The sequence below is a fragment of the Chromohalobacter beijerinckii genome, from assembly GCF_023061185.1.
GTDB lineage: Bacteria > Pseudomonadota > Gammaproteobacteria > Pseudomonadales > Halomonadaceae > Chromohalobacter > Chromohalobacter beijerinckii.
In genome coordinates, this window is the sequence record NZ_JAKGAK010000012.1 from 57,153 (window position 1) to 98,932 (window position 41,780).

At 59.7% G+C, this 41,780-nt stretch carries 43 protein-coding genes (1 of these 43 only partly in view); 26 read left to right on the forward strand and 17 right to left on the reverse strand.

The genetic code is table 11. The annotated features are described in order from the left end of the window. The 3 genes in view from L1075_RS10460 to yidD are tightly spaced (at most 29 nt apart) and all read left to right on the forward strand, a layout consistent with a single transcriptional unit that may run on beyond the window. Positions 1-398: the 3' portion of a Fur family transcriptional regulator gene (locus L1075_RS10460; RefSeq protein WP_040241161.1), read on the forward strand. Its footprint begins 52 nt before the window's first position; 398 of the gene's 450 nt are visible here — the last part of the coding sequence; its start codon lies off the left edge, out of view; the stop codon is at positions 396-398. Positions 399-427: 29 nt separating this feature from the next. After that, on the forward strand, positions 428-868 hold the full coding sequence (gene hisI / locus L1075_RS10465) for a phosphoribosyl-AMP cyclohydrolase (RefSeq protein ID WP_246941751.1): 441 nt from the start codon (positions 428-430) through the stop codon (positions 866-868). 2 nt (positions 869-870) lie between these two features. Beyond that, positions 871-1,155 carry a membrane protein insertion efficiency factor YidD gene (gene yidD, locus L1075_RS10470; RefSeq protein ID WP_052444937.1) on the forward strand — a complete coding sequence of 95 codons (285 nt, stop codon included), beginning with the start codon at positions 871-873 and terminating at the stop codon, positions 1,153-1,155. A gap of 62 nt (positions 1,156-1,217) precedes the next feature. Here the strand turns inward: yidD and L1075_RS10475 are convergent, their stop codons facing one another. Together L1075_RS10475 and L1075_RS10480 are read right to left on the reverse strand one after the other, a co-directional pair. Further along, positions 1,218-1,628 (reverse strand): SufE family protein, encoded by a 411-nt coding sequence (locus L1075_RS10475; protein ID WP_040241166.1) that lies wholly within the window; start codon positions 1,626-1,628, stop codon positions 1,218-1,220. A 27-nt stretch (positions 1,629-1,655) separates the two neighbouring features. After that, positions 1,656-2,747 carry a tyrosine-type recombinase/integrase gene (locus tag L1075_RS10480; RefSeq protein ID WP_246941790.1) on the reverse strand — a complete coding sequence of 364 codons (1,092 nt, stop codon included), beginning with the start codon at positions 2,745-2,747 and terminating at the stop codon, positions 1,656-1,658. A 333-nt stretch (positions 2,748-3,080) separates the two neighbouring features. Between L1075_RS10480 and L1075_RS10485 the strand changes: the two genes are divergently transcribed. After that, on the forward strand, positions 3,081-4,046 hold the full coding sequence (locus L1075_RS10485; protein ID WP_246941754.1) for a DNA-binding protein: 966 nt from the start codon (positions 3,081-3,083) through the stop codon (positions 4,044-4,046). A 119-nt stretch (positions 4,047-4,165) separates the two neighbouring features. Here L1075_RS10485 and nfuA read toward each other — a convergent pair whose 3' ends face one another. After that, on the reverse strand, positions 4,166-4,756 hold the full coding sequence (gene nfuA / locus L1075_RS10490; protein ID WP_040241169.1) for a Fe-S biogenesis protein NfuA: 591 nt from the start codon (positions 4,754-4,756) through the stop codon (positions 4,166-4,168). A gap of 215 nt (positions 4,757-4,971) precedes the next feature. Between nfuA and metH the strand changes: the two genes are divergently transcribed. From metH to L1075_RS10505, 3 genes are all read left to right on the forward strand, one after another. Next, positions 4,972-8,709 carry a methionine synthase gene (gene metH, locus L1075_RS10495; protein ID WP_246941757.1) on the forward strand — a complete coding sequence of 1,246 codons (3,738 nt, stop codon included), beginning with the start codon at positions 4,972-4,974 and terminating at the stop codon, positions 8,707-8,709. Positions 8,710-8,843: 134 nt separating this feature from the next. Continuing rightward, on the forward strand, positions 8,844-10,496 hold the full coding sequence (locus L1075_RS10500) for a nitrite/sulfite reductase (RefSeq protein ID WP_246941760.1): 1,653 nt from the start codon (positions 8,844-8,846) through the stop codon (positions 10,494-10,496). Further along, entirely contained in the window at positions 10,489-10,986 is a 498-nt protein-coding gene (locus tag L1075_RS10505) for a DUF934 domain-containing protein (RefSeq protein WP_040241175.1), read from the forward strand. Before L1075_RS10500 ends, L1075_RS10505 begins: the two co-directional genes overlap by 8 nt. Before the next feature lie 83 nt (positions 10,987-11,069). On the opposite strand, the gene smrA is transcribed toward L1075_RS10505, so the two are convergent. Next, positions 11,070-11,663, reverse strand: a complete 594-nt coding sequence (smrA, locus tag L1075_RS10510) for a DNA endonuclease SmrA (RefSeq protein WP_040241177.1) — start codon at positions 11,661-11,663, stop codon at positions 11,070-11,072. A gap of 157 nt (positions 11,664-11,820) precedes the next feature. Between smrA and L1075_RS10515 the strand changes: the two genes are divergently transcribed. After that, positions 11,821-12,240, forward strand: a complete 420-nt coding sequence (locus L1075_RS10515) for a gamma-glutamylcyclotransferase family protein (protein ID WP_246941762.1) — start codon at positions 11,821-11,823, stop codon at positions 12,238-12,240. A gap of 62 nt (positions 12,241-12,302) precedes the next feature. On the opposite strand, the gene L1075_RS10520 is transcribed toward L1075_RS10515, so the two are convergent. Then, the gene (locus tag L1075_RS10520) at positions 12,303-13,523 is read right to left on the reverse strand and encodes a YihY family inner membrane protein (protein WP_246941764.1); all 1,221 of its coding nucleotides are present in this window, start codon (positions 13,521-13,523) and stop codon (positions 12,303-12,305) included. A 63-nt stretch (positions 13,524-13,586) separates the two neighbouring features. On the opposite strand from L1075_RS10520, the gene arsC reads away from it, so the two are divergent. The 5 genes from arsC to pdxH all read left to right on the forward strand — a co-directional run bounded on the left by arsC (position 13,587) and on the right by pdxH (position 17,116). Next, on the forward strand, positions 13,587-13,934 hold the full coding sequence (gene arsC, locus L1075_RS10525) for an arsenate reductase (glutaredoxin) (RefSeq protein WP_040241183.1): 348 nt from the start codon (positions 13,587-13,589) through the stop codon (positions 13,932-13,934). 27 nt (positions 13,935-13,961) lie between these two features. Continuing rightward, positions 13,962-14,591 (forward strand): NAD(P)H:quinone oxidoreductase, encoded by a 630-nt coding sequence (gene wrbA, locus L1075_RS10530; protein ID WP_040241185.1) that lies wholly within the window; start codon positions 13,962-13,964, stop codon positions 14,589-14,591. Beyond that, positions 14,588-14,983: a DUF2069 domain-containing protein gene (locus tag L1075_RS10535; RefSeq protein ID WP_246941767.1), complete on the forward strand. Its 396-nt coding sequence runs from the start codon at positions 14,588-14,590 to the stop codon at positions 14,981-14,983. Before wrbA ends, L1075_RS10535 begins: the two co-directional genes overlap by 4 nt. Before the next feature lie 3 nt (positions 14,984-14,986). Then, positions 14,987-16,255: a hypothetical protein gene (locus tag L1075_RS10540; RefSeq protein ID WP_040241187.1), complete on the forward strand. Its 1,269-nt coding sequence runs from the start codon at positions 14,987-14,989 to the stop codon at positions 16,253-16,255. A 213-nt stretch (positions 16,256-16,468) separates the two neighbouring features. Beyond that, positions 16,469-17,116 (forward strand): pyridoxamine 5'-phosphate oxidase, encoded by a 648-nt coding sequence (gene pdxH / locus L1075_RS10545; RefSeq protein ID WP_246895044.1) that lies wholly within the window; start codon positions 16,469-16,471, stop codon positions 17,114-17,116. 118 nt (positions 17,117-17,234) lie between these two features. Here pdxH and L1075_RS10550 read toward each other — a convergent pair whose 3' ends face one another. From L1075_RS10550 to L1075_RS10565, 4 genes are all read right to left on the reverse strand, one after another. After that, positions 17,235-18,119: a glycine betaine ABC transporter substrate-binding protein gene (locus tag L1075_RS10550; RefSeq protein WP_246895043.1), complete on the reverse strand. Its 885-nt coding sequence runs from the start codon at positions 18,117-18,119 to the stop codon at positions 17,235-17,237. 105 nt (positions 18,120-18,224) lie between these two features. Next, positions 18,225-19,070 (reverse strand): ABC transporter permease, encoded by an 846-nt coding sequence (locus L1075_RS10555; protein ID WP_178998688.1) that lies wholly within the window; start codon positions 19,068-19,070, stop codon positions 18,225-18,227. Next, positions 19,070-20,278 (reverse strand): quaternary amine ABC transporter ATP-binding protein, encoded by a 1,209-nt coding sequence (locus L1075_RS10560; RefSeq protein ID WP_246895042.1) that lies wholly within the window; start codon positions 20,276-20,278, stop codon positions 19,070-19,072. Before L1075_RS10560 ends, L1075_RS10555 begins: the two co-directional genes overlap by 1 nt. Before the next feature lie 350 nt (positions 20,279-20,628). Next, positions 20,629-23,376 (reverse strand): bifunctional acetate--CoA ligase family protein/GNAT family N-acetyltransferase, encoded by a 2,748-nt coding sequence (locus tag L1075_RS10565; protein ID WP_246941771.1) that lies wholly within the window; start codon positions 23,374-23,376, stop codon positions 20,629-20,631. A gap of 262 nt (positions 23,377-23,638) precedes the next feature. Between L1075_RS10565 and L1075_RS10570 the strand changes: the two genes are divergently transcribed. Beyond that, a complete protein-coding gene (locus tag L1075_RS10570) occupies positions 23,639-24,577 on the forward strand; it encodes a histone deacetylase family protein (protein WP_246941774.1) in 939 nt (312 codons plus the stop codon). A gap of 84 nt (positions 24,578-24,661) precedes the next feature. Further along, on the forward strand, positions 24,662-25,294 hold the full coding sequence (locus L1075_RS10575) for a helix-turn-helix domain-containing protein (protein WP_040241197.1): 633 nt from the start codon (positions 24,662-24,664) through the stop codon (positions 25,292-25,294). Between the two features lie 216 nt (positions 25,295-25,510). Here L1075_RS10575 and L1075_RS10580 read toward each other — a convergent pair whose 3' ends face one another. Next, a complete protein-coding gene (locus L1075_RS10580; RefSeq protein WP_040241200.1) occupies positions 25,511-26,434 on the reverse strand; it encodes a helix-turn-helix transcriptional regulator in 924 nt (307 codons plus the stop codon). Further along, positions 26,431-27,318: a formate dehydrogenase accessory sulfurtransferase FdhD gene (locus tag L1075_RS10585; RefSeq protein ID WP_075369258.1), complete on the reverse strand. Its 888-nt coding sequence runs from the start codon at positions 27,316-27,318 to the stop codon at positions 26,431-26,433. Before L1075_RS10585 ends, L1075_RS10580 begins: the two co-directional genes overlap by 4 nt. Positions 27,319-27,477: 159 nt before the next feature. Between L1075_RS10585 and L1075_RS10590 the strand changes: the two genes are divergently transcribed. The 11 genes from L1075_RS10590 to L1075_RS10640 all read left to right on the forward strand — a co-directional run bounded on the left by L1075_RS10590 (position 27,478) and on the right by L1075_RS10640 (position 38,154). Then, complete coding sequence (locus L1075_RS10590) at positions 27,478-27,903, forward strand: DUF3305 domain-containing protein (RefSeq protein WP_075369257.1); 426 nt, start codon at positions 27,478-27,480, stop codon at positions 27,901-27,903. Between the two features lie 4 nt (positions 27,904-27,907). Then, on the forward strand, positions 27,908-28,510 hold the full coding sequence (locus L1075_RS10595) for a DUF3306 domain-containing protein (protein WP_246941776.1): 603 nt from the start codon (positions 27,908-27,910) through the stop codon (positions 28,508-28,510). A gap of 195 nt (positions 28,511-28,705) precedes the next feature. Next, complete coding sequence (locus tag L1075_RS10600; RefSeq protein WP_246895035.1) at positions 28,706-30,364, forward strand: 4Fe-4S binding protein; 1,659 nt, start codon at positions 28,706-28,708, stop codon at positions 30,362-30,364. Between the two features lie 2 nt (positions 30,365-30,366). Continuing rightward, positions 30,367-31,056 carry a TorD/DmsD family molecular chaperone gene (locus L1075_RS10605; RefSeq protein WP_040241207.1) on the forward strand — a complete coding sequence of 230 codons (690 nt, stop codon included), beginning with the start codon at positions 30,367-30,369 and terminating at the stop codon, positions 31,054-31,056. 63 nt (positions 31,057-31,119) lie between these two features. Continuing rightward, on the forward strand, positions 31,120-31,341 hold the full coding sequence (locus tag L1075_RS10610; RefSeq protein WP_040241208.1) for a twin-arginine translocation pathway signal: 222 nt from the start codon (positions 31,120-31,122) through the stop codon (positions 31,339-31,341). Positions 31,342-31,374: 33 nt separating this feature from the next. Next, positions 31,375-34,236, forward strand: a complete 2,862-nt coding sequence (locus L1075_RS10615; protein ID WP_075369253.1) for a formate dehydrogenase subunit alpha — start codon at positions 31,375-31,377, stop codon at positions 34,234-34,236. 59 nt (positions 34,237-34,295) lie between these two features. Then, the gene (gene fdh3B / locus L1075_RS10620) at positions 34,296-34,946 is read left to right on the forward strand and encodes a formate dehydrogenase FDH3 subunit beta (protein ID WP_246941779.1); all 651 of its coding nucleotides are present in this window, start codon (positions 34,296-34,298) and stop codon (positions 34,944-34,946) included. Between the two features lie 11 nt (positions 34,947-34,957). Continuing rightward, positions 34,958-36,001: a formate dehydrogenase subunit gamma gene (locus tag L1075_RS10625; protein WP_246941782.1), complete on the forward strand. Its 1,044-nt coding sequence runs from the start codon at positions 34,958-34,960 to the stop codon at positions 35,999-36,001. Positions 36,002-36,117: 116 nt separating this feature from the next. Beyond that, positions 36,118-36,438 (forward strand): DUF1244 domain-containing protein, encoded by a 321-nt coding sequence (locus L1075_RS10630; RefSeq protein ID WP_075369250.1) that lies wholly within the window; start codon positions 36,118-36,120, stop codon positions 36,436-36,438. Next, positions 36,435-36,959: a molybdenum cofactor biosynthesis protein B gene (gene moaB, locus L1075_RS10635; protein ID WP_178998704.1), complete on the forward strand. Its 525-nt coding sequence runs from the start codon at positions 36,435-36,437 to the stop codon at positions 36,957-36,959. The genes L1075_RS10630 and moaB overlap by 4 nt, the downstream gene beginning before the upstream one ends. After that, positions 36,952-38,154: a molybdopterin molybdotransferase MoeA gene (locus L1075_RS10640; RefSeq protein WP_246941785.1), complete on the forward strand. Its 1,203-nt coding sequence runs from the start codon at positions 36,952-36,954 to the stop codon at positions 38,152-38,154. Before moaB ends, L1075_RS10640 begins: the two co-directional genes overlap by 8 nt. A gap of 18 nt (positions 38,155-38,172) precedes the next feature. Here L1075_RS10640 and L1075_RS10645 read toward each other — a convergent pair whose 3' ends face one another. The 6 genes from L1075_RS10645 to L1075_RS10670 form a co-directional block, all read right to left on the reverse strand. Next, the gene (locus tag L1075_RS10645) at positions 38,173-38,727 is read right to left on the reverse strand and encodes an acyl carrier protein phosphodiesterase (protein WP_075369248.1); all 555 of its coding nucleotides are present in this window, start codon (positions 38,725-38,727) and stop codon (positions 38,173-38,175) included. A gap of 44 nt (positions 38,728-38,771) precedes the next feature. Next, entirely contained in the window at positions 38,772-39,125 is a 354-nt protein-coding gene (locus L1075_RS10650; RefSeq protein ID WP_040241222.1) for a TusE/DsrC/DsvC family sulfur relay protein, read from the reverse strand. Further along, positions 39,125-39,415: a sulfurtransferase complex subunit TusB gene (tusB, locus tag L1075_RS10655; RefSeq protein WP_075369246.1), complete on the reverse strand. Its 291-nt coding sequence runs from the start codon at positions 39,413-39,415 to the stop codon at positions 39,125-39,127. Before tusB ends, L1075_RS10650 begins: the two co-directional genes overlap by 1 nt. 53 nt (positions 39,416-39,468) lie before the next feature. Further along, positions 39,469-39,849 carry a sulfurtransferase complex subunit TusC gene (tusC, locus tag L1075_RS10660; protein ID WP_040241227.1) on the reverse strand — a complete coding sequence of 127 codons (381 nt, stop codon included), beginning with the start codon at positions 39,847-39,849 and terminating at the stop codon, positions 39,469-39,471. 36 nt (positions 39,850-39,885) lie between these two features. Continuing rightward, the gene (gene tusD, locus L1075_RS10665) at positions 39,886-40,278 is read right to left on the reverse strand and encodes a sulfurtransferase complex subunit TusD (RefSeq protein WP_075369245.1); all 393 of its coding nucleotides are present in this window, start codon (positions 40,276-40,278) and stop codon (positions 39,886-39,888) included. A gap of 731 nt (positions 40,279-41,009) precedes the next feature. Continuing rightward, positions 41,010-41,681 carry a Bax inhibitor-1/YccA family protein gene (locus L1075_RS10670; RefSeq protein WP_246941793.1) on the reverse strand — a complete coding sequence of 224 codons (672 nt, stop codon included), beginning with the start codon at positions 41,679-41,681 and terminating at the stop codon, positions 41,010-41,012. Positions 41,682-41,780 lie beyond the last annotated feature (99 nt).

Below are 41,780 nucleotides of genomic sequence, written 5' to 3' on the forward strand. Positions count from 1 at the left end.
ACGGTGCGCGCTTCACTCCGATACGGCGACGTGTCTTGGAGATGATTGCCACCTCGCCAGGCGGTCTCAAAGCCTATGATCTGCTTGACCGTCTCGCTACGGAGCATGCCTCGGCGCGCCCCCCGACCGTCTATCGCGCGCTGGAGTTTCTCATTGAGCAAGGCCTGGTCCATCGCATCGAATCGCTCAACGCCTATGTTGCCTGCCCTTGTCCCGAGCATGCGCATGGCTTCCAACTACTGATATGCCGTTCGTGCGGTCGAGTGGAAGAACTGCACCTCGACGACGTCAACGAGCAGTTGACCCAGGTAGCTCGTCAACAAGGCTACCGTATCGAGCGACAAACCATCGAACTGCTGGGCCTGTGTGCATCCTGCACCGAGCAAGCGTCCGCTTAACTCATCCAACGCCAAGACGACGACACGCCATGACCGATCTCTTCAAGCAACTCGAGCCGGCAACGCAAGGCACGCGCGAACCGACCAGTACGTTGCTCGACGCCGTGCGTTGGAACGCTGACGGGCTGATTCCCGCCATTGCGCAGCAGCATGAGAGCGGCGAGGTGTTGATGATGGCATGGATGAATCGCGCCGCGCTGGAGGAAACGCTCGCCACCGGGCGTGTCTGCTACTGGTCGCGCTCACGCGGCAAACCGTGGCGCAAAGGTGAATCTTCCGGGCAGGTTCAGAAGTTGGTGGCGGCGCATCTCGATTGCGACGGTGACACTCTGTTGCTGAGCGTCGATCAGCAAGGACCTGCATGCCACACCGGGCGGCGTAGCTGCTTCTATGTTGCATTAGGCGAGGAAACAGCGGAAGTCGGCAGCGCGCCACTGATGGATCCCGCCGAGCTATACGGCCAGCGCTAGCCATGCGACTGCTCGGCAAGTGCCTCTCCGGTGTCATGATCGGTCTGCTGCGCGGCTATCAGTACGTCATTAGTCCTCTGCTTGGCCCACGCTGTCGCTTCTGGCCCAGCTGTTCGCAATACGCAGTGGAAGCCATCCAGATTCATGGCCCCCTGAAAGGCGGTTGGCTGGCGCTCAAGCGAATTCTGAAATGCCATCCCGGCCACCCCGGCGGTGTCGATCCGGTGCCGCCCGGGCCAGGCGACTGCGACTCTCACGCCGATCACGAACACTCCAATACGCGCTGAAGGCCCTCTGGCCCCGCGTTGCTCGTGGAGAACGCAGGCACTTAGCAGACCATTCAGACACGCTAGGCGGCTTGCTTTGCCACCGTATAGATTCGATCAAGCATGGCATGCAATCCGTTGCTACGCGTCGGTGACAAATGCTTGTCGAGACCAAGCTCGCCCAGGAAGTCCGGCGGCGTCGCCTGAATCTCGCTGGGGGGCCGGTCGTTGTAGATCCGCAGCAGAACGGCGATCAGCCCCGAGACGATGGCGGCATCGGAGGTTGCATCGAAATGCAGCCGGCCATCCTCCAGGCGGTCGTGGATCCAGACATTCGACTGACAGCCCTGAATCTTGGTGTCGTCGCTTTTCAACGACTCAGGGAATGTCGGCAATTGTTTGCCCATGTCGATGATGTACTGGTAGCGATCCATCCAGTTGTCGAATATGGCGAACTCATCGGCCAGTTCGGCTTGTGCTTCTCGTGCTGTCATGCACCCTCCTCGCAAATCGATTGCTCATTATAACGTGCCATCGCCATGTGTGTCGGCGTCCCCGAGCTGGTGATGCGCCAATTGACGATGCCACTCTTCAGCCTCGGCGTGCAGATAGCGCGCGGTGGTATCCAGACGTGCATGACGAGCGGTACTGGCCAGATAGCGCAATTCCACACCGGCCTGCGCCTGGTGTGTCAATGCAGTGTGGCGCAACCAATGAGGCGTGGCCTGTTGTAGCGGAGCGCGCTTGGCTTCCGGCAGGTCGTCAAGGGCTTGGTAGCCCGCACGAAATGTCTCGCGAATCAGCCGATAGAGCTGGTTATCCCCTACCCCGCGCTGGCCATCCAGCGCTCGCAGCAGCGGCGTGGTCTCGTCAGGCTCGGGCTGCGGCGACATGCCCAGCGTCATCCGCCAATCTGCGAGCAGTTTCATCATATCAGGCGGAACCGGCACCTCGGCCAGCTTGTCGCCCTTCCCCACAACTCGCCACCACCAGCGCCCTTCACGCTGAATGAAGTCGCCCATGCGTGCCTGCGCTATCTCGCCGAGGCGCGGCGCCAGCAGGTAGGCAAAGCCAAATAGAAACCGGCGCCGCGCCCAACGATAATAGGCGCCGTCGCCCGCCTTCGTGGATGGCGCCACTTCCAGCCATGCCCAGAAGCGCTTCCACAGCGTCCTTTCGAGATAACGCTCGATACGTTCGCTGCGATTGTCCATGCGACGACGCTTGTCACGCATCAGACGAAACGGATTGTGTTCGAGCCATCCCGCCTCGACCAGCCAGGCGAACATGCCCTGCAGGATGACCAATGCCTGGCGCCGGCTGGCCGCCGATAGCGGCTGACGAAACGGCCGCCACTGCGGCGCATGTCGAGGCCGTGACGGCCCCTGCCACAATGCTGCCGGTTGAGGGTCAGCCAGGAATCGTTCATAGGTATCCAGCGTGTCACGCCGGACGTCCCCTAACGCTTCGCCGCGCCGTTGAAGCCACAACAACAAACGCTCGGCTTCCTTGCGATAGGCGCGCCATGTCTGAGGACTCGACTGGAATTCACGCAACCAGAGTGCAACGGCGTCTACATCGGTATGAGCCGAGATATGCGCCTCACGCCGCATGCTGCGTTTCTCGCCCGCTTCCACTGTCACCGTGGCAGCACTGGTTTCGAGCGCGACGATCGCTTCAAGCGGCCCTTCCAGTTCCTGCTCTTGCTGTTCCTGCCTCCGCTCGTCTTGCATGACGGCTCATGCCCTCTCTGCTTCCAATGTCGAGCAGTGTCCGTCGTTACGTTCAAAAATTCAAGATAATGCGCGTAATCTTGAATTTATAGGCAGTTTCATAATGTATTTTACGTATTACGTTTAATGTAATATTGGCCAATTCCAGGTAACGGGGTATGCTGTGAGGAGTAATCCAACGCCCTTTGTGGCGCCCGGTACAGAGGACTCGACATGGCCCGCAACGGCATTCAATACGAGGACGTGCAGCACGCGATCGATACGCTGCTACGTCAAAACGACGCCCCTACCGTCCAGAAGATCCGCGACATTCTGGGCACGGGGAGCTTCACGACGATCAGCGATCATCTACGGGAGTGGCGTTTACGGCGGGAGCGGAACCGGGATGTCACGTCGAGCGAGACACCGCCGGAGGCGCTACAGGCATGGATGACGGATCTCTGGGAAAAAGCCCAGGCGCTGGCGGCTGAATCCCTAGCGCATTATCGTCAGGAGGCCGATCAGCGTGTCGAAGAGGCGCAAGCCGGGGCCAAAGCCGCCGACCGTAAGGCAGCTGACGCCGAGGAGCGCCTGGCAGCATTGAATACGCATTTCGAGCAGGCACAAGCGCGGCTGGAAGAAAAGACAATGCAACTGGCCAACGCGCAAAGCGAACTGCAAGCGGCCCATCAGCAGGAAACCCAGCAGGCACGACGCGTGCAGCAACTCGACGAGGAATGCCAGAAACATCAGCGCCAACTAGAAACTGCTCGCAGTGAGAACCGTGAAGCCATGGCAGAGCTCTCACGTGAGCATCAGACGCAGCTGAAACAAGAGGAACAGCGCCACGAAGCGGCGGAAGCACGCTTGATGGGACTTCTCGATGACGCGCGTCAGGAGCGCCAGAATATCGAAAAGCAGGCCCAAAAACGCACTGCATCACTGGAACAGAAGCTCGAGCGTGTACAAGCCGAGCTCGCCGAGCAGCGCCGCCAATACACGACACTGGAAGAAAAGGCACGCAGCGAAACCTCGCAGCGGCAGTCATTGGAAAGCAAATTACGGGAAAGCCAAGGGCAACTACAGCAAACGCAAAGCGACAGCCGGCGCGCAGAGCGTGAACTCGAGCAACAGCACGCCGTCAATCGCGAGCTGCGCGAAAAGCTGGCACGCCTGCCACTACCCCCCTTCGTCGTCTAATTCGAAATACGGACACTTCCCGGCCACCAGACCTCGAAATGACGAAAGCCCGCACATGGCGGGCTTTCGATGCTGGCTTCGGACTGTCACGACTTGGGAGTGGTCGTGTCTAGCGTCGTTCAGCGGTAATAAGCGTTGGTATCGTCGGTATGGTCGGTGACGTCACGGATACCGACCAGTTCGGGAACACGTTCGACCAGCGTCTTTTCGACCCCATCCTTGAGGGTTATATCGACCGCGGCGCAACCTTGGCAACCACCACCGAACTGCAGCACCGCGATATTTTCCTCGGTCAACTGCATCAGGCGAATTTCACCCCCATGAGCCGCCAGGCCGGGATTGATTTCGCTGTAAAGCACGTAATTGACACGATCCTCGAGCGGACTGTCGGCATTGACTTTCGGCATCTTGGCGTTGGGCGCCTTGATGGTCAGCTGGCCACCCATGCGATCCGCATTGAAGTCGACCACCGCCTCTTCGAGAAACGCGATACTGTTCTTCTCGAGGTAGACCGTGATCTTGTCCAGATCGAGACGCTCGTCGCTGGGCTCTTCCTCGCCCGGGCGGCAATAAGCCAGGCAAGTTTCGGCATATGGCGTCCCCGGCTGGGTGATGAAGATGCGCACCGCGATGCCTTCGACGTTTTGCTTGGCCAACAGCTCAGCAAGATATTCCTGAGCGTTGTCGGTAATTTGGATGGGCTGGCTCATAACACGTTACTCTCTACCTGAGATGTTGCCTTCATGGTATGAAAAAGCGTCGCTCGACACAATCCCGAGTATTTTGCTGGGTCTTGGCGACTGCCCACATTGCGGAGCTTCTGGTACCATCCCCGCCTCGTATATCGCCTGCGTGACATCAGCCTCGTGCCGGTCTCGCTGACGTTCACCCTATCGCTCGGATCCCGCTGGAGAAATACGCCGACATGCCTGCCGCCACTGCTTCGTCATTAACACTCGCCGCTTCGTTCTCGTCGCTTCACGAACAGCTGGCACGGCGCATCATGATCCTCGATGGTGGCATGGGCACCATGTTGCAGGGCTATGAGCTGGATGAAGACGACTTTCGGGGACAACGCTTCGCCGATTGGCCGAGCGATCTCAAAGGCAACAATGACTTGCTGGTGCTGACGTGTCCTGATGTGGTGCGTGACATCCACCGTGCCTATCTCGAAGCCGGCGCGGATATCGTCGAGACCAATACCTTCAACAGCACCCAGCTGTCGCAATCCGATTACGGCATGCAGTCACTGGTCCCCGAGCTCAATCGCGAAGCCGCACGCCTGGCCAAAGACGTCTGCGAGGCGGTGAGTTCGGAAACCGGCGTGCCCCGCTATGTGGCCGGTGTACTGGGGCCAACTTCGCGCACGGCGTCCCTCTCGCCGGATGTTAACGACCCCGCCAAGCGCAATGTCACTTTCGATCAGTTGTTCGACAACTACTACGAGGCGGCCGACGCCCTGATAGACGGCGGTGTCGATCTATTCATGATCGAGACCATATTCGACACGCTCAATGCCAAGGCAGCCATCTATGCGCTCGAGAGGCTGTTCGAGGCGCGTGGCGCGCGTTGGCCGGTGATGATCTCGGGCACCATTACCGACGCCTCCGGACGCACGCTGTCCGGACAGACCACCGAGGCGTTCTGGAACTCGATCCGTCACGCTCAGCCGCTTTCCGTCGGGCTCAACTGCGCCCTCGGCGCGGCGGAGTTGCGCCCTTATCTCGAAGAACTCTCCCACAAGGCCGATACCTTCGTCTCAGCGCATCCCAACGCGGGGCTACCCAACGAATTCGGCGAATACGACCAGACCGCCGAGGAAATGGCGTCGATCGTGCGCGAATTCGCTGAGAGCGGCATGGTCAACATCATCGGTGGCTGTTGCGGTACCGCGCCGGAGCACATTGCCGCCATTCGCGATGCCGTTGGCGAGCTGGCGCCGCGCCAGGTCGTCGAGCGTCCCAAGGCGTGCCGGCTCTCGGGGCTGGAGCCCTTCAACATCGAAGCGGACTCCCTGTTCGTCAACGTCGGCGAGCGTACCAACGTGACCGGGTCGGCGCGCTTCAAGCGCCTGATCAAGGAAGAGGACTACACTACCGCTCTCGAAGTGGCGCTCGAGCAAGTCGAAAATGGCGCCCAGGTCATCGACATCAACATGGATGAAGGCATGCTCGAGTCTCAGGAGGCCATGGTGCGCTTCCTGAATCTGATCGCCTCGGAGCCGGATATCTCGCGCGTGCCGATCATGCTCGATTCCTCCAAGTGGGAGATCATCGAGGCAGGCCTCAAGTGCGTCCAGGGCAAGGCGGTGGTCAACTCAATCTCGCTCAAGGAAGGCGAAGATGCATTTCGCCAACAGGCCACGGCGTGCCGCCGGTATGGCGCCGCCATCGTGGTCATGGCCTTCGACGAGGACGGCCAGGCGGACACCTTCCAGCGCAAAACGGAAATCTGCGAACGCGCCTATCGCCTGCTGGTCGACGATATCGGCTTCCCCGCCGAGGACATCATCTTCGACCCCAACATCTTCGCCATCGCCACAGGCATCGAAGAGCACAACAACTACGCCGTCGATTTCATCGAGGCATCGAAGTGGATTCGCGAGCACTTGCCGCATGCCATGCTCTCGGGCGGCGTGTCCAATGTGTCGTTCTCCTTCCGAGGCAACAACGCGGTGCGCGAGGCGATCCACTCGGTCTTCCTCTATCACGCCATCAAGGCTGGGCTGACCATGGGGATCGTCAACGCCGGCCAACTGGCGGTCTACGACGATCTGCCCGCCGAACTGCGCGATGCGGTCGAAGACGTAGTGCTTAACCGTCGCGACGACGGCACGGAACGCCTGCTCGATATCGCCGATAAATACAAAGGCGACGGCAGTGGCGGCGAGAAGAAGGAAGACCTGGAATGGCGTAGCTGGGAAGTCGAGAAGCGCATCGAACATGCCTTGATCAAGGGCATCACTGCGTACATCGAAGACGACACCGAACTGGCGCGACAGCGCGCCCAGCGCCCCATCGAGGTCATCGAAGGCCCACTGATGGATGGCATGAACGTGGTCGGCGATCTGTTCGGCGATGGCAAGATGTTCCTGCCCCAGGTGGTCAAATCAGCGCGGGTCATGAAACAGGCGGTCGCCTATCTCATCCCCTACATCGAAGCCGAGAAGAGCGCGGGCACCCAGGCCAAGGGCAAGATTGTCATGGCCACGGTCAAGGGCGACGTACATGACATCGGCAAGAACATCGTCGGCGTAGTACTGCAGTGTAACAACTACGAGGTGATCGACCTGGGCGTGATGGTTCCGGCGGAGAAGATCTTCGCCGCCGCGCGCGAGCATAACGCCGACATCATCGGTCTATCTGGGCTGATCACGCCGTCGCTGGATGAGATGGTCCATGTAGCCAAGGAAATGCAGCGTCAGGACTTCACGATTCCGCTACTGATCGGCGGCGCGACGACCTCCAAGGCCCATACCGCGGTCAAGATCGCACCACAGTACGAGCAGCCGATCATCTACGTCAGCGATGCCTCGCGCGCCGTTGGCGTCGCCAGCCGTTTGCTCTCGCCGACCCTCAAGCCGAATTATGTCGAGGAGATCCGCGCGGAATACGACAAGGTCCGCGAGCGCAATGCCAAGCGTCGCCCCAAGGCCGCCGATCTCGCTTACAGTGAGGCGCGCGAACGCCGTCCCGCTCTCGATTGGGCCGATTACACGCCGCCCGAACCGACCTTCAGTGGGCTCAAGGTATTCGACGATTATCCGTTGGAAGAGTTGGTCGAGCGCATCGACTGGACGCCCTTTTTCATGAGCTGGCAGTTGTCTGGCAAGTATCCTAAGATCCTCGAGGACAAGGTGGTTGGCGAAGCGGCTCGCAGCCTATTTGCCGATGCCCAGGCGATGCTTCGTAAGCTGATCGATGAGCGCCATATAACGGCGCGTGGCGTGATCGGCATGTGGCCGGCCAATAGCGTCGACGACGACAGCCTCGAGGTCTATGCTGACAGCTCGCGCAGTGAAGTAGCCGAGCGTCTTCATCATATTCGCCAGCAGACTACCAAGAATCGCGATGGCGTCTGCCAGAGCCTCGCCGACTTCATCGCACCGCGTGATTTGGAAAACGGCGAGCCAAGTGGCAAGCAGGACTGGATAGGCGGCTTCGCGGTGACCACCGGGCATGGCGCGGACGAGCTGGCGAAGCAATATGAAGCGGCCGGTGACGATTACAACGCCATCATGGTCAAGGCCTTGGCCGATCGCCTCGCGGAAGCCTTCGCCGAACGCATGCACGAGCGCGTGCGCAAGGAATTCTGGGGTTATGTGCCCAATGAAACCCTGGACAACGAGGCGCTGATCGCCGAGAAATACCAAGGCATTCGTCCTGCCCCCGGCTACCCTGCCTGCCCCGACCATACCGAGAAGGCCACGCTCTTCCGGCTGTTGGATGCCACGGCCAAGACGGGTATCGAGCTGACCGACAGTTACGCCATGTGGCCCTCGGCGGCGGTTTCCGGTTGGTACCTCTCGCATCCGAGTTCGAAATACTTCTCTACGGGTAAGATTGGCCGAGACCAGGTCGAATCGCTGGCAGTACGCAAGCAAATGCCACTGAAAGAGCTCGAGCGCTGGTTGTCGCCGGTGCTGTCTTATGACCCTGAATGAGACACGCCATCGAATACTCTTTTTTAATAACATAAACGCAATAAGCTATTATTATTTATTCTTTCAAAGAATATAGAAGGCAGGGTAAGGTGCCCTGCTACGGCAATCCATGTGACTAGCAGGACACCGCCTGTATGTATCGGTACGACACGTACGACCAAACGCTCGTAGACGAGCGCGTCGCCCAGTTCCGCGACCAGATGCGCCGCTATCTCGAAGGTAAGATCAGCGACGAGGAATTTCTACCGCTGCGCGTGCAGAATGGCCTTTATGTCCAGCGCTATGCGCCGATGCTGCGTATTGCTATTCCCTACGGCATGCTGGCCTCCTATCAGCTACGCAAGCTGGGCGAGATCGCCGCACGCTACGATCGCGGCTATGGCCATTTCACTACGCGCACCAACCTGCAGCTGAACTGGCCGAAGCTAGAGGACGTACCGGACATCTTGGCCGACCTGGCAAGCGTGCAAATGCATGCCATCCAGACCAGTGGCAACGACATCCGTAATACCACCACCGATCAGTTCTCCGGCATCGCCGGCGACGAGGATGTCGATCCTCGCCCCTGGTGCGAACTCATTCGTCAGTGGTCGACCTTCCACCCCGAGTTCGCCTACCTGCCGCGCAAGTTCAAGATCGCCGTGACCGGTGCCGAGGAAGACCGTGCGGCCATCCAGGTGCATGATGTGGGTCTACGCTTCTGGCGTAACGAGGACGGCGACGTGCGCGTCAAGGTACTCGCCGGTGGCGGTCTGGGGCGTACGCCGATGATCGGCGCCGTGATGTGTGAAGACCTGCCGTGGCAACATCTGCTGACGTATCTCGAAGCGATCCTGCGCGTTTACAACCAATACGGTCGGCGCGACAACAAGTTCAAGGCGCGCATCAAGATCTTGGTCAAGGCGCTGGGTATCGACGAGTTTAGGCGCCGTGCCGAAGCGGAATGGGCCCATCTCAAGGATGGCCCTCAGACGCTGACCGAAGAGGCTGTCTCCGCCGTGACCGACCACTTCGTCGAACCGCCCCGTCGCGCTGTCGCCGAGGACGCCATCCAGGCCTACGATCGCCTACGTGGAGAGAATCGTTCCTTCGCCCGCTTCGTGACCAACAACGTCACCGATCACAAGGTTCCCGGTTACAAAGCCGTGACGCTATCACTCAAGCGTCATGATCACTCGCCCGGCGACGTGACCTCCGAAGACATGGCCGCTGTCGCGGACCTGGCTGACGAATTCAGTTATGGCGAGCTGCGTGTCACGCACGAGCAAAATCTGGTGCTGACCGATGTGCCGGTGGATCGCATGGAAGACCTCTGGCAACGACTCGAGACGCTGGGCATGGCCAACCCCACCGTGGGCACGCTGGCCGACCTGATCTGCTGCCCCGGTGGCGATTACTGCTCACTGGCCAATGCCAAGTCGATCCCGGTCGCCCAGGAAATTCAGGAACGCTTCGAAAACCTCGACTTTCTGTATGATCTGGGGCCGCTGGAGCTCAACATCTCCGGCTGCATGAATGCTTGCGGACACCACCACGTGGGGCATATCGGCATTCTCGGCGTCGACAAGAAAGGCGAGGAGTACTATCAGATCTCGCTGGGCGGCAGTCAGGGCAACGAATCGTCGCTGGGCAAGATTCTCGGCCCCTCCTTCTATCGTGAAGATGTGACCGACGTGATCGATAAGCTGCTGAAGGTCTACGTCGGGGAGCGCACGGCCGACGAAACCTTCCTCGATACGTATCGCCGCATCGGCTTGAAGCCCTTCAAGGAGCATGTCTATGCCTGATCAGTCACGCACCCTGATTGCCGATCGCCGCATCCAGGACGATGAATGGGTACTTTGCGAAGAAGATGCATCACGCCCCGAGAACGGGCGTGTCATCCTCCCGCTGGTGGAGTGGCAAGAAGCGCCCGGCGATGACGTCGCACCACTGCTGGCCAGCGATACCGAGCTCACCCCCGAGCTCGCCGAGCAACTACTCGATGCGCCGCTGATCGCGATCGATTTTCCCAAGTTCACCGATGGCCGTGGCTACAGCATCGCGCGCCAGCTGCGGGAGCGCCATGGGTACCAGGGTCAGATTCGCGCGGTTGGGGATGTCTTGATCGATCAGTTGTATTACATGTCGCGCTGCGGCTTCGATGCCTTCCTGCTACGCGAGGATCAAGTCGTCGAAGATGCGCTCAACGCTCTGGACACGTTCAGCCTCAGCTATCAGCCCGGCACCGACACGCCGGAACCCTTGTTCAGACGGCGTATGCGCGAAAGCGCCTGACACTGAGCAGGTACTGGCCGACGTGCGATTCACATGAGAACGACGTCGGCCTTCTCCCCCGCTTTATCATTCAAGATAGGGAACTACCCCCGCCGTTTCTGCTGGCGTTCGCGATTTCTGGCGCGGGCACGCTCCGACTTCCGCAACATGGCATAGGTGGCACCCAAACCGCCGTGGCTTTTATGCGCCGAGACATAAGCCTGCACGTCGTCGAATTGCGCCAGCCATTTACCGATGTACGAGCGTACGATATTCGCCTGTCCTTCGGCTTCTTTGCTGCGGCCATGAACGACCAAGACACAGCGCAGATCATGCTCTTGCGCGTCTCGTATGAATCGAAACAGTTCGCGGCGGCACACCTCAAGCGGCTTCTTTTGCAAGTGTAAAGACGCTTCCGGAGCATAACCGCCATGACGTAAACGCTCGAGCACGCCTATCTGAATGCCGTCCCGGCGGTACTCCATGGGATCGGCCGGCCCTATCAGGTCGACGAATTCATCGGATAAGAAATTGCTCTCTTTGTCATCGGCCTCAGCCTGAGCGCGGCGAGCCAATTGAGCCTCTGAAGGAGCGGAGGGAGAATGTTCAACGTCCGCCTTGTCGCGGCCTTTAGTCAAGGGCTGAACGTCTTCCCCTAACGCCTGCCGAAATAGATCGTCTCGCATGTGCTGGCTCATTGGCTTGCTCTCCTATGGCCTACGATCTCGAGAAGCCTCGACGGTTCCCAAGCTAACGAGATAATGCCACACTCCCCGCCCTTGGCGGCAAGCATAAACGCAGATGCCCTACCTCACTCGTCCGTAGCCTCGCGCTTCAAGAACTTGGGAGATGCCAATGCGCTGGGTCTATAGAATCGGGCTTCTCGCCGTGATCGCTATCGTCCTCGGGTTCGGCTATCTCTGGTACACCTTCCAGAGTCCCTATGGCTATGAAGCACCAGACAATCCGCCAATCATGGATCGTCGTCTCGAGCATCACAGAGTGTTCGTCTATGGCACCCTGCGTTATGCTCCGATCCGCTGGTTGGTCATGGGACGTGCCGGCACCGCAACACCCGCCACGCTCCAAGGCTATACCCGAGATGAGCTGGATATTTCACCGGCGCCTAACGAGCAGGTCGATGGATATACCCTTTCGGTCACAAGCGATGAGCTCAAACGTTTGGACCGATACGAACATTTAGGGGAGCGTTATCGGCGTGTAAACGTCAAACTCCATAACGGGCAAAGTGCTTGGGTCTATCGACGGTTATGAATTTTTAGATTTGGCTTATCAAAGATAGATAACGGTATAAAGCATGCCTCAGGAAAACCGTATCATTCCCGAGGCGTGTGCAGTAGGCGTTCCATGGGCTGGGTCAACACCTGCTGGCAGTGATCTTCGGCTTCTTGGAGTGCAGCATGCACGAGCGTCATTTCACTCGTCGGCGCATTTTCGCCGAGTGGCACCGGCCACGGCATGGCGCGCTGAAACTCCCAGAGCGTCAACACGCCCAAGTCGCGCCCCAGCATCCAGCGATCATTGTCCAACTGAGCAGCAACCCCCAGCTTTTCCAGCGGCGTCATCACTTCCGTGTACCGCAGCCCCAGGCACATCGCCAATTCTCGATCGGCAAGCGATCGCCCATGCTGATGCGCTTCGTGAAGTCGAGACACTACGCCCAAGGCTTGCCAGAACGGCGGCCAATAGCGCCATTCGACACGCCGCCGCTCGTTCAGCCAAGCGGCCAGCTCGGCCCCTACCAACACGATCGACCAAGACAGGAACACCCATATCAAGAACAAGGGAACGGCAGCAAAAGTGCCGTAGATCACTTGGTAAGATGGGAAATAGGTGACATAAAGCGAAAAGGCCCCCTTGGCAAGCTCCAGCGCCAATGCCGCCACCCCTGCCCCAGCCACGGCATGCCGAAACCGAACGCGGCAATTGGGAACTGCCATGTAAATGAAGACGAATGCCGTGAAACTCAGTGTCAGCGGCAACAGACGAAGGAAGGTCGCCGGGCCGCCCAGCACATCAGCGGCGCCGCGTACCAGGGTCAATGACGCCAGGTAGGAAGACAACAGAAATCCCGAACCGACCAACAGCGGGCCAAGCGTCAGCACCGCCCAATACAGCAGAAAACTGGACACTCCCCGCCGACTGCGCGACACATGCCAGATCGTGTTGAATGCCCTTTCGACGGTGACCATCATCATGACGGCCGTCACCAGCAGAAAAATCAGCCCGATCAACGTCAGGCTACGCGCCTGGCGAGAGAAGTCACGCAGGTGCTCGACCAACGCCGATCCCGTGGCGGGCACGAACTGGCTGAAGATCAAGCCCTGGAGCTGTTCGCTGATTCCCTGAAAACTGGGGATGGCCGACAACATCGCATAGACGACGGTCATGAAAGGAACCACGGCAAACAAGGTGGTATAGGTCAACGCCGAGGCAGTCTTGAGCCCGTCGTGAGAGTCGAAACGCTGTATCAGTTCACGCAGGCTACGCAGGATGAGCGCGGGCCAGCGGCGGTCGAGGAGTTGTGGGCGTCGCATGTGGCACTCTACAATGCTTGGCTAATTATTTGATTCGTCGACCCCAGCTGCCGGAGTTAAGGCATGACGACTTTTACACTTTACCACAACCCACGCTGCTCCAAGTCGCGTGAGGCCTTGGCCCTGCTCGAGGCCCGCCACGTCGTTGTCCGCGTGCATCGCTATCTCGATGATCCACTCGACATCATGCAACTCCGTAGCCTCGCACAGCGACTCGATGACGGCGTGCCGGCCTTGGTTCGCACCAGCGAAGCCCAATGGAAAGCCTTAGCGCTCCAGGATCCTAGTGACGAGGAACGCTTGCAGGCCATTGCCGACAATCCTCGGCTCATGCAACGCCCGATACTCGACGATGGCACACGTGCCCGCATCGGTCGTCCCCCGGAAGCTCTTCTCGACTTGATCGAATGATCGATGTCCCACGACACGAGGCCTCCCATGACTCGCCCCGCTTCTGAAACACCTTATGTACTCGTACTGTTCTATTCACGGAACGGTGCCACGCGAGAGATGGCGGAGCAGCTCGCCGCCGGCGTGGAAAGTATTTCCGGCATCGCGGCACGGCTACGCACCGTTCCCCCCGTTTCCACGACATGCGAAGCGGTCGACCCGGAAATTCCCGCCGAGGGGGCCGTCTACGCAACATTAGAAGATCTCCGACACTGCTATGGTCTGGCGCTAGGCAGCCCCACACGGTTTGGCAACATGGCCTCGCCCCTCAAATACTTTTTGGATACCACCAGCGAGCTTTGGATGAACGGCGTCCTTGCCGACAAACCCGCCACCGCGTTCACCTCCACGGCCAGCCTGCACGGCGGACAGGAAGCCACGCTATTGACCATGCTGATTCCCCTGCTGCATCACGGCATGGTCTACGCAGGCGTGCCTTATCGCGAAACACGCCTGCTGACGACGCAATCCGGCGGCACACCCTATGGCACGAGCCACCTGGCCGGCGCGCAGGCAGATCGCCCCTTGGATGACGACGAAACAACGCTGGCTCGCGCCCAGGGTGAGCGGTTAGGGCGTCTCGCCCTGGCCATGCGCTCGCTTCATGAGGCGACATGATGCGTCAACAACTCGATCAACTGGCGACACGCCACGGCTTAGCATATGTCACGACACAGGCACGCCGAGGCGTCTGGGGCGGCTTGGCGGCCCTGGCTATCTTACAGCTTCTCGGTGGCTGGCAGTTGCATGCCAGCGGTCAGATCGGCCTGATGCCCATCGCCGTCCGCCTCTTGCCGCTGGTGCTCTTCTTGCCTCCTATTATCACTCGACGCCCGCGTGGACACGTCATGCTCGCATTCGTCAGCCTACTGTATATATTGCAGGGGCTGATGATCGCCCAGCTACCGGGGCGGCTGGTATGGGGGACGCTAGAAACACTCGCAGCCCTCGTCTTGTTCGTTAGCGCCGCCGCGTATGCGCGCTGGCGCCGACAACAACTGACAGGCTAAGAAATGCCGCTACGTCCGTCGAGCTGCCTCATTCTCGCGATGCTCGTTGTCAGTATCGCGTGCTCGTTGCTCCACCTGCCGTTATGGCCGGCCGCGATTCTGGGATGGCTCGCGACGTTGCGCCTGAGCTTGCAACTGCCACGAACCTCCCGACGACAGGCCACATGGCTGGGCCTCGCCGGAGTGATCATCTGGGGCGTCGCTCTATGGCGCGAGACGCCGACCTCGCTGGTTGACGGACTCAGCGTCAACCAGCCCTTGCTGATGATGTTCGCCGGCGTCAGCTTTCTCTCCATGGCGCGCCCTCTCAAGGATGACGATACGCAGCACGAACGGCGCGGTAGCTTCTGGGGCACGTTGCTAGGCGTCCACCTCTTCGGGGCAGTCATCAATCTTTCCGTACTGTTTCTGTTCGGGGACCGCATGCAGCGCCAAGGACGCTTGACGCGCCAACAGGCCATCGTCCTGGGACGCGCCTTCCCGGCGGCAGCAGCCTGGTCACCGTTCTTCGTCGCCATGGGGGTCGCCCTGACCTATGCGCCGGGCATCGACTTCCTTGCATTGCTCCCATGGGGGCTTTTGGCGTCGTTGTTTCTGCTGGCGCTGGTGGCCATCGATGCGCTGCGCCTGCCCGGCGAATTCATCGGCTACCCCCTCGGCAAAAGCAGTCTTGTGTTACCTGGCGTACTGGCGCTGAGCGTCATCGTGATGCACTTCATTTGGCCGAGCTTATCTATCCCTTTGATCATCAGCATCGTATCGCCACTATTCGCAACGCTGCTGGTCCCCTCGCGCGAGCGTCGTGGCAGATTGCATAAACAACTCAACGATGGATTGCCGCGCCTAGGGCCCCAATTCGCGTTATTTCTCGCTGCCGGGCTCATCTCGAGCGGTCTCGCCGCTCTGCTGGCCAGTGCACCGGACAGACAGTTCCTGCCGCTTGATCATTTCGGGAGTTTCGCTGCCTGGATCACGCAAGGTATTCTCGTGATATTGGCATTCGTGGGTATTCACCCGCTTGTCGGCATCGCCACGATCGCGCCGCTAGTACAACCTCTGGGGACGGATCCTACCTTGCTGGGCATGTTGTTTCTCATGAGTTGGGCGCTAGGGACCGGCTGTAGCCCCTTATCGGGCAGTAACCTCGCGCTATGTGTTCGCTACGGCATCAAGTCCCGGGACATGATGCGCTGGAACCTACCCTACGCGGTACTCGGCTGGCTGGCATGTGGCGCAGTATTTGCCTTGTATGCCTGGTGGGAGACTCCCTAATCCTCTGGATAAGGATGACACTCATGCTTCGCGCGCACTCATCATGGGTGAATCTCTGCCAACGACACGACGACTTTTACCTATCTCGACCGCCTGGAGCGCTATCCTGATGGGTATGACCGCATTCGCCTGGATACGCAGGCATTCACCGGGGATGTCCGTCGAATGCCGCCGCCCGCTAAAGAGATGAATGCACACTTGGAGAGGAAGACCATGAATTATGATATCGCTGACCTGCGACGCGATTACGCTGGCGAGACACTCTCCGACGCGCACACGCCGGCGTCGCCCATCGACTTGTTTCACGCCTGGTTCTCGGCCGCCCGCGAGCATGAACCTCAAGATCCCAACGCCATGACGTTGGCCACTGTGGATAGCCAGGGGCTCCCTCATGCTCGAGTGGTATTACTCAAGCATTTCGACGAGCAAGGTTTCGTGTTCTTCACCAACTATCAAAGCCACAAAGGTAGTGAGCTGGCGAATGTCCCTCATGCTGCCTTGGTCTTCTGGTGGCCCACCCTTCATCGGCAGGTACGTATCGAAGGGCGCGTGGAAAAAGCCGAGGCCAATATTTCTGATGAGTATTTCGCCAGCCGTCCTCGGGACAGTCAGCTAGGCGCGTGGATTTCCCAGCAAAGCGTGGAAATTCCCGACCGCGAATGGCTGGAGGAGCGCAAGCAACGCTTCGAACAGGTCTATTCCGATCAAAGCGTCGAGCGTCCCCCTCACTGGGGTGGCTATCGTGTTAAGCCATATATTCTGGAGTTCTGGCAAGGCCAATCCAATCGTCTCCATGATCGGATTCGCTATCGCCATCACGAGCAGGATGCAGCCTGGAGCAAAACGCGCTTGGCGCCTTAATCTCAAGGCTTGCCCCCTCCAGCACGTCAGCGAGCCCACCATGCAAAACGCCCGGTCCACTAAGGACCGGGCGTCTGCTTCAACACTCTTCGACAGATAATGTCGTAAGTAGCGCCTATCAGCTATCGCCGTTTACCCACTCATCGACGACATCGGGATGCTCGTCGACCCACTTCTTGGCGTTTTCATATGGATCGGAATCTTCTTCCTGATTCATGAGCATCACTTCGCCCATCTGCTCCGGCGTCCACTCGAAGTTATCGAGAATCGCGTAGGCTTCCGGCATATCGTCCTTCAGCCCTTTGCGCACGACGGTATTGATGTGCTCGGCGCCACCATAGACGTTCTTGGGATCGTCCAGATACTTGAGGTCCCAACGTGCGAACATCCAGTGCGGCGTCCAACCGGCGACCACGATATCCTCATCGTTCTTGATGGCACTATCCAGCGCAGCCGTCATAGTGGCACCGCTACCCGATTGCAGGTTGATAGCATCATCAAGATCGTACTCGTCGATCGCCTTCTCAGTCAGGTTCATGAGGCCAGCACCGGGATCGATCCCCACGATCTCGTCATTGACGACATCGGCCTTGTCATCGAGCTCATCGATGGACGAGATATCGGTATAAGAGGGAACGACAAGTCCCAGCTTAGTACCTTCAAGGTTCGGCCCCAGGTTCTCGACCTTGTCGCCAACCTTGTTCAGGTACTGTTCATGCGTGGAAGGCAACCATGCCGCCACCATGCCATCAGCATCACCATACGCCACGGCTTGCCACATCGCAGCGGCTGACAGTGAGGACATTTCCACGTTATAGCCTTGCTCTTCGAGCACCGCACGCACGACGTTCGTGGAGGCCACTTCGGAGGACCACTCGACATAAGCGAGCGTGATATCACCCTTGCTGTCCTGCGCTTGCGCGATGCCCGCATTGAGTCCTGCACCGGCGGCCATCATGATGGCGCCATAGCGTACGGCTTTCGTCAATGGAGTGCGTGTCATCGTTTTTCCCCTTCTCTTATTGATGGGAGATCCTGCCGGAACGGCCAGCGGCCGTTCCTTTTCGAGCACATGCTCGATACACGGCGTTTTGTTACGCCTTGCTTCTTAGCTAGTTTTCTTTTTCGGCTTGCGAAGCGCCTGCGTGATGCGATCCAGCAACATGGCGAGGATGACGACAGCGATACCCGCTTCGAAACCATCGCCAGGACGCAGACGCTGGATGGCGCGCCACACTTCGCTACCCAGGCCATCGGCCCCGATCATCGCCGCGATCACGACCATCGACAGCGCTAGCATGATCGTCTGATTGATGCCGGCCATGATCGTCGGAAGAGACAGCGGAAACTGTATCTTGATCAACTTCTGACTACGTGTGGCACCAAACGCATCTGCCGCCTCTATCAAGTCCTTGGGCACCTGCCGGATACCCAATGTCGTGAAGCGTATCGCCGGCGGCATCGAAAAGATCACCGTGGCGAAAATAGCTGACACCGAACCAATCCCGAAAAAAGGAATGGCTGGAATCAGGTAAACGAAAGCCGGCATGGTCTGCATGAAATCCAGAACCGGCATGATGAGACTATAGAAGCGATCCGAAATGGCCGCGAGCACGCCAAGTGGCATGGCAATGACTACCGCGACCACAGTGGCGATCACCACCAGCGTCAAGGTCTCGATCATCGGGTCCCAAAGCCCAAGGTTCCAGATCAAGGCCAGTCCCAACACCGCGCCAATCCCCAGGCGCAGGTTGGCAACCCGCCAGCAGATCAGCGCGATGATCGCCATCAGTGCCCACTCAGGCAGCCACATCAGCCCATCATTGAGTACCGTAATCCCGCTCTGCGTAACACGCGAGATGCCTCGCGTCACCATGGAATAGTGCGAAGTTAGAAAATCGAGACCACCCTCGATGCCGTCGCCGAGGGGAATGCGTGGAATATCAATCGCCATCAGTGCTCTCCCGCTTCAGCCAGTTTCTCAAGTACCGCGCCCTTCACGACCACCCCCAATAGACGCTGGTTGTCGTCGACGATGGCAATCGGATAGCTTTTATCGTTGAACATGGCAAAGAGATTGTTCATCGGTTCATCCGGACCGGCCTTCGGGAAGTCGTTCTGGATCAACTCGTTGATCGTGTCCTTGCCAGCCTTGGCAGCAGCATCGACGTCGTCGACATTCACGATGCCTAACAAGGTGCGGTCACGACCGATGACGTAGATGGAGTCGAGTCCGTTGTCGCTCATCTTGCGCAACACGGTGCGCGGGCCGTCGCTATCACGCGCCGTGGCACGCACGGAACGCATGGCACTGTTTGCCGTGAAGATGCGCGACATATCCACGCCCTCTACGAAGCGCGCCACATAATCGTCAGCGGGCCGCGTCAGGATATCTTCGGGCGTGCCCATCTGAACGACTTCGCCGTCCTTGAGAAGGATGATGCGATCACCGATGCTGATTGCTTCATCAAGATCATGGGTGATGAAGATCGTGGTCTTCTTCATGCGGTGCTGCAGCTCGATCAGTTCTTGCTGCATATCCTTGCGGATCAGCGGATCGAGTGCCGAAAACGCCTCATCCATCAGCATCACGGTCGAGTCATTAGCCAATGCGCGGGCCAGACCGACACGTTGCTGCATGCCGCCGGAAAGCTGGCTCGGATAAGCATCTTCCCAGCCGTCCAGGCCTACTTGCTTGAGAGAGTTACGAGCGCTTTCCACGCGAGATTTTTTCTCGATGCCGCGCACCTCAAGGCCATATTCGGCATTTTCCTGCACGGTCTTATGCGGAAATAGCGCAAAATTCTGAAAAACCATCGAGAAGTGACGGCGCCGGCATTCCAGCAGCTCTTTCTCGCTGAGCTTGGGAATGTTCTGACCATCGATCACGATATCGCCCTCGGTGGGCTCGATGAGGCGATTGAGACAGCGAATCAGCGTCGATTTCCCGGAACCCGACAGACCCATAATGACGAGAAGCTCGCCTTCACGTACATCGAAGTCGATATTGGAAAGACCCAGAGTCTGGCCGGTTTTCTCAAGAATCTCGGGACGCTTTTTCCCTTGGTTACGCAGCTCGAGCGCTTTCTTAGGCTGGGAGCCAAACACCTTGCTCAGGCCGCGCACCTGAATCTTGATATTGGTTTCGTCTGTTTCAGTCATAGGCTTGCCTGCTTTGGTCAAGTCGTCGCCATGCCCTTGCGAAGCAAGAGCGCTCGGCAATGTCACGTTGTCACGTTGCGAGTATCTGGCGGGTCAGTCTCCTGGCTCTTATTATGGTCATGGAGATGATAAGAGATGATCATGAAGATAAAATTTCGTTATGTTTCGTATCGAATCATACCTACTTATTGATATTGCTTCAAATAAAAACAGCTGATGATTGATCCATGGTTCAATAACCCGGCGCGCGCCGCCAGGCGCCTCGATCATACTCGATCGCCGAGCTCGGCAAGCGACGAAGCCGACCTTCAACGGCTTCACCGCGACATCGGGGGATCGACCAAGAAGCCTTAGTCCGTGGGGCTCTCCAGCCGGTGTCGCTGCCAATCGTTGCTCGGCTCGTTGAGCCGCAAGGAGGCCTCGACCACCTGCTCTTCCATGTTATAGCGGAAACTGAAACCCAGGTGTTTCAGCAATGCGCGCATGGGCTGATTGTCGAGCATCACCGTGCCGACCATCTCGAGGATGCCGATGCCCTTGCAGTAGCGGATCATCTTTTCCATCAGCAGGCTACCGAGACCATGCCCGTGGAGATCATCGCGAATGATCACGGAAAATTCAGTGCGGATGTTGTCCGGATCGTTCCACACACGCACTACGCCCAGCATTTCCTTACTGCCATCGGCTCGCGCATGCTCGGCGATGAACGCCATTTGGCGGTCGTAATTGATCTGCGACAGCACGGCCAGATCACGCTGCGTCAGGTCCGCTTTGTGGTGGAAGTAACGAAAGCGAATGCTTTCCTCGGAGAGCCGCTCGTGGAATAGCGTGATCAGCGGCGCGTCCTCTCCCCGGATCGGGCGCACTTCGACATCCATGCCATTGCCCAACGCCCGCCATTCACGAAGTTCCTCGGGGTACGGCATGATCGCATGACGCGCGGGCTGCCCCAGGTCCATGGCAAAGTCCACCGCCACGACACCATCGCGGTTGAGCAATAGCGGATTGAGCTCCAACCCCTGGAGTTCAGGCAAATCCGACGCCATCTGCGAGAGCTTGACTAGCAATTCGCAAAGGCGCTCGACGTCTTGTTCGGGGTCGGCGGCGTGCTCACGGATCAGGCGGTACGCATGCGTACGCGATACCAACTCATTGGCCAGGGTCATGTTCAGGGGCGGCAAGGCCACCTGACGATCCGCCAGCACATTGATCTTGTAACCGCCAATGCCGAAGACAATGATCGGCCCGAACACCGGGTCACGCGTAATGCCCGCACAGAGTTGCATCGACGCCTTGCCACGCTGCATACGTTGCAGGCAATAGCTAAAAATCGGGCTTTCGGGGAATTTTTCGCGGACTTTGTCCCCCAGACGCCGCACGCCATCGGCCACCTGCTCCGGTGTCTCGAGGTCTTGCAGCAAGCCCGCAGAGAGCTTATGGGGGTGCTTGCGGTAGCGAAACGGCACGCAGTTATTTGCATGCACGATCTTCAGTGCCATGGGGCCTTCGATGTCCCGCGCCGCTTGAAACGCCTCCTCGGGGCCGAAGACATACTGGCTCGGTGCCGACGGTATGCCATAGGCGGCCAGGACCTCCGCGGTTTCCTGATGCGTCAGGCGATCACGCTCACGTTTCTTGGCGGAGGCGATCAAACGATGGCAGCGCGCGCGGATGTCAGGTTGCGTCGTGAAGGGCAGGCTTGGCGGCGTTTCCTGCAGGAGCGTCTGCACACGCTGATAATCGACCATGTGCATGAACGCCTTGACCGCTTTCTCTGGAGAGATATAGGTAGGGATGCCCGCCAGATTGCACTCATGGCGTGCCTTGAGCGCTTCCTCGAGCCCCATCCAACTGGTCAGCAGGTTGCGCTTGAAGCGCTTGCGATTAGCGATCAACGCCTCGGCCGTTATTTTGGACGGCGCCAGGCGAGTCGGGGCGTGTACCACCAGTACAGCGTCTACGTTGGCATCGGCCGCCACGATCTCCAACGCATCGACGAACCGCTCAGGCGAGGCATTACCGCCCAAATCGACGGGATTACGCCCCGGCAAGCTGACATCGAATTCCCCCTGCACCAGCGCATCGCGGGTAACGTCAGTTAATTCCGCCAGCTTCCCCCCAGCAATCACCAGCTTGTCTATCGCCAAGAGCGCCGGACCCAACCCATTCGCCACGATGGCTAAGCGATCACCACGCAACGGACGCATGCGCGTCAGTGTTTCCAGTGCATCGAACAACTCATCGGAATCATCCACGCGCACGACCCCTGCGCGCGCCAACGCCGCGTCGAACACCACGTCGCGATTATCGATACCCGGCGTCTGCGGCTCATGCGTCAGTGTCGACTGCACCGAGCGTCCGCTCTTGATTGCCAGCACCAACCGGTGTCGCGAGGCATCGCGCAACGCAGTCATGAAATGCTGCGCATCGTGTACTCGTTCCAGATGCAGCAGCAAGGCACGTGTCGGCGAGTATTGGTTGATGTAATCCATTAGGTCGGACAGCATCACGTCAACGCTGTCGCCCAATGTCACCAAATGCGAAAAGCCGATGTCGCGGCCCGCGGCCCAGTCGATCATGGCATTGCCGAGCATCCCCGACTGCCCTAGATAGGCGACACGTCCCGCCTTGATCGGCTGGCTGGCATACGTGGCGTTGAGCTTGCTGCCGGGCACCACGATCCCCAGACACTCCGGCCCCAACACGCGGATTCCCGAGCGCAGCGCAGCCTTGAGCATACGCTCTCGAAGCGAACCGCCATCCTGTGTTCGATCGTCGAGATATGAGCCCCCCGACAGCACCAAGGCCGCGCGCGCGCCCAACTTGCCCAGTGCCTCGATGCTCCGCGGCACGCCTTCTACCGGATTGCAGAGGATCGCCAGATCCGGCACGGCGGGCAAATCCGCAATACGCTTTACGCAGGTGACGCCGTAGACCGTGTCATAACCGCGCGGGTTCACCGCCCAAAGAGTGCCGGAAAATCCCGCCTCAAGCAGATTGCCAAGCACCATACCGCCCATTGAATGCGGCTTTTCCGAAGCGCCGATTACTGCCACGCTATGTGGCTCGAAGAAGTGACGCAGAAAACGCGTTCCCACAGCAATCTCTCCCGCTTGATCCGACTTTGCCGCTCACCAACCGCCCAGGCGGCCGCAACTTAAGCTCTAACTGTAAAGTCGGTATGCGATGACAGACCATTTTTCAGGCAGCGCGTAACGCAAGCCTCTCGTCATGGCCGCAGTGACGTGGCATCGTTCGACCTATAGGCACTGTTCTCACATCCTATCAGGCCTTAAGGTCCTCCGCGGACAGCATGCGCCCATCGTCTCAGCCGATAGACATCCTCTGGATGGAGTTCCCATGATCACTGCGTATATCACCCACCCCGATTGCATGCAGCATTTCATGGGGCCGAACCATCCCGAGAGCCCCAAGCGCCTTGAAGCCATACGCGCACGCTTGGCCTTGAGCGGTGTCTTGACGCATACCATGCAATCCGAAGCGCAGCCGGTAAAAGCGCAGACGCTCGCCCTTGCGCATTGTCCGCAGTATCTGGAGATGCTCGAGGCTCACTCCCCGCAGGAAGGCTTGAGCGAACTCGACGGCGAGACCCACATGAATCAGGACACGCTAGCCGCCGCGCGTGTCGCCGCCGGCGCAGTCGTACGTGGCGTGGACCAGGTCTTTCGTCACCAGGCGGATAACGTCTTCTGCGCCGTGCGCCCACCCGGGCACCATGCCGAACGTAGCTCGGCGATGGGCTTTTGCTTCTATAACAACATCGCCATCGGGGTGGCCCATGCCCGCCAGCGTTATGGCGTCGAGCGCGTCGCTGTGCTGGATTTCGACGTCCACCAAGGCAACGGTACGGTCGATATCTTCAAGGACGACCCCAGTGTCCTGATCTGTTCGAGCTTCCAATCTCACTTCTACCCTTGGCGCTATCAGGACGACACATGGAGCAACATCGTCAACACGCCCTTGACGGCCGGCAGCGACGGCACCGTGTTCCGGCGTGACGTAGAAACGCAGTGGCTTCCCGCGCTGCAAGCCTTCAAGCCACAGTTGATCATGCTCTCGGCGGGATTCGATGCTCACCGCGACGATCCCATGGCGGATCTTAAGCTCGTCGAGTCCGATTACTTCTGGGTAACGCAACTTGCTTTGGATATCGCCCGTGTATACGCCGAAGGGCGCTTAGTTTCGGTACTCGAGGGCGGCTACCATCTGGATGCCTTGGGTACCAGTGTCGAGGCGCACCTCAAGGCGCTGCTGGGTTTTCCCCTCGGCGACCCGTAAGCGCTCTAAAACGACCCCGGCTCGCCCCGCGCCCAGCGGGCTGTGGTATCCTAACGGAAACTTTATTTCCTATCGTGGAACTCCATGGCTACCCAAACCGATAGCGACGCCGCCCTGCGCATCGCCTCCGGACGCAAACCGTTCGTCGAGCCGCTACGTCTGGGTGATCGCCTCAAGGAAATTCGCCTGTCCAACCACTGGACCTTGGAAGATGTCAGCCAACGTACCGGTTTGGCGCGCTCGACGCTGTCCAAGATCGAGAACGACCAGATCTCACCGACCTTCAGCGCCGTGCAGAAACTGATTGGCGGCCTCGGAATCGATCTACCGCAATTGCTGACGCCGCCCAAACCGCAGTCACACACTCTCGGTCGCCGCGATTTGACTCGCGTCGGCGAAGGCCAGCAACACCCTACGCCCACCTATGAGCATGAGCTCCTCTCGTGGCAGTTGGCCCAGAAGCGAATGATCCCGTTCAAGACCATCGTGCGTGCGCGGGACTTCAACGAGTTCCACGAATGGGTGCGCCACGATGGGGAAGAGTTCCTGATGGTGCTCGATGGCGATATCCTGCTGTATACCGAGTTCTATGAGCCACTACATCTGACCCACGGTGACAGCATCTATTTCGACAGCGACATGGGCCACGCTCTGGTCTCGCTCAGCGAATCAGACGCCGTGGTACTCTCCGTATGCACGCGCGGCGAGAACGCGTAACGCATGACGCCCGGCTCAAGGCCGGGCGTCATGTCACCTCTGTACATCGCACTCGGCGACATTCAGTCGATGTCTTTCACCGCACTATCACCGGATAGTTCGCGTGCCATCATGCGATCGCTGTATGCCACCCCGTAGCGCTTGCGCGACCAGAGCTACATCGCCAGCCCCAGCAGCATCCAGGCCCCGAAGACGACCCACTCGATCGGCAACAAGCTAGGTATGCTGGACGTCATCGCCCCGCCACAACAACTTGCCACATTCATCGAGCGTGTAGCCGCCCAGTGACTGGGCCAGGGTCAAGCCGGCAGCGCTGTGTAGATAATCGAACATCTGCTGCAACAGCGACCGAAAATACACGTTGCGTGGCGTCACCAGATCGAACGCCTCCTCGGTGATGGGGATGAACCCCAAGCCGAATTCATTGGCCGCGGATAGCGTTCCCGGCCCGATATCGGCATCGTGGCGGGCGATCAAAGAGGCGATCTCGCGTTCACTATAGGCAACGGCGTGGGTATTGAGTTGCTCTAGCCGCAACTGATGCCCAGCCAACCATTCCTTGAGGAAGCGCTGCGACCCTGCTCCTTCCTGGCGAATCGCCCAGCGCCGGTTGGCACCGAAGAGCCCTGAGGGGTCGTGCGGCTGATGTCGGTCCTCGGCGCGAATGATCAACCCCTGACTGCGACGGAAAAGACGTACCAGCACCCAATGACGATAACCGCTATGACTTCTCACCAGGGCGGGATGGCGCAATTCGCTTTCCTCGGCGCGCCCCCAATGAATGGCGCACACATCGGCGCGGCCTTGTGAGAGCAATGACAAGCCCAGTTGCGTCCCGGTCACGCTATACCCATAGAAGGCATGCCCCTGCTGCTGCTGATTGAGTCGCATGATCAGCGCCGAGAGCAAGGGATCGTCGCTTCCCGTGACCATCAAGCGGTCAGCCAGTACCCCATGATGGCAGGACTCGAGGATCCACTGCTCGACCAGACGTCTCGGAAACAACCACTTGCCAGTCACCTTGGTGGAGGGGATGGCGCCATCGCTGGCCAACTGATAAACCTTCTTTTCGTTGAGATGTAGAAGCTCGGCGACTTGATGCACGTTGAGAAACGGCGACGTAGAGGATGAATCACTCATGAGGAGTCCTTGTGCCGAAATGCGGCTTTGTCCCCCGGGCGTGGCGCCGGCATGGCGTCCAGCACCAGGCGCGCCTGCTGGTCGACGACCTGAAAATGCCGCCCCTTGGCCCGCGCCACCAGCAGTACACCGAAACGCTGCGCCAGCTCCACGCCTTTCTGCGTCATGCCCGAACGCGAGACCAGCACGCTGATTCCCATCTGCGCGACCTTGAGCACCATTTCCGAGGTCAGGCGTCCCGTAGTGTAGAAAATGTCGGCCGAGGCCAGCTCGGCATCTTCCGGCGCACCTTCGCCCAGTGCCGCCAGCCATTGACGACCGGCCAGCGTATCCACCGCATTATGGCGCCCCACGTCTTCCACGAACCCCAGCACGCGATCCTGACGGCATAGCGCGCAGCCATGCACGGCCCCGGCATTGCGATAGGTCTCGTTGAACTGCCCCAGGTTGTCGAGCATGCGATACAGCACCGCCTGGGATAACGGTGCGCGCGGTAGCGGTTGCAGGTCGGTGGCATCGAGCAAGCGTCCGAAGACCGTTCCCTGTCCACAGCCGGTGGTCACGGTTCGCTGGGCCAGACGCGCGTCGAGATCTTCGGGCAAGGCACGCGTCACGACTGCGGCGGCCTCCACGTCCCAGTCGACCTGTAGTGCTTCGACATCCTCGACACGCACCAACAGCCCCTGGTTACGCAGATAGCCCAGCACCAGCGCTTCCGGCTCGGCACCCAGCGTCATCAGGGTGACGATCTCCTGCCGGTTCAAGTACACCGTCAAGGCGCGCTCGGCGGCGATCGCCTGCTGACGGTGCTGGCCATATTCGTCGATCACCGCAATCTCGAGCGTTGTCGGCATCCGCGCCCGACTCAGCACTACATTGGACATGCTCACCTCCTTCTTGTGGCGACAGGATACCCAAAGCGCGACATGCATGCCCAAGGGAAATATACGGCGAGGACACATTTTCCAGACTATCAGGCACGCGGCTTGCTATATGATTCAGACATAGCGTGACATGTTTCATCTCACAGGGAGGCAACCATCATGGCGGCCGACGATAATCTGAGACACTTAAGCCTCGAGCTGGCCTTCCAGCGCCAGGAGGTCAAGGGCTTCACGTCCCTGACCTGGTACATTGCAGACATGGGGTGCCATGCTCGCGGCTCCCATGTCCTGCCGCTGACACTCTTTCTCACCGAACGTACCGCCTATCGTTTCAACCTGAACTCCCAACACCCCCGCCTGTTCGTGCGCTGCGAAACGACCGACGACGGCCCCGCGCCGCGTGAACTGACCGCGAGCCAAGAAGTCGCGGCCAACTGGATGGATGGTGACACCCAAGTCCTCGACACCCCCATGCCTTTAGCGATACAGGCCTGGATCGAGGCCTATCTGGCGCGTCATGGCGAACGTGTCGAAGGTGGCCGCAAGAAGAAACGCGCAGGCGCCGGGCGCGCCAGCCAGGAGTAATTTCATGAGCTTCATGCAACGCTGGTCACAGCGCAAACGCGATCATGGCGACGCGTCGCCGTTCGATACAGCGAGCGAAGAAACAACGGCCCCCCTATCGGAACGGGCACACGCGTCTGCCCCGAGCGAAGAGCACGAAACGTCATCACGCGCTGCAGCGTTGATCCCCGGTTACGATCCGCAGCGCCCACTCGATGAGCAACTCCCCGAACCGGAGCAGCTCGGCGCCGGGGACGACTTCCGGGCCTTCATGCTGCCGGGGGTCGGTGAACTCCTCAAACGCCGCGCTCTGCGCCGCATGTTCAAGGTCGGCAACTACAACGTGCGCGACGGTCTCGACGATTACGACGAGGATTATTCGCAACTGATGCGAATGATGCCCGAGGTCAGTGCACGGATGCGCCAATGGCTGCACAAGGATCAAGAGACTGAATCCCAAGACTCGGAACAGCATGACGACGCGGTGGCACTGCAATCCGAGATGCCCCTCGAAGAGGATAAAGACGACGCTTCTGAAGCCGTGCAGACATCCCGCCCGGAAGAGGTAGGCCAGTTGGAAGAAGAGGAACCAAATGACCCATCCGGGCGCTCGGGTGCGTCAACTTGACCCACAGGGTCGATCAATAGCGCCCGCGCACTCCCGTATCTTGCCCGGCAAGCCCTTCGTTTGCGACGAGAACGGGTATCTAACCTGCAGTCATAACACTATATAAAGCTCGGCCAAGACCGAGACGCGATGCCACACGATTGGCACGACAAGATTCAAAGACCCGTGGCAAGACCGACAAGTTGATGAGGTGACATGCCCCAGTTCATCGATACGCGCGCGTTGAATGACGACGCACGTAATGTAGCCGCCCGTGAGGCTGCCCTGCAGCAGGTATCATGGCCGCAGAACCTCGCTCCGCCCACCGTGAGCTACGTCAGCCACGGTCATGTCGCCATCGTGGGCCCGGCGGACGCGACTCGCCGGGCGGCCCGCCAGCTCGCGGAAAGCGAGCTCGCCAGCGTGACGCTGATCGCGACGCAGGATGACGATGACGAGGCGTCCGACCTTGCCAATACGCATTACATCGCCTGCGATGCGCCGCGATTGGAAGGCTATCTCGGAGCCTTTCGCATGACCGCCGGCGAAAATGGCCCACTGCTCTCCAAGGCGACGATCGGTCGTGACCACTTCGATGCCGTACTCGATCTCGGCGCATCGCCATTGATGCACTACGAGCTCCCCCCGCCGGGCTACCACCGCGTCACACATGCCACGCCCCTCGATCAAGCCATTCAGGATCTTCAAGCGTGCATCGGCGAGTTCGAAAAGCCGCGCTATTTTCAGATCGAAAGTGATCTATGCGCCCATGCCGGGCGTGGCCAAAGCGGCTGCACCCGCTGCCTCGATATCTGCCCCGCCGATGCCATCTCCAGCGTCAAGCAGGAAATCGTCATCGACCCATTCCGTTGTCACGGTGCGGGCAGTTGCACCAGTGTCTGCCCCACCGGGGCCATTCGTTATGCATTGCCCACACCCGAGAGCCTCGACGATTATATCGCGCGTCTTCTTGCTAGCTACCAAGCCGAAGGCGGCGATACGGCGGTGGTGCGTTTTCTCGATCAAGAAACCCAAGCCAGCGAAACCACCGAAGCGGCGGGCCATGTACTAGACGTTCCCCTCGAGGAACTCGGCGCGGCGGGACTTGATCATTGGCTCGGCGCCCTCGCCCGAGGCGCCGCCGAAGTGCGCATCGTCATGCATGATGCCCTGCCGACTTCCTTGGCGCATTTGGTGCGCGATCAGCATGCACAGGCGATTACCATGCTCGAGTCGCTGGGCCACGACCCTCGGCGCCTGAGCCTGATCGATGCAGGCGATATCGCCATACGCGACGCACTGCCGATCTTGCCACCCCTCGGCGAACGGCTGGAGACGAAACGCCCACACGCTAAGCGCGAGGCACTCAACGCCATTCTCGATTTCCTTGCCGCGCACGGCACGCCCCGTGAGACGCGTGTCGCCATGCCGGCGGGTGCACCTTTCGGCACCCTCGACATCGATACCGACAACTGCACGCTGTGCATGGCTTGCGTGGCGGTCTGCCCCACCCAAGCACTCAGCAGCCCCGGTCAATCACCGGCTCTCAACTTTCAAGAAAGTGCCTGTGTGCAGTGCGGGCTTTGCGAAACCGCATGCCCCGAACAGGTCATAGCGCTGCACCCCGGTTTCATGGCCGCTCCAGAGACCCGCAACCACGTCGCGACGGTCAAGGAAGAGGCGCCATTCGAATGCATCGGCTGCGGCAAGCCTTTTGCCACCGCTAGCACCATCGCCTCGATCAAGCAGAAACTCGCCGATCACCCCTATTTCGCCGGCGACGCCATCAAGCGACTGGAAATGTGCGAAGACTGCCGCGTCAAGGATATCTGGCACGACATGGCGCGTGACCCCAACGCTCAGCTCAAGGTATGACCATGACGACATCCGAGCATACCGACACGCACTCAACCGATACGCCCGCGTCGCTTTCCGCGGCTCTTGAAGAGCGCAACGCCTTGCGCGCCGATGTTTATCTATTGCTGGCCCGCCTGGTGCGTGAGGCGCCCAATGCCGAGCTCCTCGACTTTCTCTCCGCGCTCGAACCCGACGATGAGAGCTCGGCACTCAAGCGGCACTGGGCCTCATTGTCACTGGCCGCCCACCACGCGCATCCCGGCACGCTGCACGATGTGCATTTCGGCTTGCTGGTTGGGGTCATCCAAGGGCAACTCGTGCCGTATGCCTCCTGGTACCTGACCGGATCGCTGATGGAAATGCCGTTAGTGGCCCTGCGCCATGACCTCAAGCACCTGGGCTTCGAGCGCGCCGCACACGTCAAGGAGCCCGAGGATCATTTCTCGGCGATGTGCGAAGTCATGGCCATGCTCATCGATTCTCATGCCGAGGCACAGGCAGCCTTTTTCAAACGCCACCTGAGCCCTTGGGCGCTACGTTTCATGCGTGACCTGGCCCAGGTCGAAGACCCGTTCTATGCCAGCGTCGGGGCGCTGGGGGAGGCCTTTTTCTCCCGCGAGGATAACCAGTTGCAGAGCGACCCCGACGCGCAAGTCGTCACGTTTTCGCCAACCCCCACTAAGCTCAGTGAAGGGGACACCCACTCATGACCTGCACCCATGACGCTGCCTGACGGCAATATCACGGTGCTCAGTGACCACAGGAGTCGCCCCATGAAAGAGTCGAACAATAAAGCGTCGAACAACCCCGCCCGGCGCCGCTTCTTGCGCAACATCGGACTGGGCACGGTCGCTGCGGGTGCAGCCGTGGCCGTCGGCCATGTCACCTTAGCACAGGCACAGTCGGATGAAGAAAAAGACGCCGCCGATGCCGGCGAAACGACGTATCGCGAAACCGATCACGTCAAGGCCTTCTACGCCACCTTGCGCGACTAAACGGTCGAGAGAACCGGAACTGAGGACATAACCATGCGATTGACTCGAAAATCCTCCCAACCCGCCGGCCAGGGCGGCCTCGGCATCAGCCGCCGGCAATTCCTCCAGCGCAGTGGTGTGGCGACGGGTGGCCTCGCCGCTGCCGGCTTCATGGGCCATGGCATGATGCAGGCCGCTAACGCCAAGGAAAAGACGGCGTATTCCGATGCTCCCGTCGAAACCAAGCGCACCATCTGCTCTCACTGCTCGGTGGGGTGTGGCGTCTACGCCGAGGTACAGGAAGGCGTCTGGACCAAGCAGGAGCCCGCGTTCGACCACCCGATCAACCGCGGCGCGCATTGCGCCAAGGGTGCTTCGCTACGTGAGCACGGCCATTCCACGCGGCGCCTGAAGTACCCAATGAAGCTGGTCGACGGCAAGTGGCAGCGCCTCGAATGGGATCAAGCCATCGAGGAAATCGGTGACAAGGTGCTGGAGCTGAGCGAACAGCACGGTCCCGACAGCATTTATTGGCTAGGATCGGCCAAGTTCAATAACGAACAAGCCTACTTGATGCGTAAGCTGGCAGCCTTGTGGGGCACCAACAACACCGATCACCAGGCACGCATCTGCCACTCCACCACCGTCGCCGGTGTGGCCAATACCTGGGGTTACGGGGCGATGACCAACTCGCTCAACGACATGCACTTCAGCAAGTCGATTCTGTTCATCGGCTCCAACCCCAGCGAAGCGCACCCCGTCGCCATGCAGCACATTCTGCATGCCAAGGAACGTAGCCACGCACAGATCATCGTCGTCGACCCACGATTCACGCGGACCGCTGCCAAGGCCAACAAGTACGTGCGCCTGCGGCCGGGGTCCGACGTGGCCTACATCTGGGGGCTGCTCTGGCATATCTTCGAGAATGGCTGGGAAGACCAGCAGTTCATCGATCAGCGCGTGTTCGGCATGGAAGAAGTACGCCGCGAAGTCGCCGAGTTCCCGCCGGACGTGGTCGAGCGCATCACTGGCGTCGGCGAGGCCGACATGTACGATGTCGCCAAGCGCATCAGCGAAAACCGTCCCGGCTGCGTGGTGTGGTGCATGGGCGGTACCCAGCATACCACCGGCAATAACAACACCCGCGCATACTGCATTCTCGAGCTGGCGCTGGGCAATATCGGCGTTTCCGGCGGTGGAGCCAATATCTTCCGTGGCCACGACAACGTGCAGGGCGCTACCGATCTAGGGTTGATGTCGCATTCACTTCCTGGATATTACGGTCTTACCGAAGGTGCCTGGAAGCACTGGGCCAAGATATGGAATGTCGATTACGAGTGGATCAAGAACCGTTTCGACCAGACCGAATACAACGGTAGCCTGCCCATGAACTCCAATGGCATCACCGTCTCTCGGTGGATAGATGGGGTTCTGGAAAATGACGAGGATATCGCCCAGCGCACCAGCCTCAAGGCGATGTTCTACTGGGGGCATGCGGTCAACTCTCAGACCCGTGGCCCGGAAATGAAAAAGGCCATGAGTCAGCTCGAGTTGATGGTCGTGGTCGATCCCTACCCCACCGTCGCCGCCGTCATGCACGACCGTACGGACGGCGTATACCTGCTGCCCGCGGCCACGCAGTTCGAAACCACGGGTAGCGTGACCGCCACCAATCGTTCTCTGCAGTGGCGCGATCAGGTCGTCGAACCGATGTTCGACTCCAAGCCCGATCACGAGATCATGTACCTCATGGCCAAGAAACTCGGCTTCGGCGACGAGTTCACGCGCAACTACACCATCGAGAATGGCCGTCCGGTGATCGAGGACGTGCTGCGCGAGATCAACGCCGGCATGTGGACCGTGGGCTATACCGGGCAAAGCCCCGAACGCCTCAAAGAACACCAGAAGAATTGGCACACTTTCAACTTCGACACGTTGAAAGCTGAAGGCGGCCCCGCCGATGGTGATTTCTACGGTTTGCCCTGGCCCTGCTGGGGAACGCCCGAGTTCAACCATCCCGGCACGCCTCTGCTCTACGATATGAGCAAGTCCGTTAAAGAAGGTGGCCTTACGTTTCGGGCTCGCTTCGGCGTCGAACACGATGGCGAGGATCTACTCGCCGACGGCGTCGCAAGTGAAGGCTCCGAGCTCAACGACGGTTACCCCGAGTTCACCGCCGACATGCTCAAGGAATTGGGCTGGTGGGATGATCTCACCGCCGAAGAAAAAACTGCGGCGGAAGGCAAGAACTGGAAAACCGATCTTTCCGGCGGGATTCAGCGCGTGGCCATCGAACATGGTTGCGCGCCCTTCGGCAACGCCAAGGCTCGCTGCCGTGTGTGGACCTTCCCCGACGAGGTACCCAAGCATCGCGAACCGCTCTATACCAGCCGGCGCGACCTGGTGGAGGAGTATCCGACCTGGGACGACGTGGCATCATTCTATCGCCTGCCGACTCTCTATCGCTCGATTCAGGAGCAAGACTTCAGCCAGAATTTCCCGATCATCCTGACCTCGGGACGCTTGGTCGAGTACGAGGGCGGCGGCGAAGAAACGCGCTCCATGTCATGGCTCGCCGAGCTTCAGCAGGAAATGTTCGTCGAGATCAACCCTGCACAGGCTAACGACCTGGGCATCAAGAACGACGACATGGTCTGGGTACACGGCCCCGAGGGCGGCAAGGTCAAAGTCAAGGCCATGGTGACGCCGCGCGTGGCGCGCGACGTGGCGTTCATGCCCTTCCATTTCGGCGGCATCTTCCAAGGCGAGAGCCTGGCGGACAAGTACCCCGAAGGGGCACGGCCCTATGTACTCGGCGAGGCCGCCAACACCGCAACTACTTACGGTTACGACATAGTGACGCAAATGCAGGAAACCAAGTGCACGCTATGCCGAATCGAGAAAGCCTCCGCCTGATCCGACGATGCTTGAAACACCGATGAGGCCTCGCGCCTCATCGGTTAGAGGAGAACACCATGGCTCAAATGAAATTTCTTTGCGACGCCGAACGTTGTATCGAGTGCAACGGCTGCGTCACGGCCTGCAAGAACGCCAACGAAACCGATTGGGGCATCCAGCGTCGTCGCGTGGTCACCCTGGACGATGGCAAGCCTTCCGAGGTCTCGATTTCCGTGGCCTGCATGCATTGCGACGACGCCCCATGCATGGCGGTTTGCCCCACCGACTGTTTCTACAAGACCGAGGACGGCATCGTCCTGCACGACAAGGACATCTGCATCGGCTGCGGTTACTGCCTCTACGCCTGCCCCTTCGGCGCGCCGCAGTTTCCCAAGGAAGAAGCCTTCGGCGAACGCGGCAAAATGGACAAGTGCACCTTCTGCGCCGGCGGTCCCGCCGAGACCAAGGAAGAAGAATACGAAAAGTACGGCGCCAACCGCATCGCCGAAGGCAAGTTGCCCTTGTGCGCCGAGATGTGCTCCACCAAGGCGCTGTTGGCGGGGGACGCCCAGACCATTTCCGACATCTTCCGCCAGCGTGTGGTCTATCGCGGCCATGAAGACGGCGGCTGGTCGTCTGTCGAGAAGGCGCAAATGTCGGGCCCGGACGTCTCGGCCAATCTCGACGAGATGGCCTACGACGCCACCCGCGCCACACGTGAAGGGTGAGGAGAACGCTCATGCACACACTCATGCAATGCCTGTGGCGGCTGCGTATGATCGGTGCGGTGCTATTGCTGGCGGTATTGGCCGCCAGCTTGGCCCCACCTTCATCGGCGGCTGAGCCCGACGAGGAAATCGGTCAAGCGGTGGGCACGGTGGACGCCGATACCTGGCGACAGGTCAAGAGTGGCGAGGACTTCATCGATTCCCGCCATGACTCGACCTACAACCTGATCAACCCCAGCGGCGAAACCTGGCGCCAGGTCCGTAACGAGTGGATTTCGCCCGCCGGCCTGATCGCAATCGGCGGTATGCTGGCGATCCTGGTGATCTTCTACCTTGTCGTCGGACGCAACGACCTCGATCACGAGCGCACGGGTCGCAAGATCCTTCGCTGGACCGCTCTCGAGCGCTCGCTGCACTGGAGCGTGGCGACGCTGTTCATCGCCCTCTCACTGACCGGGTTGAACTTGCTGTATGGCAAATTCGTGTTCCGGCACATCTTCGGCGATGTCTTCTGGGCCAATATGATCATGGGCTCCAAGCTGATCCACAACTACGCGGGCCCCATCTTCGGGATCCTGCTCATCGTCATCCTCGCCAAATGGCTCAAGATGAATTTGCCCAAGAAGCACGACTGGGAGTGGTTCAAGCAAGGTGGCGGCATGGTGGGCGACAAGCACCCTGATGCCGGTTTCGCCAATGCCGGCGAAAAGGTCTGGTTCTGGCTGCTGGCCAGTGTCGGCCTGCTAGTCATCGTCAGTGGCTTCGTGCTCGACTTTCCAATCTTCGGCCAGACCCGCGACAACATGCAGTGGGCCAACATGTTCCACGGCGTGACGTCGTTGATCCTGATGACCGTGGCGCTCGGGCATATCTATATCGGCACCTTGGGCACCGAGGGCGCGTTCGAAGGCATGGCGACCGGCTATGTCGACGAAACCTGGGCCAAGCAGCACCACAACCTGTGGTACGAAGAGGTCAAGGACAGCGCCGGCCAGCCCCAGCAAAACGATCCGCCCGTCGGTGACGACACGGCGACGGCACACCGACCCAATTGAACGCCATAACAAGCGCTGAAACGCCGCAAGCAAGACGACACCGCCCCCGGGCGGTGTCTCTCTTTGTTATGCTAGCTCCATCTCATGATGACATGCCAAGCGAAGAGGCTTTCCCCATGCAACACATCAACGCTGATACGCGCACCGAACTCGAGGCGGCCGCCTTCCGCCAACTGCTCGATCACCTTGACGCCAACAAGGACGTGCAGAATATCGACCTGATGATCCTGGCCGATTTCTGTCGCAACTGCCTGTCCAAATGGCTGGTCAACGCTGCCAGCGAACGGGGTATCGAACTCGACTACGAGACGGCCCGCGAATACGTCTACGGCATGCCCTATAGCGAATGGAAGGAACTCTATCAGGCCCCTGCCACGCCCGAACAACTCGAGGCGCTGGACGCCCGCCAGCAGCGCAAGAAGGACACGCACGCATGAGCGATGCCGCTTTCGTTCCCCTCAAGGTCGCCGTACTGACCGTCTCCGATACCCGCACGGAGGAAACCGACCGCTCGGGCAACGCGCTGGTGGAACGCCTGAAGCGCGATGGACATGAACTCGCCGACAAACGCATCGTCGTCGATGACGTCTATCGTATCCGCGCGCTCGTCGCTCAGTGGATCGCCGAAGAGGGTGTGCAAGTCATCGTCACCACCGGTGGCACGGGCTTCACCGGGCGTGATTCCACCCCCGAGGCGGTCGAGGTGTTGCTCGACAAGCACATCGAAGGCTTCGGCGAGTTGTTTCGTCATCTCTCGTGGCAGGAAATCGGCAGCTCCACCGTGCAAAGCCGCTGCCTGGGCGGCCTGGCCAACGCTACCGTGGTGTTCTGCTTGCCCGGTTCCACCGGCGCCTGTCGCACCGCTTGGGATGGCATCCTTCACGAACAGCTCGACAGCCGCCATCAACCGTGCAATTTCGCCAATCTCGTGATCCCCGGGAGAGGTCAGCATGGCTGAGCTGCAAAGCGTCGAACGGGCACTGGAAGCGCTTTTGAAGGACGTGAAGGCGGGAGATGTCGAACGGATCGATTGCGAAGCAGCGGCGGGCCGCGTGCTGGCCGAACCGGTTACCGCGCGTCTCGACGTACCGCCTGCCGATAACAGCGCCATGGATGGCTATGCATTGCGCCATGTGGACGCCGGTCAGTGGTTACCCATCAGCCAACGCATCGTGGCCGGTCACGCACCTGAGTCGCTCACACCAGGCACCTGCGTACGCATCTTCACCGGCGGTGAAATACCGCCGGGTGCCGACACGGTAGTGATGCAGGAACGCGTGGAGGCACGCGTGGAGGCGCAAGATGCCCAGGCGCATATTCCCGGCGACATCACGCTGGGCGATAACGTGCGTCGCCGTGGACGCGACGTGGAGGCCGGCACTCCGCTTCTGGAAGCAGGCACTCGACTGGAAGCGGCCGCCTTGGGGCATCTGGCAGGTCAGGGCATCACGCAGGTCGACGTTTATCGTCGCCCGCGCGTGGCGCTGCTCTCCACCGGCGATGAAATCGTCGACCCGAGCCAGTCGCTCGCACCGGGGCAGATCCATAACTCCAACCGCCCCATGCTCTCGCGCCTGCTCGAACGCTTCGGTGCCGAGCTGGTCATGCGCGAGCACGTGCCCGATGACTTCGCAACGACCCAGCGCCTCTTACGCGAGGCCGCCGAACGCGCCGATATCATCATCACTACGGGTGGCGTCAGCGTGGGCGAAGAAGACCACGTCAAGCACGCGCTGGAATCACTAGGTCAGTTAGATCTCTGGCAGCTGGCCATGCGCCCCGGCAAGCCACTGGCCCTGGGAAGGGTCGGCGAGGCGCGGTTAGTAGGCCTACCCGGAAACCCTGTGTCCTGCTTCGTCGGTGCCTGGGTCTATCTGCGCCCGCTGATCGGAGCGTTTCTTGCCTGTCCGCGCATGGCCACGCTACCCCGCTTGTGGGCGCGTGCAGCGTTCACCACGCATACGCAAGCACGTCGCCACTACATGCGCGTGAGGCTCGAATTCACGCCCGAGGGTGTCGTCGCGCATGCCTTCGCCGATCAGAACTCGGCTGTGTTGTCCTCCTGCCTGGAGGCCGACGCTCTGGCGGTCGTACCCGAACACACCACCCTCAACGAGGGCGGGCGTGTGGAATGCCTATGGCTAACGGATTAATACCACTGAAAACGAGGCCTAGTCAGCGCTCAACGCTTTATTGAGCGCCGGCCAGAGGACATGGAAGTCGTGCTCTAGTGCGGGATAGTCGGTGCGCAACCAGGGCACCAATTCGGCCAAGCGATTGGGACCACTCAAACGACGCCCGAGGCCCGCGATCGCGTGGCAGGTAAAGTCGAAGTCGGCGTAACGACTCAGCCAGTCGTCTTCGATCAGGGCGGGAATCATAGGTGCCAAACGACTAGGGGCTCGCCCCTGGGCATGGAGCACCCGGTAACAACGCGCAATCAAGGCAGCATCGGCATGATCGCGCGCCACGAAATGATCCCAAACCAGATCCAGCGCAATGCCCACCACACGTCGCTGAGGACGTGGTGCACGCTCCCGCACGCCTCGGATCACGGCATGGTCATCGACCCAGGCGTCTACACGACGGTGATGGCGAATACCGCGCGCGATCTCCGCCGCCCAATCGCCATCGGGATTACCCTTGACACCATCGGCGATCAAGTTGCCGTACAGGAAGGCGTCGTTGCCGCCACGTGCCAGCCAGGCGTGTGCAAGAAAGTTCATCGAAAGCCTAGACAGTTCTTAAAGACAGCTTTTAACGCCAGTCCTTAAAGACAGTTGGTTGGTTTGGGCAATCCCGCCAGGCGCGCCCCCACCTTTGCGGGGCTGTCGGGAAACAGCCGCATCAAATGCAAGGAGCGCCCTTTATCGGGCCCCAGCGCTTGGCTGACGGCCTTGACCAGGGGACGCATCGCCGGCGCACTTTCGTAACGCGCATAGAAGGCCCGCAACACTTCGAGGACTTCCCAATGCTCGGGCGTCAATTCCCGGCCTTCCTCGGCGGCCAGTGCCTCGGCCACGGCCGGCGTCCAGACCGCTAGGTCAACCAAGAATCCTTCGGGGTCGAGCCCAATGTCGCGGCCTTCTACCGTGATATAGCGTGTCGCTTGCGTGGTCGCCATCAGAACCAGCTCACCGTGCGTTGCGCTTCCTCGGTCAGCGCCACGAAACCGTCCATGTCCACGATCGTCACGCTTGCATCGCAGCGCCCCGCCAGACCGCGCGATTCCAGATCCTCGCGCAGGGCGAACAAGCGCCCTTCCAGTCCGGGAAAATGTTGTACCTGTGCACTCACCGCGCCAAACACGCCATCTTCGATAAGCATCAACCCATCTTCCTCCCCCATCGCGCGCAATACGTCCTGATGAACGGAGCTCGAACTCGGGGCACGATTGAGCAAGTGCAACAACATTCGCAGGTGTCTCCTAACAGCGCTATCCCACTGACGTTCAGTGCGGGCAGCGTTCAGAAATTGAAGATTTGACGATGCCCGGCAAGCACCGTCGAGAGTTCCGACGTCGGCACTTCAATCACCGGCAAGAGCAGATCGTCGCGGGTTAATCCGCGCGCTTCGAGCGAGTCGACATCGATATACAAGCGCTCGATATCGTACATCTCGAGCATCTCGAAGGTGCTTTGGGAGCCCTTCTGTCCCAGCGGGCCCGGGCCCTGTCCCCGAAGCAATGCCCAGACGCCGTCTCCCATCAGCAACAACGAGACGGACTGACCGAAGGCCGCGCCCACCAATGCTAGATCGAGAGCCTCGCGTAGCCATAAGCTGCCGTGCGGCGCATGGCGCAGCATCACCAGAAGATCGCCGTGCGGCGCCTCGGTTATCTCGGACATGACAGTCCCCCGTGACATGAATGAGCGACGCCTTCTTCAGGGCGCGAAGGTAATCAGCCGCTCGTGCGTTTGGCCGATGTCGAGCAACTGACCCAACCCTGTCAACTCGAAGGAAGGCTCGAGACTCGCCCCGCTCTTGCCATGCCGTTCGGCCTCACGGGCATCGAGCAAGCCACGGCGCAGCGCCGCCGCCACACAGACCTGCAAGGCGGTTCCATGCGTACGCTGCAAGTCGCACCAGGCATCGACCAAGTGGGGTTCATCCTGCGGTGGCGCTGCGAAGTGCGCCGCGTTGTGAACCCCATCGTGATAGAAGAACACCGTATCGACACGATGCCCCCGTGCGATGGCGGCATGCGCGAAACGCAAGGCGGAATGCGCTGCCTGATGGCTATACGGGCCTCCTAGCACGAGCAGGGCGTAACGCATCGAAGAATCTCCCGTCACTGACGCGGTGAATGACGCTATTGTCCTCGACGTGGCGAGGTCAGGCAAATCATGGATACACCAAACGTCATGATATCAAACGATCATTGACGCCAACCAAGTTAGCGAGTATATTTTTAACAAGCTAACGTATAGCGCATCTTTAGCTAGCGATACGATCTGTTGATATCCCCAACCTTGGCCGCCTTTCTAGGCGGCTTTTTTTATGCCTTGCCGCAACAGGGGCAACTAATATGAGCGCCGTCACGGTTTGTGCGAATCCTCTTTAGCCGTTACGAAATCCGGCTAAATTGAAAGTGTCTGTGTCGTAATGTACCGGCACACCTGCTGATTCGTGGAGGTTACGATCATGACCGTTGCCCTGCTTGCCCCTACAAAACGCCCGCCAGCAACGATGAAGCCGGCCGAAACGGCTGTTTCAACCACGTTGTCGATCACTCATAGCGATAAAGCAACCCTCTTGGGTCCGAGGCCTAAGTGCGAGATAGGCTGCCTGGCGCTCCTTCGTCATGACCTACACCTTCGTCATGACATATATGACACCGAGGATATCGCCAATGCCCGCCGCCGCGCGATTTTCTATACCCGCTGGCACGGACTCGCCGCCCCCCTCCTGCAACTCTGGCGCGGATAAAACGCCCCCTACGCAAAAGGCCCACACCTCTCGAGATGTGGGCCTTCGACAGACAGGCGCAACAGCGCCACTTTCTGCATCAATCGTTGGACATGAAGCCCAGAAGAGACAACAAGCTAACGAACAGGTTGTAGATCGACACGAACAGGGTAATGGTCGCCAAGATGTAGTTGGTTTCCCCTGCGCGATGGATGATCTCACTGGTCTGATACAAAATCGCAGCCGACGAGAACAGCACGAAGCCTGCGGAAACGGCTAGCGCCAAGGCGGTGATATTGAAGATCATCGCCGCGACCATTGCCAGTATCAACACGATCGCCCCGGCGATCATGAAGTTACCCAGGAAGCTGAAATCCTTGCGGGTAATCAAGGCCACGGCGGACAGCCCGATGAAAGTCGCGCCTGTCATCCCCAGCGCAGTCATCACCAGTTGCGCCCCATTGGGCAATGACAGGTAGAGGCTCAACATCGGCCCCAGCGTGAACCCCATGAAGCCTGTGAAGGCAAAGATCGACAAGATGCCCGCCGCCGAATTCGCGGTCTTGTGAACCAGGAACATCAAGCCGTAGGCGCCAATCAGGAAGATGAAGATATTCATCTGTCCGATGCCCATGGCCATCGCGGTTCCCGCCGTCACAGCGGAGAACAACAGCGTCATGGCCAAGAGCATATAGGTGTTACGCAACACCTTGTTAGTACTGATTTCCGATCGCGTCTGCTGACCAGCAATCTGAGAAGTGCGGTGTGCCATGGGATTTCTCTCCTCGGTGGCGCTGAAAACTATAAGGTAAGACCAAGGATGCCCCGCTTGAGTTCCCACTGCAAGATGGATATTCAACGCCCCGGCGTT

What these genes read in the sequence shown, in the direction of transcription:
- L1075_RS10560 (WP_246895042.1), bottom strand. Translation starts at nt 20,278, where the DNA reads ATGACTGAAACAGACGAAACCAATATCAAGATTCAGGTGCGCGGCCTG.
- L1075_RS10630 (WP_075369250.1), top strand. Translation starts at nt 36,118, where the DNA reads ATGCAACACATCAACGCTGATACGCGCACCGAACTCGAGGCGGCCGCC.
- pdxH (WP_246895044.1), top strand. Translation starts at nt 16,469, where the DNA reads ATGAATTATGATATCGCTGACCTGCGACGCGATTACGCTGGCGAGACA.
- metH (WP_246941757.1), top strand. Translation starts at nt 4,972, where the DNA reads ATGCCTGCCGCCACTGCTTCGTCATTAACACTCGCCGCTTCGTTCTCG.
- L1075_RS10605 (WP_040241207.1), top strand. Translation starts at nt 30,367, where the DNA reads ATGACGACATCCGAGCATACCGACACGCACTCAACCGATACGCCCGCG.
- tusB (WP_075369246.1), bottom strand. Translation starts at nt 39,415, where the DNA reads ATGTTGTTGCACTTGCTCAATCGTGCCCCGAGTTCGAGCTCCGTTCAT.
- L1075_RS10595 (WP_246941776.1), top strand. Translation starts at nt 27,908, where the DNA reads ATGAGCTTCATGCAACGCTGGTCACAGCGCAAACGCGATCATGGCGAC.
- L1075_RS10485 (WP_246941754.1), top strand. Translation starts at nt 3,081, where the DNA reads ATGGCCCGCAACGGCATTCAATACGAGGACGTGCAGCACGCGATCGAT.
- L1075_RS10615 (WP_075369253.1), top strand. Translation starts at nt 31,375, where the DNA reads ATGCGATTGACTCGAAAATCCTCCCAACCCGCCGGCCAGGGCGGCCTC.
- L1075_RS10540 (WP_040241187.1), top strand. Translation starts at nt 14,987, where the DNA reads ATGCCGCTACGTCCGTCGAGCTGCCTCATTCTCGCGATGCTCGTTGTC.
- L1075_RS10585 (WP_075369258.1), bottom strand. Translation starts at nt 27,318, where the DNA reads ATGTCCAATGTAGTGCTGAGTCGGGCGCGGATGCCGACAACGCTCGAG.
- L1075_RS10520 (WP_246941764.1), bottom strand. Translation starts at nt 13,523, where the DNA reads ATGCGACGCCCACAACTCCTCGACCGCCGCTGGCCCGCGCTCATCCTG.
- L1075_RS10570 (WP_246941774.1), top strand. Translation starts at nt 23,639, where the DNA reads ATGATCACTGCGTATATCACCCACCCCGATTGCATGCAGCATTTCATG.
- fdh3B (WP_246941779.1), top strand. Translation starts at nt 34,296, where the DNA reads ATGGCTCAAATGAAATTTCTTTGCGACGCCGAACGTTGTATCGAGTGC.
- L1075_RS10640 (WP_246941785.1), top strand. Translation starts at nt 36,952, where the DNA reads ATGGCTGAGCTGCAAAGCGTCGAACGGGCACTGGAAGCGCTTTTGAAG.
- tusC (WP_040241227.1), bottom strand. Translation starts at nt 39,849, where the DNA reads ATGTCCGAGATAACCGAGGCGCCGCACGGCGATCTTCTGGTGATGCTG.
- L1075_RS10480 (WP_246941790.1), bottom strand. Translation starts at nt 2,747, where the DNA reads ATGCGGCGTGAGGCGCATATCTCGGCTCATACCGATGTAGACGCCGTT.
- L1075_RS10670 (WP_246941793.1), bottom strand. Translation starts at nt 41,681, where the DNA reads ATGGCACACCGCACTTCTCAGATTGCTGGTCAGCAGACGCGATCGGAA.
- L1075_RS10580 (WP_040241200.1), bottom strand. Translation starts at nt 26,434, where the DNA reads ATGAGTGATTCATCCTCTACGTCGCCGTTTCTCAACGTGCATCAAGTC.
- smrA (WP_040241177.1), bottom strand. Translation starts at nt 11,663, where the DNA reads ATGAGCCAGCACATGCGAGACGATCTATTTCGGCAGGCGTTAGGGGAA.
- nfuA (WP_040241169.1), bottom strand. Translation starts at nt 4,756, where the DNA reads ATGAGCCAGCCCATCCAAATTACCGACAACGCTCAGGAATATCTTGCT.
- L1075_RS10475 (WP_040241166.1), bottom strand. Translation starts at nt 1,628, where the DNA reads ATGACAGCACGAGAAGCACAAGCCGAACTGGCCGATGAGTTCGCCATA.
- wrbA (WP_040241185.1), top strand. Translation starts at nt 13,962, where the DNA reads ATGACTCGCCCCGCTTCTGAAACACCTTATGTACTCGTACTGTTCTAT.
- L1075_RS10555 (WP_178998688.1), bottom strand. Translation starts at nt 19,070, where the DNA reads ATGGCGATTGATATTCCACGCATTCCCCTCGGCGACGGCATCGAGGGT.
- L1075_RS10650 (WP_040241222.1), bottom strand. Translation starts at nt 39,125, where the DNA reads ATGGCGACCACGCAAGCGACACGCTATATCACGGTAGAAGGCCGCGAC.
- L1075_RS10550 (WP_246895043.1), bottom strand. Translation starts at nt 18,119, where the DNA reads ATGACACGCACTCCATTGACGAAAGCCGTACGCTATGGCGCCATCATG.
- L1075_RS10645 (WP_075369248.1), bottom strand. Translation starts at nt 38,727, where the DNA reads ATGAACTTTCTTGCACACGCCTGGCTGGCACGTGGCGGCAACGACGCC.
- L1075_RS10500 (WP_246941760.1), top strand. Translation starts at nt 8,844, where the DNA reads ATGTATCGGTACGACACGTACGACCAAACGCTCGTAGACGAGCGCGTC.
- L1075_RS10515 (WP_246941762.1), top strand. Translation starts at nt 11,821, where the DNA reads ATGCGCTGGGTCTATAGAATCGGGCTTCTCGCCGTGATCGCTATCGTC.
- yidD (WP_052444937.1), top strand. Translation starts at nt 871, where the DNA reads ATGCGACTGCTCGGCAAGTGCCTCTCCGGTGTCATGATCGGTCTGCTG.
- L1075_RS10575 (WP_040241197.1), top strand. Translation starts at nt 24,662, where the DNA reads ATGGCTACCCAAACCGATAGCGACGCCGCCCTGCGCATCGCCTCCGGA.
- arsC (WP_040241183.1), top strand. Translation starts at nt 13,587, where the DNA reads ATGACGACTTTTACACTTTACCACAACCCACGCTGCTCCAAGTCGCGT.
- L1075_RS10625 (WP_246941782.1), top strand. Translation starts at nt 34,958, where the DNA reads ATGCACACACTCATGCAATGCCTGTGGCGGCTGCGTATGATCGGTGCG.
- moaB (WP_178998704.1), top strand. Translation starts at nt 36,435, where the DNA reads ATGAGCGATGCCGCTTTCGTTCCCCTCAAGGTCGCCGTACTGACCGTC.
- L1075_RS10535 (WP_246941767.1), top strand. Translation starts at nt 14,588, where the DNA reads ATGATGCGTCAACAACTCGATCAACTGGCGACACGCCACGGCTTAGCA.
- L1075_RS10505 (WP_040241175.1), top strand. Translation starts at nt 10,489, where the DNA reads ATGCCTGATCAGTCACGCACCCTGATTGCCGATCGCCGCATCCAGGAC.
- tusD (WP_075369245.1), bottom strand. Translation starts at nt 40,278, where the DNA reads ATGCGTTACGCCCTGCTCGTGCTAGGAGGCCCGTATAGCCATCAGGCA.
- L1075_RS10590 (WP_075369257.1), top strand. Translation starts at nt 27,478, where the DNA reads ATGGCGGCCGACGATAATCTGAGACACTTAAGCCTCGAGCTGGCCTTC.
- L1075_RS10610 (WP_040241208.1), top strand. Translation starts at nt 31,120, where the DNA reads ATGAAAGAGTCGAACAATAAAGCGTCGAACAACCCCGCCCGGCGCCGC.
- L1075_RS10600 (WP_246895035.1), top strand. Translation starts at nt 28,706, where the DNA reads ATGCCCCAGTTCATCGATACGCGCGCGTTGAATGACGACGCACGTAAT.
- hisI (WP_246941751.1), top strand. Translation starts at nt 428, where the DNA reads ATGACCGATCTCTTCAAGCAACTCGAGCCGGCAACGCAAGGCACGCGC.